Raw genomic sequence first — 55,941 nt, 5'->3', positions numbered from 1 at the left:
TGCGCCCGATCCTCTGGTAGCGCGGGATTTAATTAAAAAATATAACCCCGACGTGCTAACGCTGGATGTCGAGATGCCGCGCATGGATGGCATAGATTTCCTCGAAAAATTAATGCGCCTTCGGCCCATGCCGGTGGTGATGGTCTCTTCCCTGACCGGAAAAGGATCGGAAATCACCCTGCGCGCGCTGGAGCTGGGGGCGGTGGATTTTGTCACCAAACCGCAGCTCGGCATTCGCGAAGGGATGCTGGCCTACAGCGAAATGATTGCGGAGAAGATCCGCACCGCGTCGCGGGCGAAGCTTGCTGCCCATACGCCATTGGCCGCGCCTGCGACCCTGAAGGCCGGTCCCTTACTCAGCTCGGAAAAACTGCTGGTTATTGGGGCGTCAACCGGAGGAACAGAGGCAATTCGTCATGTACTCCAGCCATTGCCGCTTTCAAGTCCGGGTATTCTGATCACTCAGCATATGCCGCCAGGCTTTACCCGTTCGTTCGCCGAACGCCTGAACAAGCTGTGCCAGATCAGCGTGAAGGAGGCGGAAGACGGCGAGCGCGTGCTCCCGGGACATGCCTATATCGCCCCGGGCGACAAGCATATGGAGCTGTCGCGCAGCGGCGCTAACTATCAAATCAAAATTCATGACGGACCGCCGGTCAACCGGCACCGTCCGTCGGTGGATGTGCTGTTTCATTCGGTGGCGAAACATGCGGGGCGCAACGCCGTTGGGGTGATCCTGACGGGGATGGGCAACGATGGTGCCGCCGGAATGCTTGCAATGCACCAGGCTGGCGCCTGGACGATTGCGCAGAATGAAGCAAGTTGTGTGGTGTTCGGCATGCCGCGCGAGGCCATCAATATGGGTGGCGTGAGCGAAGTGGTCGATCTTAGCCAGGTAAGCCAGCAGATGCTGGCGAAAATCAGTGCCGGACAGGCAATACGTATTTGACTCAGGAGTATTATTTTATGGCGGATAAAGAGCTTAAGTTTTTGGTTGTGGACGACTTTTCCACCATGCGTCGTATCGTGCGCAACCTGCTGAAAGAGCTGGGCTTCAACAACGTTGAAGAAGCAGAAGACGGCGTTGATGCGCTGAACAAACTGCAGGCTGGCGGGTTTGGTTTTGTTATCTCCGACTGGAACATGCCAAACATGGACGGTCTGGAACTGCTGAAAACCATTCGTGCCGATGCCGGAATGGCGTCTATGCCGGTTCTGATGGTTACTGCAGAAGCGAAAAAAGAGAACATCATTGCCGCTGCACAGGCGGGCGCAAGCGGCTATGTGGTGAAGCCATTCACCGCGGCAACCCTGGAAGAGAAGCTCGGTAAGATCTTCGAGAAACTCGGCATGTGAGGTGATGGAAATGTTGCAACCTGCTATGAAACCCGTTGAAGAACACTCGCCGAGCGATATTATCGTTCGCATCGGCAGCCTGACGCGCATGCTGCGTGACAGCCTGCGTGAGCTGGGTCTGGATCAGGCGATTGCCGAAGCGGCGGAAGCCATTCCTGATGCCCGCGATCGTCTGGACTATGTTGTGCAGATGACCGCTCAGGCCGCGGAACGTGCGCTGAACAGCGTTGAAGCGTCACAGCCGCACCAGGATGCGATGGAAAAGGGGGCGAAAGCGCTGAGCAAACGCTGGGACGAGTGGTTTGAGAACCCTATCGAGCTGGCGGATGCCCGCGAGCTGGTGACGGATACCCGTCAGTACCTGGGTGATGTGCCGGGGCACACCAGCTTCACCAACGCCCAGCTGCTGGACATCATGATGGCGCAGGATTTCCAGGACCTGACCGGTCAGGTGATCAAGCGCATGATGGATGTTATTCAGGAGATTGAGCGTCAGCTGCTGATGGTTCTGCTGGAGAACATCCCTGAACCGGCAGCCCGTCCAAAACGCGAGAACGAAAGCCTGCTCAACGGTCCACAGCTCGACGCCAGCAAGGCGGGCGTTGTGGCAAGCCAGGATCAGGTCGACGATCTGCTGGACAGCCTCGGCTTCTGATTGTTCTGATTACCCTCAGGCTGCGGCGTCAACCTGAGGGTAGTTCGGTTAGCGAAGATCCATCTTCACCGTCACGTTACCTTCAAAGCGGCCCGGGGCCGGAGAGGCATTGGTCGTGCTGACCGGTACAGCCTGAATTTTGACCACACCGTTTCCCTGCGCGTCCATCGTCACCGGAAACTCATAGGTCCCGTCCAGCGCGACGTTCTGACTGTGTTCATCATATACACGCACCCCGAGGTCGTCCCTGTCCAGAAGTTTTGCAATGTACGGCGTACTGCTGTCCGCGACCCCCTGATCTGCGGTCAGCGTGAGCTTTATCCGGTCCGTGTTTCCCACTGCGTTATCATCACAGTGATAGGCAATATCAACGTTTTTGATGGCATAACGTTTTGGCGGTTGCCCCTTGATGACGAATTGCTTGCTGACAATGCTGCCGAACTCAACCTCAATAGTGCTGCCTTCGTTGATAACGCAGCTTAGCGGCGCAGAAAGCGTGCCGCTAAACCAGATATCAGAGACCTGATCTGCCTGCCCGGGATCGCAGCTTCCCCCCGAGCCGAAATAAAGACAGGCATAGTTTTGCGCGACGATCGTCGAAGGGATCACCTCTTGACCCAGGATGGGTTTTTTAATGTGAAGCAGGATCGCAACGACGTTCCAGCGGAAATTACGCTTTACTGTAGCGGCGTTGCTCGGCTGGGTGCCACTACTGCAAACGTTGGCATCTCCCTCCGTTTTGGCGAGTGCATTCTCGCTAGTGTTACGCATATTAGCTCTGGACGTCGGGTATTCATTGACAGCTATCGGGGTCAAAGAAGTGCCGTCCGGAGAGTTGATTGCATCCGCATAGGCGGTGATATCGGCATCGATCTTTTCTGTCAAATAGCCGTATCCGCTTGTTCCCGGTTTCAACGGGCTTCCGGCGAAGGTTTTTTCATAAACCATGCTCGAAGAAAATATATTCCCGGGACAGCTGCAGTTGGCCACTATCACCGGGCCATTGCCGACCAGATGATTTGGCACATCATAGTCATGATTGGCGATATTTTCGCTGGACGAAAACTCATGATCGAACGTCGTGGTGTAGGCTTGCGGCGCACCGAAGCAGTCATGAAGTAAAGTCGCGGCCATGCTCGGGCTGGTTGCGGTCAGGCTCAGTGCCGTGGCCAATGAAGCCCAGACGGCCCGTTTCGTGAGTATAGTTGTCATGTGCTTATTCCTGCTGACAAAGCTCGCTAACCGAGCGAATACCGTTAGGGCTTTCGGTTTGGTTAGCTGACTGTTGCGTAATGCTGGCGCGGCACTGTTGGCCCATGCCGTTGCCCCATTTCACGGTGAGCTGCGCGGTCTCTCCAATGCCTGCCAGATAGACGGTGCTGGTTTCATCGACAATGCCGCTCATCACCGGGTCGCTACTGGTCGCGATGGCGCCGAACGGAACGGGGAGACCGTTTGGACGCTTCAGGGTGACCAGCATCCGGTAGCCTGTGTGGGCGTCAAATCTGGCCAGAACTGCCGCGTTGCGCGAGGGAATGACGGTGATGGCGGTATCGCTGCTGTCCACATTTTCCGGCAGGCTCGAGGTATCAATACGAATATTGTTCTCCTGGTACGGAGTGAGCGATGGAATGACTGCGTTACCCTGCCAGTCGGTCTGAATACCCCGCTGGTTCAGGAAACGGACGCCGGAAGCATCGTTGGCGTTGACGATAGCAAACTGGCTTCCTAAAGGTTGAGCCAGCGTGATGCCCTGAGGATGGGCAACAATACCGCCGCTAATGCCGTAGTTAAGCTGCTGAGAGTGATCGGTGGAAGCGTAATATCCGGCGGTCAGATTGGCGTACTGCGAGCGGTAGCTGCCATAGACGCTGCTGATATCTTCCCCGTCGTGGTTGGAGTGGCTCTGCTGCAACGAGTAGCTCAGACGCTCATCCTCCAGAAGCGTGCCGCTGAGGCCCACGTTTTGCCGCGTATAGCCATTTTTAGTGTTGCTGATGTTATAGCTACTCCAGGCGCGTGGCAGCCATCTGGCGAGAGGAATGCTAAATCCCAAAGAGACCATCCTGTCAGACTCGTCGCCGTTGGTTTTGCTGTACGTATAGGCAATGTGATAGCTCGTGCCGGCAACAACGGTATTGAATCCCAGAGACAGGTTGCGCTCTTTTTTAGAGGTGCCCCAGTAATCCTGCTGATAACCGTTAAGATACAGACTTACCCCAGCAACGGTTTGGCTAACGCTGGCCTGAATGCGGTTGCGTTTATTGTAACGAAACAGCAGATCGTCATCGTGGCCGTCATGCTTCTGGTTGGCGTCGGCAAAGCTGTAATACCCGCGGCTGGAGTATCGGTAGCTGCCGAGGCTGAAGTTGGTATCGGTCGAATCCAGCTTACCGGTATAAAGCAAACGCCATGACTGGCCGGTATGCTGGCTGTTATCGTCTAGCCGGGTATCGGCCATGGTAACGTCAGCGGACAGCGAGCCCAGCGGCCCGAGCGCCAGACCGGCACCGGTATTGGCTGCGTTATAGTCTTTCGAGAGCGTCAGCCCTCCAAACCAGGTGAGAAGGTTATTTAAACCGTAAATCATGCTTCCCTGGAAAAAGTCGGGTTCCTTTTGGTCGCTCCCGCTTTCAGCACGATAACGGCCTGCTGTCATTTCGTACTTCATATGCCCAGGCCGCAGCATAACCGCGATACTGGAGTAGGGCTGCGTAAAGCGATGCTCGGTGCCGTCAGCTTCTTTCACCGTAACGTCCAGATCGCCGCTGTTGGTCGTGGAGTAGAGATCGTCGATTTCGAACGCGCCCGGCGCGACATTTTGCTGATAGATGAGGTAGCCATTCTGGCGCACCGAGACTTCCGCATTTGAACTGGCGATGCCGCGTATGACAGGGGCATAGCCGCGTTGGCTGTAGGGAAGCATCTCTTCATCCGACGCAAGGTTAACGCCCCGGTACTGTAAGCTATCAAATACCTCGCCCCGCGTGTTGCTTTCTCCGGCCGTGAACTGTGCCTTGAGGGCGTCAACGTCATGCTGGAGGAAGGTATTGATGTTTTCCCACAGGTTTTCATTCTCTGAATTGCTCCACGTTGAATAGTTGCGCACTCGCCAGCCACCCATGTTGGCGCCGGTGCGCAAATTCAGATACTGACTGGTGGCGCTGTTGTCGCCGCTCTCCTTATTTTTTGATCCTGAGAAAGCGTAGTCACTGAACAACACGGGAACACCGTCGTCCCAGCGCGAAGGATCGATGTAATCGCGACCGGTACTTCTTAACGAGGCCTGAGGAATACTCAACGCTAATGTCATGTTTGAAAAATCAAGCCGCGCGGAGGCCTGGGGGATATAGTTGCTGATATCTTTAGGCAAAGCCTTATTGGCGGGTAACGCAAGCAAGGCGGGATACTGGTCGATAGCAACCCCCCATGCCCGCAGCATATCCGGTGTGAGCTGCGGTATCAGTGACCCTTCCGGGGAGCTGACGTAAGCGATACTGGTGGTGCTCAGGCGGTGTTCGTTCACCTGCACTCGTGAAGAATAGGTGCCGGGTAGCTGAGCATTCGACTTTGAAAAGAGTGAAAGGTCGATATCCTGCTGGGCCAGCATGTCTCCTTCAAGCGATGAGGGTGAGAAACGATACTCACGGGCCAGCGTCGAGAAGCTCGCGATGAGCAAGACACCGCCAAGGCAGCGAAGTAGCGGATTCGGTCTAAAGAGCCGCTCGTATGACATATCATTACGTCCTGTCATCATCGCGGTTTTTTAATCCTGCGCCAGGGTGGCGGTGTATTTTTCGGAAGCATTGCCATAATCGGTTATGCAGCGCCAGGTGACGCTCGTCCCCTGAGCATTGTCAGGGAGAGGAATGTCAGCGTGGAATTTAGGGGCAACCATGTCGGCTTTCTCCACTTTGTGCACTCCCAGCGCAAGTGAATCAAAGACGCTGTAGAACGCCCCCTCGTTGATGACAGTGAGCTGTTGACCATGACGCGCGAAGCGCAGGTTTTTGCAGGATTCAGAGGGCGTACCGCTCAGTCCGACAGGGCGCCAGAACAGTTTCAGACGCGTTTTATAGATTAACCGCAGGACGTTTTTGTCTCCCTCATCCGTAGCCGTGGCAGGAACGGTTCGTACGTTCATATAGAACAGAGACTCTTTATCGCCTGCTAAGGTTGTCCCGTTCCAGGTAATACGCAGGCTTTGCTCTTTTTGCGGATCGAGCCGAAAGAGAGGCGGTGTCACGATAAACGGTCCGTGCGTTTTACCATCACCTGTATCCGTCCATGACTGTATTAACCATGGAAGCTCTTTATCATTATTTTGTAAGGGCAGGGCAACTTCCTTTTTCGCGGCATCGTAGATTATGCGTGTGCGACCGATCTGAATACCTGCTGCGTGACAAAAGGTGCTCGCAATAACAGGAATGCATAATAAGACCTGGAGTAAAATGCGCATGGTGAAACCTTTAATAAAGGAGGTTAAGGGGAAATGATAATAGTCCGAGTCCGGACTATTATCAGATCATGACTCCTTAAACGTCATGACGCCTAAATATATATATTATGAATATCAGTAATACGATTATTAACGGTAAAGAATATTTACCGTCATATCAGCATCTGCTGGACCGGCGGTAACCGCATCTGCAAATGATTTATAGCGGGCATTAAAATCAGCTTTAATCGTATCTTCGGATTTTGTCGCCAGTTCGATATAGATTTGCCCTTCAGCGCCATCCATCGTGATGAGCTTATCATCTTTACCCGCCGGGCTGACGGCAATGCCGATACCGGTGGCCGCGGTTTCGCCCGTGGTGGTAATTTTACTGACGTCCAGCAGCGTTTTGGTCTTGGTCAGGGTCGTTGGGCCGTTAAAGGTCAGCTGAACAGCCGGAAGCCCAGCGCTTGTTAACGGGCAGTTCGCCAGCGTAATGGAGAACTCCGTAAGTGCGGTCTCCTTCCCAACGGTATTAAACAATGATGTAGGATAGGTACCCAGTGGTATAGTACTGTCCGTGCCGTCGTCACCCTGAATGGTGCAGCTTGATTCGATAATTTCACCCGTGAAATGAATTGTGCCAGCATTCATTTCTGCGGCGAAACCATTCATCGACAGTGTTGCAAGGGCTAAGCCCGCAATAATATTCTTTTTGAAATCCATATTAAATGTCCCTTTAAGTAAAAAGAAATATCTGGCATACATTTTGCTTTCTGGTGAAAAGTAAATTATGTCGTATGAAATTATAACATTTAATTTTCTGCTGGTAAGGTAGTCTCAGGATTAATGTTATATAGATTTATCCATTTTTGGATTATGTGGGGGAATGATTTATATGGTTTCGATTGCTGTGAATTATTGAATTTACATAGTTATATCATTCCTGCAATACCAGGTAGTTAAAATCGACGGTTATGTTAATTTTTTTTCGGGATGTTTTAGAGCAAATGTTCTTTAAAACTGCGCTTAATTCATTTTGTAATATGAAACACATCACAAAAGCTGGAGAATGTTCGTTCGAACATTCCTTACCCTTTTTTCCCTAGCCCGAATTGCAGAGTGGGGGCTTAAACAGGATAAAAAGACCCGGTTATAGGGGTTTTTCAGCCCATTGATGAAAGGCGGTGCTGGCATGATACCCGTGACGTAATGGGCTGAGCATGCACTGTGGCAGAAGAGAACGACGACAAAACGGAAGCCCCCACACCCCACCGACTAGAAAAAGCGCGTGAGGAAGGGCAGATCCCCCGATCCCGAGAATTGACCTCCCTGCTGATCCTTATCGTAGGGGTGTGCATTATCTGGTGGGGCGGGGAGTCGCTCGCCCGCAAGCTGGCGGGAATGTTGTCCACCGGCTTACGTTTTGACCACAGCATGGTCAACGATCCGAATCTGATCCTCAGCCAGATTATTCAGCTTATTAAAGGGGCCATGGTCGCGCTGCTGCCCCTGATAACCGGGGTCGTGCTGGTCGCGCTGGTCTCTCCGGTGATGCTCGGCGGCCTGGTTTTTAGTGCCAAATCGCTGCAACCGAAATTTTCCAAACTGAACCCGCTGCCGGGTATCGCGAAAATGTTCTCTGCGCAGACCGGGGCTGAGCTGCTCAAAGCCGTTCTCAAATCGGTGCTGATGGGCAGTTCCGCAGGCTTTTACCTCTGGTACCACTGGCCGGAAATGATGCGTCTTATCAGCGAATCGCCGCTCACCGCGATGAGCAACGCGCTGAATCTGGTCGGGCTCTGCGCGCTGCTGGTGGTGCTCAGCATTATCCCGATGGTGGGTTTTGACGTGATCTTCCAGCTTTATACCCACTTCAAAAAGCTGCGCATGTCGCGTCAGGATATCCGTGACGAATATAAGCAGATGGAAGGTGACCCGCACGTAAAAGGGCGTATCCGCCAGATGCAGCGTGCCGCCGCCCGTCGTCGGATGATGGACGATGTGCCGAAGGCCGACGTCATCGTCACCAACCCGACACACTATTCCGTTGCGCTGCGCTATGACGAAAACAAAATGAGCGCGCCGAAAGTCGTTGCGAAAGGGGCGGGGCTGATCGCACTGCGTATCCGGGAAATTGGCACTGAAAACCGCGTGCCGATTCTGGAAGCCCCTCCGCTGGCGCGTGCCCTGTACCGCCATGCGGATATCGGACAACAGATCCCGGGACAACTTTACGCCGCCGTGGCGGAAGTGCTGGCCTGGGTGTGGCAGTTGAAGCGCTGGCGTCTGGCTGGCGGTCAGCGGCCTGTGAAACCTGAAAACCTTCCGGTGCCTGCCGCGCTGGATTTTATGAACGAGAAGGACACTGATGGCTAATCTGGTGGCAATGTTGCGCCTGCCCGGCAACCTGAAATCGACCCAATGGCAAATCCTTGCCGGGCCGATTCTGATCCTGCTAATTCTGTCGATGATGGTACTGCCGCTCCCGGCATTCATCCTCGATCTGCTTTTCACTTTCAATATTGCGCTGTCCATTATGGTGCTGCTGGTGGCGATGTTCACCCAGCGTACCCTGGAGTTTGCCGCGTTCCCGACCATTCTGCTGTTTACCACCTTGCTCCGACTGGCGCTGAACGTGGCGTCCACGCGTATCATCCTGATGGAAGGTCACACCGGTGCGGCAGCGGCAGGTAAAGTGGTGGAGGCGTTCGGCCACTTCCTGGTAGGCGGCAATTTCGCTATCGGTATCGTGGTGTTCGTTATCCTCGTTATCATCAACTTTATGGTTATCACCAAAGGTGCAGGGCGTATCGCGGAAGTGGGCGCGCGTTTTGTGCTGGACGGGATGCCGGGCAAGCAGATGGCGATCGACGCCGATCTGAACGCCGGCCTTATCGCCGAAGATGAAGCCAAAAAACGCCGTTCGGAAGTGACGCAGGAGGCGGACTTCTACGGCTCCATGGACGGTGCGAGCAAGTTTGTGCGCGGTGACGCCATCGCGGGCATTCTGATCATGGTGATTAACGTGGTCGGCGGCCTGCTGGTGGGGGTATTGCAGCACGGGATGGACATGGGCCACGCGGCGGAAAGCTATACGCTGCTGACCATTGGTGACGGTCTGGTTGCGCAGATCCCGGCGCTGGTTATCTCTACTGCGGCGGGTGTGATTGTGACCCGCGTGAGTACCGATCAGGACGTTGGCGAGCAGATGGTGGGCCAGCTCTTCAGCAACCCGCGCGTTATGCTGCTGGCCGCTGCCGTTCTGGGTTTGCTCGGCCTGGTGCCGGGGATGCCAAACCTGGTATTCCTGCTGTTTACGGCGGGTCTGCTGGGGCTTGCCTGGTGGATGCGTGGCCGTGAAATCAAACCGGCAGCGGAACCTGTTCAGGTAAAAATGCCGGAGAACACCCAAGCCGTCGAAGCGACCTGGAACGACGTTCAGCTGGAAGATTCTCTGGGAATGGAAGTAGGCTATCGCCTGATTCCGATGGTCGATTTCCAGCAGGACGGCGAGCTGCTTGGCCGTATCCGCAGTATCCGTAAAAAATTCGCCCAGGATATGGGCTTCCTGCCGCCGGTTGTACACATCCGCGACAATATGGACCTGCCGCCCGCGCGCTATCGCATTCTGATGAAAGGGGTCGAAATTGGCAGCGGTGATGCCTATCCGGGCCGCTGGCTGGCGATTAACCCCGGTACCGCCGCGGGCACGCTGCCGGGCGAGCAAACCATCGATCCAGCCTTTGGCCTGGCCGCTATCTGGATTGAAAGTGCCCTGAAAGAGCAGGCGCAAATCCAGGGATATACGGTTGTTGAAGCCAGTACCGTGGTGGCGACCCATCTTAATCACCTGATCGGGCAATTCTCGGCAGAGCTGTTTGGCCGTCAGGAAGCGCAGCAGCTGCTTGACCGCGTCACGCAGGAGATGCCGAAGCTGACGGAAGATCTGGTCCCGGGCGTGGTGACTTTAACCACGCTGCACAAGGTGCTGCAAAACCTGCTCGAAGAGAAAGTGCCGATCCGCGATATGCGCACCATTCTCGAAACCCTTGCCGAGCATGCGCCGATACAAAGCGATCCGCACGAGCTGACGGCGGTGGTACGTGTGGCGCTGGGTCGTGCGATCACCCAGCAGTGGTTCCCGGGAACCGGAGAAGTGCAGGTCATTGGCCTCGATACGCCGCTTGAACGCCTGCTACTGCAGGCCCTGCAGGGCGGGGGCGGCCTGGAGCCGGGCCTGGCGGACCGTCTGCTGGCGCAAACGCAGGAGGCGCTGGCGCGCCAGGAGATGCTGGGCGCGCCGCCGGTGCTGCTGGTGAACCATGCGCTGCGTCCGCTGCTGTCGCGCTTCCTGCGTCGTAGCCTGAACCAGCTGGTCGTGCTGTCGAATATGGAGCTGTCGGATAACCGTCACATCCGCATGACTGCGACGATTGGAGGAAAATAATGCGTAAATGGCTCTGGATTTTGTTCTTCCCGCTGGCGGCGCACGCTGCCGGGGAAGGCACCTGGCAGGCAAGCAGCATGGGAGTGACCCTCAGCAACCGGGGCGTTGCTATGTCATCTAACCCGCTGTCGCCTTCTGAAGGCGTGTCCGGTCAGATGGGCCTTGTGGTCTGGAATTACCGGCTGATTGGCCCAACGCCCGCAGGGCTGCGGGTGCGCCTCTGTTCTCAGACGCGCTGCACGGAAATCGATGGCGAAAATGGCACGACGCAGGCGTTCAACGGCGTACCGGCCATTGAACCTTTGCGTTTCATCTGGGAAGTGCCGGGCGGGGGACGTTTAATCCCGGCGCTGAAAGTACAGAGTAATTCTGTCATCGTGAACTACCGCTAACACCCTGCCTTTTCACCAGCCATCAGCAATTTTGATGGCTGGCTCTCAAAACTGACCTCACCTTTTGATCAAATAGAAACGCTGTTTTATAAATCAGTGACGCGCGTGACGGTACTCTTTGCATTATTGCCATTGACCCTCTTAGCGATGGCAGAAACAGAAAGGTATCAACCGGTCGATGCATTTACTGTAGCCGTATAAAAGCTCCCGGAAGACGCTTGCTTGCAGGGAGTCTCCCAAAACTGATTAGGGGTGACGGCAATGAGAACACGTAAAATTGGGCTCGCAAATTATCTCGCTTACGGGTCAGGCGATTTCCTCGGGGCGGGTACCACCGCCCTGACGGCGGCCTGGCTTTTATATTTTTATACCACCTTCTGCGGGCTCTCACCGATCGAAGCAACGTTTATCTTTGCCGCTGCAAGGGTGCTGGATGCCGTCGTTAGCCCGTTAATGGGCTTTTTAACCGATAACTTTGGGACGACCTGGCTCGGTAAGCGCTTCGGCCGTCGTAAGTTTTTTATCCTGCTGGGAATTCCGTGCGTGTTCAGCTACTCGCTGATGTGGGTTGGGGACATGAGCTTCTGGTACTACCTGCTGACCTATCTGGTGTTTGATATTGTCTACACCATGATTCTGGTGCCGTACGAAACGCTGGTACCGGAAATGACCGATGACTTTAAACAGAAAACCAAGTTCTCCGGGGCGCGTATCTCAATGGCGCAGATGTCCGCCATTCTGGCCTCCTTCCTGCCGGGGATCCTGTTAACCCACTTCGGGAAAGAAAACGCCATCTCCTTCTTCTACGCAAGCCTGGTCTTCTCCTTGCTCTGCGCCCTGATGCTAACCTTCGTCTGGTTCTTTACCTGGGAACGCCCGCGCGAAGAGTGGTCAGAAGCGGCGCTGCGTGCTGAAGAAGAGAAGAAGAAGCTGACGCTGGGGCAGAGCCTCAATCGCCTGATCGTTGAGTTAAGCTCCACGCTGCGCATCAAGATTTTCCGTCAGCATCTGGGCATGTACCTTGGCGGCTATATCGCGCAGGACGTGTTTAATGCGGTATTCACCTACTACGTGGTGTTCGTGTTGATGCAGGAAGCGTCAATGGCGTCCAATCTGCTGGGCACGATGGCTATTTTCCAGTTCTTTGCGGTTATCGCCATGATCCCGCTGTGCATCCGTTTCGGGCCTGCACCGTCCTACCGCATGGTCGTGGTGCTGTTTGGTCTGGCCTCTCTCTCTTACGCCATGCTCTATTACGCGGGCCTGAGCGACGTCTACGCTCTGCTGTTGCTGATCTCAGCGGTTGCCGGTCTCGGTCGCGGCGGTATCAACTACGTGCCGTGGAACACCTATACCTACATTGCTGACGTGGATGAAGCGATCACCGGCCAGCGCCGCGAAGGGATCTTCGCGGGCATCATGACCCTGACCCGTAAGGCGTCACAGGCCGGTGCGGTGATGCTGGTGGGCATCGTGATGCAGATGTCCGGCTTTGTCAGCGGCCAGAAAGTGCAGCCTGCGGAAGTGAGCCACACCATTTTGACTATCCTGAGCGTGGGCACGATCCTGGTGCTGTTCTGCGGCTTCCTCGTTTCCCTGCGCTTCAGGCTCAATTTGCAGACCCACAGCACGCTGCGCGAGGAGACCGCGAAAATGCGTGAGTGTGGTCATGCGATGCCTGAGTCAGCGACGCCACACGCCCGCGCCACCGTCGAGATGCTGGCCGGTATGCCTTATGAGTCACTGTGGGGCAATAACAACATCGGTTATCTGAATCGCAATAAGCCAGCGGCACCCTCGCTGAAGGATCGCGCGGTACTGAATTCGACATACAACAGAGGTTAAGATGATGAAAGTTTGGCCTGTCAAACATAGCCCGTTATTACGTCAGCCAGAGCGCTTTATCGCCCGGGACGAACTGAAATCGCTGATTCAAAAGGTGACGCATAGCCTGGTCAATATCCACGACAAAACGGGTGAATTTTTGCTGCGGCTGGACGACGGGCGCGTGATCGACACTAAAGGCTGGGCCGGATGGGAGTGGACGCACGGCGTTGGCCTGTACGGTATCTGGCAATATTACTGCCAGACCGGCGACGAAGGTATGCGAGACATCATCGACAGCTGGTTTGCCGACCGCTTTGCGGAAGGCGCGACCACCAAAAACGTGAATACCATGTCGCCGTTCCTGACGCTGGCTTATCGCTACGAAGAGACCAAAAATCAGGCCTGGCGGCCGTGGCTGGAAAGCTGGGCGGAATGGGCGATGGCCGAGATGCCGCGTACGGAACACGGCGGGATGCAGCACATCACCCTGGCGGAAGAAAACCATCAACAGATGTGGGATGACACGCTGATGATGACGGTGCTGCCGCTGGCGAAAATCGGCAAGCTGCTCAACAAACCGGAATACGTTGAAGAGGCGGTGTATCAGTTCCTGCTGCACGTGCAGAACCTGATGGACCGGGAGACCGGGCTGTGGTTCCACGGCTGGAGCTACGACGGCAACCATAACTTTGCCCGTGCCCGCTGGGCGCGCGGCAACAGCTGGCTCACCATCGCGATCCCGGACTTCCTTGAGCTTGTGGATCTGCCGGAAAACAGCGCCGTGCGCCGCTACCTGGTGCAGGTATTGAATGCGCAGATTGCCGCGCTGGCGAAATATCAGGACGACAGCGGGCTCTGGCATACGCTGCTCGACGATCCACATTCTTATCTTGAGGCGTCCGCCACGGCAGGGTTTGCCTACGGTATTCTGAAAGCCGTGCGCAAGCGCTACGTTGGCGCGGAGTATGCCGAAGTGGCAGAAAAAGCGATTCGCGGTATCGTCAAAAATATTTCGCCGGAAGGCGAGCTGTTGCAAACGTCGTTCGGCACGGGCATGGGCAGCGATCTTGAGTTTTATCGCCAGATCCCGCTGACGTCGATGCCGTACGGGCAGGCGATGGCGATACTGTGTCTGACGGAGTATTTGCGGAAATACTTTTGAACCTGCGGATATCCCCGGTGGCGCTGCGCTTACCGGGGCTACAAAACAAAACCCGGCTTGCGCCGGGTTTTTTGTATTACATGCGTTCTACGGTTTCGATACCCAGGGTATCCAGACCCAGCTTCAGGGTCTTCGCCGTGAGCTGCGCCAGCTTCAGGCGGCTGTTGCGGACCGATTCGTTTTCCGCAGACAGAATAGGGCAGTGCTCGTAGAAGCCGGAGAACAGACCCGCCAGATCGTACAGGTAAGCACACATCACGTGCGGCGTGCCGTCACGCGCGACAACCGTCAGCGTCTCTTCAAACTGCAGCAGGCGCGCCGCCAGCTGTGCTTCACGATCTTCCGTGATGGTCACTGTCGCATTCGCCAGTACGTTTTCATCAATGTTCGCCTTACGGAACACCGAGAGCACGCGGGTGTAGGCATACTGCATGTAAGGCGCCGTGTTGCCCTCAAACGCCAGCATGTTATCCCAGTCGAAGATATAGTCGGTGGTACGGTTCTTGGAGAGATCCGCGTATTTCACCGCACCGATACCCACGGCGTTGGCCAGTTTTTCCAGCTCATCGGCAGACATGTCCGGGTTCTTTTCAGCCACCAGACGGCGGGCGCGTTCCAGCGCTTCGTCCAGCAGGTCGGACAGCTTCACGGTACCGCCCGCACGGGTTTTGAACGGCTTGCCGTCTTTACCCAGCATCATGCCGAACATGTGGTGTTCCAGCGGCACGCAATCCGGCACGTAACCGGCTTTACGCACGATGGTCCACGCCTGCATCAGGTGCTGGTGCTGACGGGAGTCGATGTAGTACAGCACGCGGTCAGCATGCAGCGTCTCGTAACGGTATTTCGCACAGGCGATGTCAGTGGTGGTGTAGAGGTAGCCGCCATCCTTTTTCTGGATGATCACGCCCATCGGTTCACCTTCCTTGTTTTTATACTCATCAAGGAACACCACCGTTGCGCCTTCGCTCTCTACCGCCAGGTTTTTCGCTTTCAGGTCAGCCACAATGCCGGGCAGCATTGGGTTATAGAGGCTTTCACCCATCACGTCGTCACGGGTCAGGGTGACGTTCAGACGGTTATAGGTCAGCTGGTTCTGCGACATGGTTATGTCGACAAGCTTGCGCCACATCTCGAGGAAGTATTGGTCGCCACCCTGCAGTTTAACCACGTAGCTGCGCGCGCGCTCGGCAAAGGCTTCGTCTTCGTCGTAGTGTTTTTTGGCTTCGCGGTAGAACCCTTCCAGGTCCGCCAGCGCCATTTCACCCGCGTTTTCCTGCTGCTGTTTTTCCAGGTAAGCAATCAGCATGCCGAACTGGGTACCCCAGTCGCCCACGTGGTTCGCGCGGATCACCTTGTGACCGAGGAACTCGAGCGTGCGCACCGCGGCATCACCGATGATGGTGGAGCGCAGGTGGCCAACGTGCATCTCTTTCGCCACGTTCGGCGCAGAGTAGTCGATCACGACGGTCTGCGCCTCCGGCTGGGAAACGCCCAGACGGTCAGATTTCAGGGCCGCGTCAACGTGGCTTGCCAGGAATGCAGGCTCAAGGAAGATGTTGATAAAGCCCGGACCGGCGATTTCGGTTTTGCTGGCAATGCCGGAAAGATCCAGATGCGTCAGTACCTGCTCAGCGAGCTGTCGCGGCGGCATGCCCAGTTTTTTAGCCACTGCCATCACGCCATTAGCCTGATAGTCGCCAAACTGTACTTTTGCTGACTGACGAACCTGCGGTTCGCAATCCGCAGGTGCGCCTGCGGCAATCAGTGCCTGACTGACTTTTTCGGAGAGAAGAGCCTGAATATTCACCTGGATACCTTACGTTTTTGATGCGGGCTTACAGCCGCCCGCGCCAGTTAAAGAATTTAGGGCGGGAGTATACTGCAAATGCCCTCTGGCGTCAGCATTGCGGGGCCTGAAGATTGCTCAGAATCCAGGCGGTGAAGGTGTGCATAATCATGCAGTCGCAAAAAGCCGGATTCTGCGGTTGGTCAAAACAGGGCAACAGAGTAAATTAGCGGCTTTGCGACATGAAAAGAGAGTGACTTATGGCGAACTGGCAATCCATTGACGAACTGCATGATATTTCCGCAGATTTACCGCGCTTCACCCAGGCGTTCACAGAACTTGCCACCCGTCTTGGTCTGGATATCGCGCCGCTTGAGGCCGATCACATCTCTTTGCGCTGTCATCAGAATGCCACGGCCGAGCGCTGGCGTCGCGGGTTCGAACGGTGCGGCGAGTTGCTCTCCGAGAACATCATCAATGGTCGCCCCATTTGCCTGTTCAAACTGCATGAACCGGTGAACGTGGCGCACTGGCAATTCAGCGTGGTTGAGCTGCCGTGGCCGGCCGAGAAACGCTATCCGCACGAAGGCTGGGAGCATATCGAAATAGTCCTGCCGGGTGAGCCGGAAACGTTGAACGCGCGCGCGCTGGCCCTCCTTTCCGACGAAGGCTTAAGCAAGCCGGGGATTTTTGTGAAGACGAGTTCACCCAAAGGCGAGCGCGAGCGGTTACCTAACCCGACGCTGGCCGTCACTGACGGACAGGTCACGGTGAAGTTTCATCCGTGGACCATTGAGCAGATCGTTGCCAGCGAAGCGTAAGAGATGTGAGTTCACGCCGGGACTGAAAACGGACGGCGTGGCATGATGTTTCGTTTAGTGGAATTTCAGGAGGATTAAATGGCGCTGCTGGAGATTTGTTGTTACAGCGTGGAGTGTGCCGTGACCGCGCAAAAGCACGGGGCTGACCGCATTGAACTGTGTGCGGCACCCAAAGAGGGCGGGCTGACGCCGTCTTATGGCGTGTTGAGGTCTGCCCGTCAGGCCGTCACCATTCCCGTTCACCCGATTATTCGTCCGCGCGGCGGTGATTTTTGTTACACGGCGGGCGAGTTCAGTGCCATGCTTGATGATATCGCACTCGTTCGGGACCTGGGGTTTCCAGGGCTGGTGACCGGCCTGCTGGATGAAGACGGCAACATCGATATACCGCGCATGCGTCAGATTATGAGCGCCGCGCAGGGGCTGGCCGTCACTTTTCATCGCGCATTTGATATGTGCAAAGATCCGCTTCAGACCTTTGAAACGCTTGGAGAACTTGGCGTGGCGCGCATCCTGACATCGGGTCAGCAGGCATCAGCTGAAAAAGGACTGCAATTAATTACGGAACTAAAAGCACATTCCGGTGTTCCAATAATAATGGCGGGTGCGGGAGTCCGCGCCAGCAATCTGGAACGGTTTTTAAACGCAGGGGTAGAAGAGCTGCACAGCTCCGCGGGTAAATGGATACCTTCGCCCATGCGTTATCGCAATACAGGATTGTCAATGTCGACGGATGCTGAAGCGGATGAGTATTCACGCTATGGCGTAGAGGGAGAGTCGGTTGCGGAAATGAAGTCGCTGATTGAGCGCCATCACGTGTAGCAACGTACCGATTTTTACCGCGCATCATGTCGCCCAATATGATGCTTGCTTGTACCAGGCCCCTGCAATTTCAACAGGGGCCTTTTTTTATCCCCTCACCCTAACCCTCTCCCCATAGGGGAGAGGGGACGGCTCGGTGCGGTTTTTCTCCCTCGCCCCTATGGGGAGAGGGCCGGGGTGAGGGGAAAACTACGGCTTCGTCGCAATCAACACCGCACGCATCGGGGCCGGATAGCCTTCGATGGTTTTGCTGTGGTCGGCAGGGTCGAGGAACTGCTCCAGCGATTCGGTGATCATCCAGTCGGTGCGGCGCTGTTCCTCAATTGAGGTCACGCTGACGTCGGCAATCCGCACATCCACAAACCCGCACTTCTCCAGCCAGTTCTTCAGCGCCAGCGCGGAAGGGATGAAGTAAACGTTGCGCATCTGCGCGTAGCGATCGCCCGGGACCAGAACGGCATGTTCATCGCCTTCAATCACCAGCGTTTCCAGCACCAGCTCGCCGCCGCTGACCAGCTGATCCTTCAGTTGCCACAGGTGTTCAAGCGGGGAACGACGGTGGTACAGCACGCCCATGGAGAAGACGGTATCAAAGGCTTTCAGGGCAGGAAGTTGTTCAATGCCCAGCGGCAGCAGGTGCGCGCGCTGGTCGTTACCCAGCAGCTTACGCACCGCTTCAAACTGGCACAGGAACAGCTGCATCGGGTCAATACCTACCGCCAGATGCGCCCCCGCACCAATCATGCGCCACATGTGGTAACCGCTGCCGCAGCCTACGTCCAGAATGGTACGTCCGGTCAGGTCGGAAAGGTGGGGCAGCACGCGATCCCATTTCCAGTCCGAGCGCCATTCGGTATTGATGTTCACGCCGTAAAGTGAAAACGGCCCTTTGCGCCACGGCATCAGGTTACGCATCAGCGTTTCGATGCGGTTGATCTGCCCGGCCGGGAGCGGCTCTTCGCTCTCGGCGGTTACGCTGTGCAGAAGGTCCAGACGATGCGGGGTCAGTTCGGGCAGATACTCCACCGCATTTGACCACTGCTTTAACAGGCCGTGCTGCTGATCGCGCTGCCAGGCGGCAATCTGCGCGGGCAAGGTTTCCAGCCAGTGGGAAAGCTGGTTTTTGGCAATCAGCTGATAGAAGTTGCTGAATTCGATCATGCGGATTCTCCCGCTTTCAGCGCCACCAGAGAGCCAAAGTTAAAGCACTGGAACCACAGTTCGCTGTGCTCAAAACCGGCTTTGCTCAGACGCGCTTTGTGGGTTTCTACGGAATCCGTCAGCATCACGTTTTCGAGCATGCTGCGCTTCTGGCTGATCTCCAGCTCGCTGTAGCCGTTCGCCCGTTTGAAATCGTGGTGCATATTGAACAGCAGTTCGCCAACCTCGGCATCTTCGAAGCTGAATTTCTCCGAGAGCACCAGCGCGCCGCCGGGATTCAGCCCCTGATAAATTTTGTCCAGCAGCAGCTGGCGGTCTTCAGGCACCAGGAACTGCAGGGTGAAATTCAGCACCACCATCGAGGCGTTATTGATCTCAATCTCGCGGATATCGCCTTCCACCACGTCGACCGGAACAGGGGCTTTATACGCGTCAATGTGGCGACGGCAGCGCTCAACCATCGCCGGGGAGTTATCGACGGCAATGATTCGGCAGCCTTCGTGGTGAACGTTACGACGAACCGACAGCGTTGCCGCGCCGAGCGAGCAGCCCAGGTCATAGACCTGCGTGCCGGGTTGAACGAAGCGCTCAGCCAGCATGCCGATCATAGAGATAATATTGGAATAACCGGGAACAGAGCGCTGGATCATATCCGGGAAGACTTCGGCTACCCGTTCATCGAAGGTCCAGTCGCCCAGGCTGGCGATAGGCGCGGAAAAAAGCGTGTCGCGATCTGACATAACGTAAAAATCCGGGAAAAATAAAGTGGCGTATTGTGCGCTAATGGAGGGAGAAAACCAACTCCCACGGCATATACCACAGGTTAGCCAGCACCATCAGCAAAAGCGAACACCAGGTCGCACTCATGCCGGAACGACGCCAGCGGATTAAGCGGTGGTGAAAACCGTAATAGTGCATCAGGCGGCCAGCAATAAGAAGCAGGCCACAGATGTGCACCATCCAGGTTTCTGCGCCATTCATCTCCATAAAAAGCAGCAGGATTAAGGCTGCGGGGATGTATTCGACCGCGTTGCCATGAATGCGGATAGCGCTTTGTAGCTCGGAAAATCCGCCGTCACCGTAAGAGACGCGGTACAGCGTTCTGAGGCGCACAACATCAAATGAAAACTTAATCAGCAGTAATGCACCTAACACCGCATACAGCGCGCTGACCATACAAACTCCCTGTTTTTGGCAGATGGCACTTCACTATGATAGGGGGTGATATCAGAAAAGAGAAGATTGTTGTGGGATGGAAGGGGCGCTGCCCACGGACGGCACCGCAGCCTGCAAGGCCTGCCACAGAGCATCGACCAGTTCGGGCGCCTGGGCGATATCCGGCGTGTGCAAAAAGAGATACGGCGTGGTGGTGTGTTCCCACTTCGCTAACGTTTGCAGCCAGACGGCGAACATCGCCTGATTTTGCTGCATGTTATCGCTGCCGATATACCTGACCATTGGGTTATGCGCGGTCACGATGGCATGGACCGGCACTTTCGGTTTTTTACGCTGAGCTTCAACGATGGCTTCGCTATGGGGGACAGCGCTGTGCACCGGCCGGCTATCGAGGATCACCCGGTTAACGGAACGCTCAAGCAGGCCGCGATTGAGCGCTTTTTCTGCTTCGCCCTTCGCAAAAAATTCAGGATGCCTGACTTCAACGCCGTAGGCGAATTCACGGGGCAGGGCATCCAGGAACTGCCAGAGCGCAGGTAAATCGCGCGGGCCAAACGTGGCGGGCAGCTGGATCCAGTACTGACCGATGCGGTTCGCCAGCGGCGACATGCGCGTAAAAAACTCTTCGGTCAAATCCCCGCAGTTGCGCAGCGCGGCCTGGTGGGAAATGGTGGCCGGAAACTTAAAGCAGAAGCGGAAGTCGTCGGTCGTTTGTTCCCGCCAGCGCGTAACAATCTCGGCTTTAGGGAGCGCATAGAGGGTGGTGTTACCCTCGACACAGTTGAAGTGCCGGGCATACTCCTCAAGGCTGGTGATGCCAAGGCGCACCCATTTCGGGTGCGACCACTGGGGCAGGCCCACGTACATCATAGCGCGCTGACAATCTCATCCGTGCTGCGCACGCGGCCGATGCGCGGGAAAATATGGGTCATGCTGCCCTGGTGCTGTTCAGCGGAGGCCGCGCTGCAGGCATCTTCGGCAATCACCAGGTTAAAGCCCAGCTCCCACGCGTTGCGGGCGGTAGACTCCACGCCGATGTTGGTGGAAATGCCGCACAGGATGATGGTGTCGATGCCGCGACGGCGGAGCTGTAGCTCGAGATCGGTACCGTAAAATGCGCCCCACTGGCGTTTGGTCACTTCGATGTCGCTGTCGCGTTTGCCGAGTGCGGCCGGGTACGTCCACCAGTTTTCAGGCAGGGCGCGTGCGGAAGCCTTTGCATCAACGGGCTGTTTTAACGCTTCAGCGTAATCAGCGGACCAGCCGACGCGCACCATGACAACAGGCGCACCGCTGGCACGACATGTTTCCGCCAGGCGAGCTGCGCGGCTGACCACATCATCCGCGGTATGCGGGCCGCCGGCGAAGGGCAGAATGCCTTCCTGTAAATCAATCACGACAAGTGCGGTTTTACTGGCATCAAGTGTTAACATCGTTACTCCCGTTAAATGAATCACTTCCAGACACCATACGACGTGATGGCCTGTTCCTGGGCGGATAATTTTGTTAATTTTTGTGAGAATGCGCAATAAGAGTGCAGCAAACGACCGCCTGGCCGTGGTTCGCTCTTATCGTCCGGCGGAATTTCCAGTATAATAGCCGCCTTTTTTCATCCAGTTGTGACATACAGAAAGCTGCGACATAGTAGCCTGCATACCAGGCGACATTTAGCCTGCGGCTAATTAAGGGATATCTCATGCGTACAGAATATTGCGGGCAGCTGCGTCAGTCCCACGTCGGACAGCAGGTCACCCTGTGTGGTTGGGTCAATCGTCGTCGTGATCTTGGTAGCCTTATCTTCATCGATATGCGCGACCGCGAAGGTATCGTCCAGGTGTTCTTCGACCCGGATCGCGCAGATGCGTTGAAGCTGGCCTCTGAGCTGCGTAATGAGTTCTGCATTCAGGTTACCGGCACCGTGCGCGCGCGTGACGAGAAAAACGTCAACGCCGACATGGCAACGGGCGCCATCGAAGTGCTGGCGTCCGATCTGGTGATCATCAACCGTGCAGAAGCGCTGCCGCTGGACTCCAACCACGTCAACACTGAAGAAGCGCGTCTGAAATACCGCTACCTGGATCTGCGTCGTCCGGAAATGGCTCAGCGCCTGAAAACCCGTGCGAAAATCACCAGCCTGGTGCGTCGCTTTATGGATGACCACGGTTTCCTCGACATCGAAACCCCAATGCTGACCAAAGCCACGCCGGAAGGCGCGCGCGATTACCTGGTCCCATCCCGCGTTCATAAAGGCAAATTCTACGCGCTGCCGCAGTCTCCACAGCTGTTCAAACAGCTGCTGATGATGTCCGGCTTCGATCGCTACTATCAGATCGTGAAATGCTTCCGCGACGAAGATCTGCGCGCTGACCGCCAGCCAGAATTTACCCAGATCGATGTGGAAACCTCCTTCATGACCGCCGAGCAGGTGCGTGAAGTGATGGAAGCTCTGGTGCGTAGCCTGTGGAACGACGTGAAAGGCGTTGAGCTGGGCGATTTCCCTATCATGACCTTCGCTGAAGCCGAGCGTCGTTACGGCTCTGACAAACCAGACCTGCGTAACCCGATGGAGCTGGTGGACGTAGCAGACCTGGTGAAAGGCGTTGAGTTTGCCGTCTTCGCTGGCCCGGCTAACGATCCTAAAGGCCGTGTGGCCGCCCTGCGTGTACCGGGCGGTGCGGCACTGAGCCGCAAGCAGATCGACGACTACGGCAACTTCATCAAGATCTACGGTGCGAAAGGTCTGGCCTATATTAAAGTGACCGAGCGTGCGAAAGGTCTGGAAGGCATCACCAGCCCGGTAGCGAAATTCCTTAACGCGGACATCGTGGAAGCGATCCTTGAGCGCACCGGCGCGCAGGACGGCGACATGATCTTCTTCGGCGCAGACAACAAGAAAGTCGTGGCGGATGCGATGGGCGCGCTGCGTCTGAAGCTTGGCAAAGACCTGAGCCTGACCGACGAAAACAAATGGGCGCCGCTGTGGGTTATCGACTTCCCAATGTTTGAAGACGACGGTGAAGGCGGCCTGACCGCAATGCACCACCCGTTCACCTCGCCAAAAGACATGACGGCGGCAGAGCTGAAAGCGGCACCGGAAGATGCGGTCGCCAACGCTTATGACATGGTCATCAACGGCTACGAAGTGGGCGGCGGTTCCGTGCGTATTCACAGCGGTGAAATGCAGCAGACCGTGTTCGGCATTCTGGGCATCAACGAGCAGGAGCAGCGCGAGAAGTTTGGCTTCCTGCTGGACGCCCTGAAATACGGTACGCCGCCGCACGCGGGCCTGGCCTTCGGTCTTGACCGACTGACCATGCTGCTGACCGGCACCGATAACATTCGTGATGTTATTGCCTTCCCGAAAACCACTGCCGCAGCGTGTCTGATGACCGAGGCGCCAAGCTTTGCCAACCCGGCCTCTCTGGCCGAGCTGGGCATTGAAGTGGTGAAGAAGGAAGAGAAAAACTGATATGGCATATAAGCTTCCCGTTTCGGTCCTGGTGGTCATTTATGCAGAAGACACGAAGCGGGTGCTGATGTTGCAGCGGCGCGATGACCCTGATTTCTGGCAGTCGGTTACCGGCAGTCTGGAAGAGGGGGAAACCGCGTCGCAGGCCGCCGCGCGCGAAGTAAAGGAAGAGGTCACCATTGACGTTGCCCGCGAGCAACTGACCCTGAAGGACTGCCAGCGCACGGTGGAGTTTGAAATTTTTAGCCATTTACGTCATCGCTACGCGCCGGGTACCGAGCGCAATACGGAGTCGTGGTTCTGTCTCGCGCTCCCCCATGAACGGGAGATCGTGTTTACCGAACACCTGACCTACCGCTGGGTGAATGCGGCGGATGCCGCCGCACTGACCAAGTCGTGGAGCAACCGGCAGGCGATTGAAGAATTTGTAATTAACGCAGCCTGAGAAGGCGCGATTTTTGGAGAACTTTTTATGGCAGGTCATAGTAAGTGGGCCAACACCAAACACCGCAAAGCGGCACAGGATGCCAAGCGCGGTAAGATCTTTACCAAAATCATTCGCGAGCTGGTGACAGCAGCGCGTCTGGGCGGCGGCGACCCGGCATCTAACCCGCGTCTGCGCGCGGCGGTAGATAAAGCGCTGTCAAACAACATGACGCGTGACACCCTGAACCGTGCAATCGCACGTGGCGTGGGCGGTGACGAAGACGCGAACATGGAAACCATCATTTATGAAGGTTACGGCCCTGGCGGTACTGCGGTGATGGTTGAGTGTCTGTCCGACAACCGTAACCGTACCGTTGCGGAAGTGCGCCACGCGTTCACCAAAACCGGTGGCAACCTGGGCACTGACGGTTCCGTTGCTTACCTGTTCAGCAAAAAAGGCGTCATCTCCTTCGAGAAAGGCGACGAAGATGCGATCATGGAAGCGGCGCTGGAAGCCGGTGCGGAAGACGTGGTGACCTTCGATGACGGCGCTATCGACGTTTATACCGCGTGGGAAGAGATGGGTGCCGTGCGCGACGCGCTGGAAGCGGCTGGCCTGAAAGCGGACAACGCTGAAGTCTCCATGATCCCGTCCACCAAAGCGGACATGGATGCGGAAACGGCACCGAAACTGCTGCGTCTGATCGACATGCTCGAAGACTGCGACGACGTGCAGGAAGTGTACCACAACGGTGAAATCTCTGATGAGGTTGCAGCGACTCTCTGATGAGAGCGTTTAAACCCGTTACAGGAGACGCGTGATGTCGATTATTCTCGGGATTGACCCAGGCTCACGCGTCACCGGTTATGGCGTTATCCGTCAGGTGGGACGCCAGTTAACCTACCTGGGCAGCGGCTGTATTCGCACCAAAGTGGACGATCTTCCTTCGCGCCTGAAGCTCATTTATGCGGGCGTGTCGGAGATCATCACCCAGTTTCAGCCGGACTATTTCGCCATCGAGCAGGTCTTTATGGCGAAAAACGCCGATTCAGCGCTAAAGCTCGGTCAGGCGCGCGGTGTCGCCATCGTCGCTGCCGTGAACCAGGATTTGCCGGTATTCGAATACGCGGCACGTCAGGTCAAGCAGACGGTGGTGGGCATTGGGAGCGCGGAGAAAAGCCAGGTGCAGCATATGGTGCGTACCCTGCTGAAGCTTCCCGCGAACCCGCAGGCCGACGCCGCGGATGCGCTGGCGATTGCGATTACCCACTGTCACGTCAGCCAGAACGCGATGCAAATGAGCGAGTCGCGGCTCAATCTGGCGCGAGGCAGGTTACGATAATCAGAAATCAGGCTGGATAAACATCCAGCCTTTTTTTATTATGTCGGCAGTTAATTTCTCCCAGAACGCAGGAGCGTCACGTGATAGGCAGACTCAGAGGCATCATCATTGAAAAACAACCCCCGTTAGTGCTGCTGGAAGTGGGTGGCGTGGGCTATGAAGTCCATATGCCGATGACCTGCTTCTACGAGCTGCCGGACGCGGGCAAAGAGGCGATTGTCTTTACCCAGTTTGTGGTGCGTGAAGATGCCCAGCTGCTGTACGGATTCAATAACAAGCAGGAACGCACCCTGTTCCGCGAGCTGATTAAAACTAACGGCGTCGGTCCGAAGCTGGCGCTGGCGATTTTGTCCGGCATGTCGGCACCACAGTTTGTGAATGCCGTTGAGCGCGAAGATCCTGCGGCGCTGATTAAGCTCCCGGGCATTGGTAAGAAAACCGCCGAGCGCCTGATTGTCGAGATGAAAGACCGCTTTAAAGGTCTGCATGGCGATCTGTTCACTCCGGCTGCCGATTTGGTACTGACCTCTCCTGGCGGCCCTGCAACGGATGATGATGCCGAGCAGGAAGCGGTTGCCGCGCTGGTGGCGCTGGGCTATAAACCTCAGGAGGCCAGCCGAATGGTGAGCAAAATTGCCAAACCGGACGCCAGCAGTGAAACCCTGATTCGTGAAGCGCTGCGCGCTGCATTGTGAGGTAAAGGATGATTGAAGCAGACCGCCTGGTGTCGGCAGGCACTATTCAGGCAGATGACGTGGTGGATCGCGCGATCCGCCCAAAACTGCTTGATGAGTATATCGGCCAGCCGCAGGTTCGTTCCCAGATGGAGATTTTCATCCAGGCGGCAAAGCTGCGCGGCGATGCGCTCGATCACCTGCTCATTTTTGGCCCTCCGGGTTTAGGCAAAACTACGCTGGCGAATATCGTTGCCAATGAAATGGGCGTCAACCTGCGCACCACCTCCGGCCCCGTGTTGGAGAAGGCGGGCGATCTCGCGGCGATGTTGACCAACCTCGAACCGCATGACGTGCTGTTTATCGATGAGATCCACCGCCTGTCGCCGGTGGTCGAGGAAGTGCTCTATCCGGCGATGGAAGATTACCAGCTGGATATCATGATCGGTGAAGGCCCGGCCGCGCGCTCCATCAAAATCGATCTGCCGCCGTTTACCCTGATTGGCGCCACCACCCGCGCCGGGTCGTTGACCTCTCCGCTGCGCGACCGTTTCGGCATAGTGCAGCGTCTCGAGTTTTACCAGGTGGCGGATCTCCAGCACATCGTTGGCCGTAGCGCCCGCTATATGGGGCTCGAAATGAGCGAAGAGGGCGCGTTTGAAGTGGCGAAGCGTTCCCGCGGTACGCCGCGTATCGCCAACCGCCTGCTGCGCCGCGTGCGTGACTTTGCCGAGGTGAAGCACGATGGCTCGATTTCCGCGGAGATCGCCGCTCAGGCGCTGGATATGCTTAACGTCGATGCCGAAGGCTTTGACTATATGGACCGTAAACTGCTGCTGGCGGTGCTGGACAAGTTCTTTGGCGGCCCTGTCGGGCTGGATAACCTGGCTGCGGCTATTGGGGAAGAGCGTGAGACGATTGAAGATGTGCTGGAGCCGTATCTGATCCAGCAGGGCTTCCTGCAACGCACCCCGCGTGGACGTATGGCAACGGTGCGGGCGTGGAATCATTTCGGCATTACGCCCCCGGCAATGCCGTAATGTTGTGTTCCCTCTCCCTGAGGGAGAGGGCCAGGTGAGGACTTCAGCGCCCTCCATGTTAATTCACGGTCTTTTTCATCATACTGAAGATAAACAGCACCGCCGCACTCAGCACCACTGACGGCCCCGCAGGCGTGTCATAGAACGCCGAGAACGTTAACCCACCCGTTACCGCAATCATTCCGATAATCACGGCTACGCCGGCCATCTGCTCCGGCGTACGGGCAAAACGACGCGCCGTGGCGGCTGGGATGATCAGCAGAGACGTAATAATCAGCGCGCCGACAAACTTCATTGCGACACCAATCGTTAACGCCGTCACCAGCATCAGCAGCAGTTTTACGCGCTGCAGCTTCACGCCGTCGACAAATGCCAGATCCGGACTGACGGTCATGGCAAGTAAATTCCGCCACTGCCAGAGCAGAATAGCGAGCACCACCACCACGCCAACGGCGATAGCGATGAGATCTTCCGGCGTCACGGCCAGCAGGTCGCCGAAGAGGTAGGCCATCAGATCCACGCGGATGTTTGACATCAGGCTGACCACCACCAGGCCCAGAGACAGGGCACTGTGCGCCATAATGCCAAGCAGCGTATCAATGGCGAGGTGAGGGCGTTTTTCCAGCCAGACCAGACCGGCGGCCAGCAGCAGCGTGACCACAATCACCGCGTAGAAGGGGTTCACATCCAGCAGCAGACCAAAGGCTACGCCCAGCAGGGACGCATGCGCCAGGGTATCGCCAAAATAGGACATTCTGCGCCAGACAACAAACGAGCCGAGCGGGCCCGCGGCGCAGGCAAGCATAATCCCGGCCAGCCAGCCGGGCAGTAACAGTTCAATCATGAGTGTCCATTTCCCCGACGCAGTACGATTCGTCCCTGTAAATCATGGCGATGATTATGATGATGACGGTAAATACCCAGCTGTTCAGCGCCGCGTGGGCCGAACATGGAGATAAACTCCGGGTGCATTGACACCACTTCAGGCGTACCGGAGCAGCAGATATGGTGGTTGAGGCACAGCACTTCGTCGGTTTTTGCCATCACCAGATGCAGGTCGTGCGACACCATCAGCACGGCGCAATCAAGCTCCCGACGGAGCTGGTCGATCAAATCATAAAGCGCAACCTGACCATTCACATCCACACCCTGAGTTGGTTCATCCAGTACCAGCAGCTGCGGGCTGCTCAGCAGCGCGCGGGCAAGCAAAACACGCTGAGTTTCACCGCCGGACAGTTTTTGCAGCGGCGCATCGACAAGATGGCCCGCCTGCACGCGTTTCAGCGCCGGGAGAATATCGGCTTTACGGGTGCCGGGGCGCAGACGCAGGAAACGGCTGACCGTCAGCGGCAGCGTGGCGTCGAGATGAAGTTTTTGCGGCACATAACCAATACGCAATTTTTCCTCGCGCTTAATCACGCCTTCATCGGGTGCGACCAGACCCAGCACCACGCGCACCAGGGTGGATTTGCCTGCGCCATTGGGGCCGAGCAGCGTCAGAATTTTGCCGGGCTTCAGATCGAGCGACACGTCAGAGAGGACGCGGTGCTGCCCGAATGAGACCGAAATATTTTCAAGAAAAACCAATGTCGTCATGTCATTTTAAGCTTGAAGAAGTCAACGAATGTTATAATATCACATTCCACGCATTCACTACGATGATTAGTCGCATTATGTTACATAAAAATACGCTTCTTTTCGCAGCATTATCCGCTGCCCTTTGGGGTACAACCGCACAAGATGTTAACGCTGCGGTTGTCGCTTCGCTTAAACCACTCGGATTCATCGCGTCGGCCATTGCCGACGGGGTAACGGAAACCCAGGTTCTGCTCCCTGATGGTGCATCTGAGCATGACTATTCCCTGCGCCCGTCAGATGTAAAACGCTTACAAAACGCGGACTTAGTCGTCTGGATTGGTCCTGAAATGGAAGCGTTTATGCAAAAGTCAGCAAAACAGGTTGCTGGCGAAAAACAGGTCGCGATTGCCGAACTCTCCGGCGTGAAACCGTTGCTCATGAAAGGGGCGGATGACGACGGCGACGAACATGACCATCATGCCGCAGACGGCGAAAAAGGTGATGGAGATCACCATCACGGCGAGTACAACATGCATCTTTGGTTATCCCCAGAGATAGCGGGGCTTTCAGCGGTTGCAATCCACGACAAATTAGTGGAACTTATGCCGCAAAGTCGAGCCAAACTAGACGCCAACCTGAAGGATTTTGAGGCACAATTAGCCGCAACCGATAAGCAGGTTGGTAATGAGCTCGCACCGTTGAAAGGTAAAGGGTATTTCGTTTTTCATGACGCCTACGGCTATTACGAAAAACACTACGGTTTGACCCCACTGGGCCACTTCACCGTCAACCCTGAAATTCAGCCTGGTGCGCAGCGTTTACATGAAATCAGAACACAGTTGGTTGAGCAAAAAGCGACATGCGTTTTTGCTGAGCCACAGTTCAGGCCAGCGGTCGTAGAAGCCGTGGCCAGGGGAACATCCGTGCGCATGGGAACCCTTGACCCGCTAGGTACGAATATCCAGTTGAGCAAAGCGAGCTATTCGCAGTTCCTCAGCCAACTGGCGAACCAGTATGCGAGCTGCCTGAAAGGAGATTAACGAGGAAGTGAATACGTGCAACAGATAGCCCGCTCTGTCGCCCTGGCATTTAACAATCTGCCACGACCCCACCGCGTTATGCTGGGGTCGCTTACAGTTCTCACCTTAGCGGTCGCCGTCTGGCGGCCCTATGTTTACCACCCGAGTTCTGCCCCTATCATTAAAACCATTGAGCTTGAAAAGAGCGAAATCCGTTCTTTGCTGCCTGAAGCCAGTGAGCCTATCGACCAGGCGGCTCAGGAAGATGAAGCTATCCCGCAGGATGAGCTGGACGATAAAACCGAGAACGAGGCGGGTATCCACGAATATGTTGTCTCTACCGGGGATACGCTGAGTAGCGTGCTGAACCAGTACGGCATAGACATGGGCAATATCAGCCAGCTGGCGGCTGCGGATAAAGATCTTCGTAACCTGAAAATCGGACAGCAGCTCTCCTGGACATTAACGGCGGATGGCGATCTCCAGCGTCTGACCTGGGAAATGTCCCGCCGCGAAACCCGCACCTACGATCGCACTGCAAACGGTTTCAAAATGACCAGCGAAATGCAGAAGGGCGACTGGGTTAACAGCGTTCTGAAAGGTACCGTGGGCGCGAGCTTTGTCTCCAGCGCGCGAGATGCAGGCCTGACCAGCGCTGAAATCAGCTCGGTGATCAAAGCCATGCAGTGGCAGATGGATTTTCGCAAGCTGAAGAAGGGCGATGAGTTCTCCGTCCTGATGTCCCGCGAAATGCTGGACGGCAAGCGCGAGCAAAGCCAGCTGTTGGGCGTACGTCTGCGCTCCGAAGGCAAAGATTACTACGCGATTCGTGCCGAAGACGGTAAGTTCTATGACCGCAGCGGTACGGGCCTTGCAAAAGGTTTCCTGCGCTTCCCGACGGCAAAACAGTTCCGCGTCTCCTCTAACTTTAACCCGCGTCGTCTGAACCCGGTAACCGGGCGCGTCGCGCCGCACCGTGGCGTTGACTTTGCCATGCCGCAGGGCACGCCGGTACTGGCGGTTGGAGATGGCGAAGTGGTGGTGGCCAAGCGTAGCGGTGCCGCCGGATATTATGTCGCGGTACGTCATGGTCGTACTTATACGACCCGCTATATGCACCTGCGTAAGCTGCTGGTGAAGCCGGGCCAGAAGGTGAAGCGTGGTGACCGTATCGCGATCTCCGGCAATACCGGACGCTCTACCGGCCCGCACCTGCACTATGAAGTGTGGATCAACCAGCAGGCCGTGAACCCGCTGACGGCGAAACTGCCGCGCACCGAAGGCCTGACAGGTAAAGATCGTACTGATTATCTGGCGCAGGTGAAAGAGGTGATGCCGCAGCTGAGCTTAAACTAAGCCCTCTGTTTTTGTTAAAAAAGCCGGCGCACACTGACGCCGGCTTTTTCTTTTGTGCGTGGACGACTGCCTCGCTACACTATCTGAATAAAATTTTGCGTCATCAGACCCTGGATCCAGCATGGAAACCAAAAAAAACAATATTGAATACATTCCTGAGTTTGAAAAATCCTTCCGCCATCCGCGCAACTGGGGCGCCTGGCTTGGTGTCTACGCCTTTGCGGGGATGGCGATGCTGCCTGCCTCTGTTCGCGATCCCGTTCTGGGGAAAATTGGCCGTCTGGCCGGGCGTTTAGGCAAGAGCGCCCGCCGCCGCGCGCAGATCAACCTCTATTACTGTTTTCCTGAGAAAAGCGACGCCGAGCGCGAGGCAATCATTGATGAGATGTATACCACCGCGCCGCAGGCAATGGCGATGATGGCGGAACTGGCGCTGAAAGGGCCGGATAAAATCGTCGATCGCGTTGACTGGAAAGGGCTGGACATCATCGAGGAGATGCGCCGCAATGACGAGAAAGTCATTTTCCTCGTCCCCCACGGCTGGGGCGTTGATATTCCGGCGATGCTGATGGCGTCTCAGGGCCAGAAAATGGCGGCGATGTTCCATAACCAGGGAAATAAAATCTACGATTTTGTCTGGAATACGGTGCGTCGTCGTTTTGGCGGACGTTTGCATGCGCGTAACGATGGCATTAAGCCCTTCATTCAGTCGGTACGTCAGGGGTACTGGGGATACTATCTGCCGGATCAGGACCACGGCCCCGAGCACAGCGAGTTTGTCGATTTCTTTGCGACCTATAAAGCGACGCTCCCCGCGATTGGTCGCCTGATGAAGGTCTGTCGTGCCCGCGTAATCCCGCTATTCCCGGTCTATGACGGCAAAACGCATCGCCTGAGTATTGAGGTTCGTCCGCCGATGGATGATCTGCTGACCGCTGACGACCACACGATCGCGCGTCGAATGAACGAAGAGGTGGAAATTCTGGTGGGGCCGCATGCCGAACAGTACACGTGGATCCTGAAGCTGCTTAAAACGCGTAAGCCGGGTGAAACTGAGCCCTATAAACGCAAAGAGCTTTATCCGCGGAAATAAAAAAAGCCCTCTCCATCTGGAGAGGGCTTTTTAACACAGACATTATTACTCGACGGTCATAACGCGCGTGGTGTTGGTTGAGCCGATGGTGCTCATCACGTCGCCCTGGGTCACAATGACGATATCACCGGACACCAGATAGCCTTTGTCGCGCAGCAGGTTTACGGCATCGTGCGCCGCAGCTACGCCGTCACTGGTGCTGTCGAAGTGAACCGGCGTCACGCCGCGGTACAGCGCCGTCAGGTTCAGGGTACGTTCGTGACGGGACATGGCGAAGATCGGCAGACCAGAGCTGATACGAGAGGTCATCAGCGCGGTGCGGCCAGATTCGGTCATGGTGATGATCGCGGTAACGCCCTTCAGATGGTTTGCCGCGTACATCGCAGACATCGCTATCGCTTCTTCCACGTTGTCGAACTGCACGTCCAGACGGTGTTTAGAGACGTTGATGCTTGGGATCTTTTCAGCGCCCAGGCAGACGCGCGCCATAGCGGCCACGGTTTCTGCCGGATACTGGCCCGCAGCGGTTTCCGCAGAGAGCATCACCGCATCGGTACCGTCCAGCACGGCGTTAGCCACATCCATGACTTCTGCACGGGTTGGCATTGGGTTGGTGATCATCGATTCCATCATCTGAGTGGCGGTGATCACCGCGCGGTTCAGCTGACGTGCGCGACGAATCAGCGCTTTCTGGATCCCTACCAGCTCAGGGTCGCCAATTTCCACGCCCAGGTCACCGCGCGCAACCATCACCACGTCAGACGCGAGGATCACATCGTCCATGGCATCCTGATCGCAAACGGCTTCCGCGCGTTCAACTTTCGCGACGATTTTAGCATCGCAGCCTGCATCACGTGCCAGACGACGCGCATAGTTCAGATCTTCACCGCAGCGCGGGAAGGAGACCGCCAGGTAGTCAACGCCGATCAGCGCAGCCGTCACGATGTCCGCTTTGTCTTTATCGGTAAGCGCTTCTGCAGAGAGGCCGCCGCCCAGTTTGTTGATGCCTTTATTGTTGGAGAGCGGGCCGCCGACGGTGACTTCGGTGAACACTTTCATGCCCTGAACTTCCAGCACCTTCAGCTGTACGCGACCGTCGTCGAGCAGCAGGATATCGCCCGGCACCACGTCAGCCGGCAGGCCTTTATAGTCGATACCGACTTTCTCTTTATCGCCTTCGCCTTTGCCCAGGTTGGCATCAAGCAGGAATTTGTCGCCGATATTGAGGAAAACCTTACCCTCTTTAAAGGTCGATACACGAATTTTTGGACCCTGCAAATCGCCGAGGATAGCAACGTGGCGGCCCAGTTTGGCTGCGATTTCACGCACTTTATCGGCACGTAATTTATGGTCTTCTGGCGTACCGTGAGAGAAGTTCATACGCACCACGTTGGCGCCGGCGGCGATAATTTTCTCAAGATTATTATCGCGGTCGGTGGCCGGGCCTAAGGTGGTTACGATCTTGGTTCTGCGAAGCCTTCTGGACATGTAATACTCCGTTGACTGAAACAACTTTGGTGTTGCGTGAACATTGAATCGGCCTTCATCTGATGCAAGGCAGCGGAGAGTGGACCGAATGCCGTAAATCGTTACATCGTAATTATTGGTTACGTCTTCGTTATCAACTATCAGGGAACATCGCTCTTTATAAGCAATTCTTTATCAAAACGCGATTCCTTCAGCGCTTCCTTGACCCGCTTCAAGTTATCCCGGAATTTTGCGCCCCGACGCAAGGTAAAACCGGTTGCCAGCACGTCAATCACGGTGAGCTGCGCCAGTCGGGAAACCATCGGCATATAAATGTCGGTGTCTTCCGGCACGTCGAGGGTGATCGCCAGCGTCGCCTCACGGGCCAGCGGCGTGCCTGCCGTGGTGAGGGCAATCACCATGGCATCGTTTTCACGGGCCAGCTGCGCCAGCTCTACCTGACTCTTGGTGCGCCCGGTGTGCGAAATCAGTACCACGACGTCATCTTCACTGCAATTCATACAGCTCATGCGTTGCAGCACAATGTCATCGGAATAAATAACTGGGACGTTAAAGCGGAAAAATTTATTCATGGCGTCATGCGCCACGGCCGCCGACGACCCGAGACCAAAGAACGCAATCCGCTTGGCCTGGGTGAGCAAATCCACCGCGCGATTCACGGAACTCATGTCCAGAGACTGGCGGACGTGGTCAAGCGAAGCCATAGCCGATTCAAAAATTTTCGCGGTATAGGCATCAACGCTGTCGTCTTCATCCACATTACGATTAACATATGGGGTGCCGTTAGCCAGACTTTGTGCCAGATGCAGTTTAAAATCAGGAAAGCCGCGCGTTTCGAGGCTGCGGCAAAAGCGATTGACCGTCGGTTCGCTAACACCCGCTTCCTGTGCCAGAGCGGCGATGCTTGAATGAATCGCCTGAGCGGGGGAGGCGAGAATGACCTCGGCCACTTTTCGCTCGGATTTGCTAAGGTGTTCCAGTTGAAACTGGATTTTTTCCAGCATGTTCATGTTAACAGGACGCTCATGGGTGTAAACGATTTCATAAATTGATGAAATCGTGATTCGATTTAGCCGATATTACCCTTGTGGCTTCCATTAAGGGTAACAATCGACAAGATAATGTTGTTGTTTTTTTTCATTACTTGATCGGTGTCGGGTTTTGCTGTGACCCCGTTGCGCAAAGAAACGACGGTTGTTGCGTCATTGCGCCGTCGTAATCCTCCAAAGGGGGAAAAATCGCGTTATCGCACGCGACGATAAGCGCTAATGGTTTCGGGAATGACGTAAAAGCAGTACAGTGCATTGTAATAAAATTACAACGATACCTGGCAGAAGTACCAGGTGATCCAACTGAGGAGAATGACATGGCGGTAACGCAAACAGCCCAGGCATGTGACCTGGTCATTTTCGGCGCGAAAGGCGACCTTGCACGCCGAAAATTGCTGCCTTCCCTGTATCAACTGGAGAAAGCGGGCCAAATTCATCCGGATACCCGTATCCTGGGTGTTGGGCGCGCAGACTGGGATAAGGACGCTTATACCAAAGTCGTCCGCGAGGCGCTCGAAACTTTCATGAAGGAAAAAATTGATGAAAGTTTGTGGGATACCCTGAGTGGACGCCTCGATTTCTGCAACCTGGACGTCAACGACGTCAGCGCGTTTACCCGCTTAGGCGCGATGCTGGATCAGAAAAACCGTGTCACCATTAACTATTTCGCCATGCCGCCAAGCACCTTCGGCGCCATCTGCAAAGGTCTGGGTGAAGCCAAACTGAACGCCAAACCGGCGCGCGTCGTGATGGAGAAGCCGCTGGGTACGTCGCTGGCAACCTCGCGTGAAATCAACGACCAGGTGGGCGAGTTCTTTGAAGAGTGCCAGGTCTACCGTATCGACCACTATCTCGGTAAAGAGACGGTACTGAACCTGCTGGCGCTGCGTTTCGCTAACTCCCTGTTTGTGAATAACTGGGACAACCGCACTATCGACCACGTGGAAATCACCGTGGCGGAAGAGGTGGGGATTGAAGGTCGCTGGGGTTACTTTGACCAGGCCGGTCAGATGCGCGACATGATCCAGAACCACCTGCTGCAAATTCTGTGCATGATTGCCATGTCTCCACCGTCTGACCTGACGGCTGACAGCATCCGTGATGCAAAAGTGAAAGTGCTGAAGTCACTGCGCCGCATCGATCGCTCCAACGTGCGTGAGAAGACCGTCCGCGGCCAGTACACCGCCGGGTTTGCGCAAGGCAAAAAAGTGCCGGGCTACCTGGAAGAAGAGGGCGCTAACAAGTCCAGCAACACCGAGACGTTCGTGGCGATCCGCGTGGATATCGACGATTGGCGCTGGGCGGGCGTTCCGTTCTACCTGCGCACCGGTAAACGTCTGCCGGCCAAATGTTCCGAAGTGGTGGTTTACTTCAAAAACCCGGAACTGAACCTGTTCAAAGAGTCCTGGCAGGAACTGCCGCAGAACAAACTGACTATTCGTCTGCAGCCGGACGAAGGGGTGGATATCCAGATCCTGAACAAAGTGCCGGGGCTGGATCATAAACACAACCTGCAGACCACCAAGCTGGATCTGAGCTACTCCGAGACCTTTAACCAGACGCACCTGGCTGATGCTTACGAGCGTCTGCTGCTGGAAACCATGCGCGGTATCCAGGCGCTGTTCGTGCGCCGCGATGAAGTGGAAGAGGCGTGGAAATGGGTCGACTCCATCACCGAAGCCTGGGCGGCCGATCAGGATGCGCCAAAACCGTATCAGGCGGGTACATGGGGACCTGTCGCGTCGGTGGCGATGATCACCCGCGATGGCCGCTCCTGGAACGAGTTTGAGTAAGATAATCCTCTAGCTCGAAAGTGTTATTTTACCGGTAACATGATCTAACACAGCTAGTGGCACAATTTTCAACTTTTAAGCTCCGCGTGGATTCACCCGCGGAGCTTTTTTTATTACACTGCCGGAAGTGATTTTGCCCCTGAGCTCCGGACAGCAAGCGTTTCAGCGTTGTTAACAACTGCCAGCGACTTTGTAAACTCCCGAGCCGGACAGATAATTTAGAGGAGCTTTTATGAATCCGACATTGTTACGCGTAACACAGCGCATTATCGAGCGCTCGAAAGAGACCCGTTCGGCCTACCTCGCCCGGATTGAACAGGCAAAGAGCAGCACCGTCCACCGATCTCAGCTGGCCTGCGGGAACCTGGCGCACGGCTTCGCCGCCTGCCAGCCTGATGATAAAGCGTCGCTGAAAAGCATGTTGCGTAACAATATCGCCATCATTACCTCCTATAACGATATGCTTTCCGCACACCAGCCGTATGAGGTCTATCCCGCTATCATCCGCAACGCGCTGCACAGCGTAAATGCGGTGGGCCAGGTGGCGGGCGGCGTACCTGCCATGTGCGACGGCGTGACGCAGGGGCAGGACGGCATGGAGCTGTCCCTGCTGAGCCGCGAAGTGATTGCCATGTCTGCCGCGGTGGGGCTGTCACACAATATGTTCGATGGCGCGCTGTACCTCGGCGTATGCGACAAGATTGTCCCGGGCCTGGTGATGGCGGCGCTGTCGTTTGGGCATCTGCCTGCGATCTTCGTCCCGTCCGGCCCAATGGCGAGCGGTCTGCCGAACAAAGAAAAAGTGCGTATCCGCCAGCTGTACGCGGAAGGGAAAGCAGACCGTCAGGCGCTGCTGGAGGCGGAAGCCGCGTCCTATCATGCGCCGGGGACCTGTACGTTCTACGGTACGGCTAACACTAACCAGATGGTCGTGGAATTTATGGGAATGCAGCTTCCGGGCTCGTCCTTCATCCAGCCGGATGCGCCGCTGCGCAAGGCGCTGACAGAGGCCGCGGCCCGTCAGGTCACGCGTCTGACCGGCAACGGCAACGAATGGATGCCGATGGGCAAAATGGTCGACGAAAAGGTCATCGTCAACGGGATTGTCGCGCTGCTGGCAACCGGGGGGTCAACCAACCACACCATGCACCTGGTGGCCATGGCGCGTGCGGCGGGCATTCTGATTAACTGGGATGACTTCTCCGAGATCTCTTCCGTGGTGCCGCTGATGGCGCGCCTGTACCCGAACGGTCCGGCGGATATTAACCACTTCCAGGCCGCAGGCGGTGTACCGCTGCTGATGCGCGAGCTGCTGAAAGGCGGGCTGCTGCATGAAGACGTGAATACCGTGGCGGGCTTTGGCCTTCAGCGCTACACCCAGGAGCCGTGGCTGAACAACGGCGAGCTGGACTGGCGTGAAGGGGCGAGCGCGTCTCTTGATGCGCAGGTGATTGCCACTATCGACAAACCGTTCTCTCCTCACGGCGGCACCAAAGTGCTGAGCGGCAACCTCGGTCGTGCGGTAATGAAGACCTCTGCCGTACCGGAAGAGAACCAGGTTATCGAAGCGCCGGCGGTGGTATTTGAAAGCCAGCATGACGTGTTACCCGCCTTTGACGCCGGTCTGCTCGATAAAGACTGCGTGGTGGTGGTGCGTCACCAGGGGCCTAAAGCCAACGGGATGCCAGAATTACATAAACTTATGCCACCACTTGGTGTATTATTGGACCGCCGTTTCAAAATTGCGCTAGTCACCGATGGACGCCTCTCCGGGGCATCCGGTAAAGTGCCTTCAGCCATCCACGTGACGCCGGAAGCCTACGATGGTGGTCTGCTGGCGAAAGTACGCGACGGTGACATGATCCGCGTGAACGGCCAGACGGGCGAGTTAACCCTGCTGGTGGATGACGCCGAGCTGGCGGCACGTCAGCCCCATATTCCTGACCTGAGCGCATCGCGCGTGGGGACCGGACGCGAACTGTTCAGCGCGCTGCGTGAGAAACTCTCCGGTGCGGAGCAGGGCGCAACCTGTATTACGTTTTAAGACGACTTGATTTTAACGATCTGGCGAGAGAAAACTCTGATGAAAAACTGGAAAACAAGTGCAGAAGCAATCCTGACCACTGGCCCTGTCGTGCCGGTTATCGTGGTAAACAAGCTGGAGCACGCTGTACCGATGGCGAAAGCGCTGGTTGCGGGTGGCGTTCGCGTTCTGGAAGTGACCCTGCGCACCGCCTGCGCGATGGATGCTATCCGCGCTATCGCGAAAGAAGTACCGGACGCCATCATCGGTGCGGGCACCGTTCTCAACGCGCAGCAGCTGGCGGAAGTGACCGAAGCGGGCGCGCAGTTCGCCATCAGCCCTGGCCTGACCGAGCCGCTGCTGAAAGCCGCCACGGAAGGTACTATTCCGCTGATCCCTGGCATCAGCACCGTCTCTGAACTGATGCTGGGCATGGACTACGGTCTGAAAGAGTTCAAATTCTTCCCGGCTGAAGCGAACGGCGGCACCAAAGCGCTGCAGGCGATTGCGGGTCCCTTCTCTCAGGTACGCTTCTGTCCGACGGGCGGTATCTCTCCTGCCAACTACCGTGACTACCTGGCGCTGAAAAGCGTGCTGTGCATCGGCGGTTCATGGCTGGTTCCGGCGGATGCGCTGGAAGCGGGCGACTGGGATCGCATCACCAAACTGGCTCGTGAAGCGGTTGAAGGCGCGAAGCAGTAAGCCACTCGCCGCATGAAAAACGGGCCTTACGGCCCGTTTTTTTATCCTGCAACCTTGACGCTCGCAGCAGCCGCTTTCGCTCTTGCCACAGCGTCGTCAACGTTATCTCCGGTGGCTAATGCCACGCCAAGACGGCGAGTTCCGTCGATCTCCGGCTTGCCGAACAGACGTACCTGCAATCCTGCGCCCACTGCCCCGTCGACGTTATCAAACGTGACGTTCTGGCTGGTTAACTGCGGCAGGATCACCGCCGAGGCGGCAGGGCCATACTGACGTACACCGCCGACGGGCAGGCCGAGGAACGCGCGCACGTGCAGGGCGAACTCGGAGAGATCCTGCGAAATCAGCGTGACCATGCCGGTGTCATGCGGGCGAGGGGAGACTTCGCTGAAAATCACCTCATCACCGCACACAAACAGCTCCACGCCGAACAGGCCATAGCCGCCCAGCGCCAGGACGGTTTTACGGGCGATCTCCTGAGCACGCTCCAGCGCCAGGGTGCTCATCTGCTGCGGCTGCCAGGATTCGCGGTAATCGCCATCCTCCTGACGGTGACCAATCGGGTCGCAGAAATGGACGCCGTCAACGGCGCTGACGGTCAGCAGGGTGATTTCGAAATCAAACTTCACGACGCCTTCGACGATTACGCGACCGGCTCCGGCACGGCCACCCTGCTGGGCATAATCCCACGCGTTATCCAGGGTACCGCTGTCGCGAATAAAGCTCTGTCCTTTTCCGGAGGAGCTCATCACCGGCTTAACGATGCACGGGTAACCAATTTCCTCGACGGCCTGCAGGAACGCGGCCTTATCGCCAGCAAAACGGTAGCTCGAGGTGGGCAATCCCAGCTCTTCCGCCGCCAGGCGACGAATGCCTTCGCGGTTCATGGTCAGCTTTGCGGCTTTCGCACAGGGCACCACGCGCTGGCCTTCCTGCTCCAGGGCGATCAGCGTATCGGTGGCGATGGCCTCAATTTCCGGCACGACAAAATCGGGTTTTTCGCGCGTAATCAGTTCGCGAAGGGCATCGCCATCCAGCATGTTAATCACATAAGAACGATGGGCGACGTGCATGGCGGGTGCGTCGGCGTAACGGTCTACGGCAATGACTTCCACACCTAAACGCTGGCACTCAATGGCGACCTCTTTCCCCAGCTCGCCCGATCCCAACAGCATCACTCGTGTCGCCGCAGGCCGCAGCGCAGTTCCTAAACGAATCATAACAATCCCCCTGAAAAAGTTGCGCGCAGTATAAACGAAAACGTTTGCGTCTGTCTCGTGCACGACTAAGCGAGGGGACAGAAATTTGCGCTTCTTTAGCCCGACCAGACATTTCCTGACGCCTGCTCGCTTACGCTGTGAAACATGTTCACCGTTAAGTGAGGGAAACCATGTCTGGCTGGTTAAATCAATTGCAATCCCTGTTAGGGCAGAAAACATCGTCTGGCGAGCGGGACCTCAGCAAACTGCTGGTACCCGGCGCGCTCGGCGGGCTGGCAGGCCTGCTGGTCGCGAATAAATCCTCACGCAAGCTGCTGGCAAAGTATGGTACAGGCGCGCTGCTGGCTGGCGGCGGCGCCATCGCGGGCACCGTGCTGTGGAATAAATACAAGGACAGAATACGGACCGCGCACAGCGATGAACCACATTACGGCGAGCACACCTCGCCGCTGGATCTGCGTACCGAACGGCTCATTCTTGCGCTGGTTTTTGCCGCGAAAAGCGACGGGCATATTGACGATAAGGAACGAGCGGCGATCGAGCAGCAGCTGCGCGAAGCCGGTGTCGAAGAGAAGGGAAGAGTGCTGGTGGCGCAGGCGATAGAACAGCCGCTCGAGCCGCAGCGTCTTGCGCAAAGTGTGAAAAATGAGGAAGAGGCGCTGGAGCTCTATTTCCTCAGCTGCGCAGCCATCGATATCGATCATTTTATGGAGCGGAGCTACCTTAACGCCCTGGGCGATGCGTTAAAGATCCCTCAGGACGTGCGCGAGGGCATTGAGCGGGATATCCGGGAGCAAAAACAGGCGTTACAGGGTTAACCGTCGCCGTCGCGACGCTGTTTCGCTTGCATCATGCGTGGGTTTTGCCAACCTTATAGGGTGTAAAACTTAAAAGAATGATGACATGCCACCTAAAGCCCGACGTACTCCTTATGCGATCACCACGCATGGCGATACGCGTATAGACAACTATTACTGGCTGCGGGACGATTCGCGCTCCCGGCCAGAGGTACTCGACTACCTGCACGAGGAAAACGACTATGGCCGCAAGGTCATGTCCAGCCAGCAGACGCTTCAGGACCAGCTCCTGAATGAAATGGTGCAGCGTATTCCCCAGCGCGATATCTCCGCGCCCTGGACCAAAAACGGCTATCGCTATCGCCATATTTACGAGCCCGGCAATGAGTATCCCATCTACCAGCGTCAGTCGGTGTTAAGCGCCGAATGGGATGAGTGGGATATTCTGCTGGATGCCAACCAGCGCGCCGCCCACAGCGAGTTTTATACCCTGGGCGGCATGTCCATTTCGCCTGACAACGCGGTGATGGCCCTGGCGGAGGATTATCTCTCGCGCCGCCAGTACGGCCTGCGGTTTCGCAATCTGGACACCGGCAACTGGTATCCGGAAATGCTGGAAAACGTCTCCCCGGATTTTGTCTGGGCGAACGATTCCGAGACGGTTTACTACGTCAAAAAGCACGCGTCGACGCTGCTGCCTTACCAGGTGTGGCGACATGCCGTGGGAACAGACTCCGCTGACGACGAGCTGGTTTATGAAGAGAAAGACGAAACGTTTTATGTCAGCCTGCATAAAACCTCCTCACGCCACTATGTGATTATCTTCCTTGCCAGCGCGACGACGTCGGAAGTCCTGCTGCTGGATGCCGAACTGCCGGACGCCCAGCCGCTCTGTTTCCTGCCGCGCCGCAAGGATCACGAGTACAGCCTGGATCACTTCCAGCACAGCTTTTATTTGCGCTCCAATCGCGAGGGCAAAAACTTTGGTCTCTATAAAACCAAAGTGCGCGATGAGCGCAAGTGGGAGGTGCTTATCCCCGCGCGGGATCAGGTGATGCTGGAAGGGTTCACCCTCTTTACCGACTGGCTGGTGGTGGAAGAGCGTCAGCGCGGGCTGACCAGTATCCGACAAATCAACCGAAAAACCCGGGAAGTGGTGGGGATTGCGTTCGATGACCCGGCCTACGTGACGTGGATTGGGTTCAACCCTGAACCCGAATCGTCGCGGTTGCGCTACGGCTACTCCTCCATGACCACGCCGGACACCCTGTTTGAGCTGGATATGGATACCGGGCAGCGCCAGGTGATTAAACAGACCGAGGTAAAAGGGTTTGAGTCCGACAACTACCGCAGCGAGCACCTGTGGGTCACCGCTCGTGATGGCGTGGAGGTACCGGTCTCTCTCGTTTACCATCGGTCCCATTTCCAGAAAGGCAAAAACCCGATCCTGGTGTACGGCTACGGCTCGTATGGCTCAAGCATGGACGCTGATTTCAGCAGCAGCCGGTTAAGCCTGCTCGATCGCGGTTTTGTTTTCACCATCGCCCATATTCGCGGCGGCGGTGAGCTGGGCCAGCACTGGTATGAAGACGGGAAATTCCTGAAGAAGAAAAACACCTTCAATGACTACCTCGACGTCTGCGATGCGCTGATTGAGCAGGGCTACGGCGATCCGCAGCTCTGCTTTGGGATGGGGGGCAGCGCGGGCGGCATGCTGATGGGGGCGGCAATCAACCAGCGTCCCGATCGCTTTAAGGGGATTGTCGCGCAGGTTCCGTTTGTCGATGTGGTCACGACCATGCTCGATGAATCCATTCCTCTTACCACCGGGGAGTTTGAGGAGTGGGGGAATCCGCAGGATGAGATGTACTACCGCTATATGAAAGAGTACAGCCCGTACGATAACGTTGAGGCGAAAGCCTACCCGCATATGCTGGTCACCACCGGTTTGCATGATTCTCAGGTGCAATACTGGGAGCCGGCAAAATGGGTGGCAAAGCTGCGGGAGCTGAAAACCGATGACAATCTGCTGCTGCTGTGTACCGATATGGATTCCGGACACGGGGGGAAATCGGGGCGATTTAAATCGTACGAAGGGGTTGCGCTGGAATATGCCTTTTTAATAGGCCTGGCGCAGGACACGCTGCCAGGCCGTGCGGAGCGTTAAGCATCGCCCAGATAATGTTTCAGCGTTAAGCGCAGTTCCGGGCTCATTCTGTCGAGGTTGTTATACAGCCAGCGCAAATAGCCCGGGTCTTTATTCGCCACCTCGGACACCGGCTTCCCGCGATATTTACCAAAGGTAAACGTGGTCAGCAGCGCGGGACGTCCTGTGATCGTCGCCATGTCATCCGGCGTCCAGCCAGAGATATTCATAATATCAATCAGCAGCGCGGCGGTGATATAGCAGTCATACAGGGCGCGGTGATGGTGAAGCCCCTCAGGGGTACGAACGCTCAGCTTGCGGGACTTGTACAGCGCCATGTTGCTGTATTTAATCCCAGGCCACAGACGACGCGCCAGCTTCATGGTGCAAATCCATTCCCCCGGCATTTCAGGCAACACCCGGCGGTCAAAGCTGGCGTTATGCGCGACGTACCACGGGCTACCGTAGTAGTGCGGAATAATCTCTTCGATCCACGGCTTATCCGCCACCATCGATTCGGTAATGCGATGGATAGCCATCGCCTGAGGGCTGATGGGGCGATCGGGACGCACCAGATGGCTCATGGGGTTGACGATTTTACCATCAACCACGTCGACAGAGGCCACTTCCACTATTCCGCCCTGAAGATCGCAAGTTTCGGTATCGATGACGCGCAGCATTGAAAACTCCTGAGCTTAAAACGCCTAGCCTAAAGGAATGATATCGCCTTGCCAACCCTCTCCGCCGAGCGTGCCGGTCACCAGAAGCTCGCCCTTATCCGCGCGCACGATCAGCTGGCCTTTTTCATCCCACAGCGCGCTGCCGCCGCAGGCGTTCGCCATCAGCACCGCAATGGCATATTTATGCGCGAAGCGCTGCAGGTTACTGATGGACTGCCGCCAGCGATGATCCCCCACCGACTGGCAGCTGGTAACAAGCGTTGCCCGGGGATCGAGATTGGGCGAATCTGGATATGCATCAAGGATGGTAAGGTGTTTATCCCCCGGCACGAGGCTGGCACCGCGCCCTTGCGGATAGCGCAAAATGCAATGGCGAGCGGGCGATAACAGCACAAGGCCTTTCTGGCGCTGGCCATTCTGCTCCAGGGGGAGCCCGGCAATAACGGTAATCTGGTGTAGATGTGCCGCGTTGAGCAGCGGCTCCAGCTGCGCGTCATCGGGCGGGGGAGGTAACGTCGACGAGCCTGAGCCCGTTAATGAGAGTTCAGGGAAAACCAGCAGATCGCACCGCTGCCGTGCTGCTTCGGCGATGAAGCGCAGGTGGTGCGTAACATGGTCATCTACAGTCTTATGCAGCCCGCCATACTGGGCTGCCGCTATATTCCAATGTGACATCGTGACTTCCTTATACACTGAGTCGCAGAGATTTAAGAATACACCTAAAACAATCAGGGTTTTCTTATCCTGCCAGATTCCGCGTAAGGAAATGTAACGACTCGTTAAGCTTATTTAACTTTAGGCTCGTACGGTAAACGGGAGAGGTTGACCGAGGCGAGGCGGTGGGCGATGAGTCTTTCGCGAAACCAGTCGCGCAGATGGGCGGGCTGTTCCCGTTCCACGACTTCAGCCACGACGGGCATGTTATAACGCTCTTTGAACGCGACGCCAGCGGCAGCGAGATCGACATTCACTTTATCCATCTCGTCCTGCGGAAGGGCGGCCAGATTGATCTTCATTACCTTCTCCTTTTTATGCGGCGGCAACGTTACCGCGATTGCACGACGATGACAAGCGGAGGCAGGATGATCCTCGACTCGTTTATTATACAGCGTTATTCTTTAGCATACAGACATAACAAAAAGGAATGATAGGATGGGTTTCTCCGCTTCCCGCGCGGTCTGCGCACTGGTTTTTGTGGCCTCGACAATGATGACGCCTTCCGTGCTGGCACATGCACATCTTAAACAGCAGATCCCGGCAGCAGACAGCGTCGTGACCGCGCCGCAGGCACTTACGCTGAATTTTTCAGAAGGTATCGAACCTGGATTTAGCGGTGTAGTGGTAACGGATGCGCAAAAGCAGATCATCAAAACGGGAACCGCTTCGCGCGACGAACAGAATAAGGCTCAGCTCACCGTGCCGCTGGAACAAACGCTGGCGTCAGGGACTTACCAGGTGGACTGGCATGTGGTCTCCGTGGATGGTCATAAAACCAAAGGCAGCTATCACTTTAGCGTGAAATAGCATGCTGGCGCTGTGTTATATCGGGCTACGCTTTATCCATTTCGGGGCGCTGATGCTGGTGTTTGGCAATGCGCTTTACAGCGTCTGGTTTGCGCCTTCGTCTCTCCACCGTCTGCTGACCCGGCGATTCCAGTCGCAGCAGAAAGTGGCGGCCTTAGTGAGCCTGGCGGCAGCGGTCCTGATGTTTGTGCTGCAGGGCGGATTGATGGGCAACGGCTGGGGAGATGTGTTTGCGCCACAGATCTGGTTCAGCGTGATGGGAACCCGGTTTGGCGGTGTCTGGCTGTGGCAAATAATCCTCGCTGCGCTGACGGTCGGTGCGGCATGGCTTGCGCCGCTGAAAGGTTCGCGGCTGCTGCTGCTCGCAATGGGCCAGCTTATCCTGCTGGCTGGGGTAGGGCATGCGGCGATGAACGACGGTCCGACGGGGGCGCTGCAGCGTCTTAATTATGCTTTTCACCTGATATGTGCCGCCACCTGGCTTGGCGGATTAATGCCCCTGCTGTTCTGCATGCGTCTGGCGAAAGGGCGCTGGCAGAATGCCGCCATCTTTACCATGATGCGCTTCTCGCGCGTGGGGCATTACGCCGTTGCGGGCGTGCTGCTCTCCGGGGTGATAAATGCGCTCATGATACTGGGCCTCGATATTCCCTGGCAGGCTGGCTACGTGCGGTTTTTGTTGTTCAAATGTGCGCTGGTGGCGTTGATGGTGGTAATTGCGCTGGCAAATCGGTATTTTCTGGTGCCACGGTTTCGTCCGGAGAGCGGGCGAGCACAACAGATTTTTATCAGGATGACACAGGCAGAAGTGGTGCTGGGAGCGCTGGTGCTGGCAACGGTCAGTCTGTTCGCCACCTGGGAACCCTTCTGACAAGGTTAAATATCATATGAAAAAGACAGTACTTTCTCTCTTATTGCTGGCCTGTACGGGGAGCGCGCTTGCCGCACCGCAGGTCATCACCGTGAGTCGTTTTGAAGTGGGTAAGGACAAATGGGCGTTCAATCGCGAAGAGGTGATGCTGACCTGCCGTCCGGGCCATGCGCTGTATGCCATCAACCCGAGCACGCTGGTGCAATACCCGCTGAATGATACCGCAGAGCAGCAGGTAGCCAGCGGCAAGAGCAGCGGCCAGCCGATTAGCATTATTCAGATCGATGACCCGGCGCATCCGGGACAAAAAATGAGTCTGGCACCGTTTATCGAGCGCGCCGACAAGCTCTGCTAACGTTCGGGTTTCCAATAAAAAACCGCAGATGCTTGCGAAAGCACTGCGGTTTTTCACTTTTAATGATGCTCTGGCGCTTTTTTTCCGACCGCTTTTGCTGTGGACTGGAAAACCTGGCGTCGTCATCTATTCTTAAAAGGCAAGGCGACTTAGCCTGCATTAATGCCAACTTTTAGCGCACGGCTCTCTCCCAAGAGCCATTTCCCTGGACCGAATACAGGAATCGTATTCGGTCTCTTTTTATCTGTATGTTTTTCAAAGTGTTGTTCGGTGTTGATTCTAAATCACCCGAAACTTTCTCGTGTGGGGAGGTGATCGTTTCTGCATGGTAGTTATGTGGGGAAAGAAAGTCGATGGGGTCAGGAATGACGGGGGTTGCGAGGCGCGGTGAGGATTCCGCACAGCTCGACAGAAAATGATAGATTATGAGAAATAATGCGCTAAATTTTGCACTAGTTTGAGAGCAATGAAATCGATATTAAACGTTTTTTAATACTATTAAATAACCCGCCCATACCAAACCACTTTACCCACAATACAGAAATCCGATGGGACATTGTTAAGGTCAATGTTGAACGGCTTGTAAACCGGATTTGTGCTCGTAACAATGAGCTGCGCTCCTGGTAAGCGCTGCACTCGTTTTACGATTAATTGTCCATCGAGTCGCAATACATAGATTCCCTCCCTTGGTTCCCGATCACCATGATTTACAAGGATGATATCTTTGTCGTTCAGGACGCCTTCCATTGAGTCACCTTGCACGCTGATAACAGACAGCTGTTTGGGATCTGCCTTCAAATGATTAACCACCCAATACCGTCTAAACGATACCGTGAACATAGGCGTTTCATCATCATTCCAAGCACCATAGCCCGCAGACGCAGCCACATTATAGCGCGGCACAAAAATGAACTCTTCTAAATCAACTTCATTTCCATGCACATCATTTATGGCTGTAGTTGGTGGAGTTGCAGGCCTTGAAATTACATTGGTACCAGTACTGCTCTGCTCACCCGTCGCAAGCCATTCGATGCTCACTCCAGCTGTACGAGCCAGCACTACTAAGTTGTCCAGTGTTGGTTGTGTGTGGCCAGCAAAGTACTTATGCATCGCCCCATAACTAATCCCGCAATCAGCCGCAAATTGACGAATGCTCTTGCCGTCTATCGCTTTCCGCAACCTGTCGCTAAAAGTGGTTCCTTTTTGATTATCACTTAAAGGAACTTTTGGGCCGTTTTCGTTCTGCGGATCCTTTTCTGTATAACTCATTGATTCCTCCAGTATTAGATGTGTACTCACGATAGTTGTCATTTAAGTCACAAAAGGAACCAGCAAAGGCTTGTAATTTCCCTTTAGTGATCAATACTGCTATTACAGTGTGTAAGACAGATGAGTTATTACTATGTATAAACGAGTAGAATCTCAGAAAACATCAACAAATGGAATCACTTCTTGTGATTGGCATCGTGCTGACATCATTGCAGAGTTACGCAAGAAAGGGACCACCCTGGCTGGTTTATCCCGTAACGCTGGTTTAAATGCCCGCACTCTCAATAACGCTTTAGACCGAAAATACCCTAAGGGTGAGCGCATTATCGCTTCTGCAATAGGCGTTGAACCGTCTGTTATCTGGCCTTCAAGATATTGTGAGGTGCTGTGATGTGGTCGACGGTATCTGAGTTAGCCGGATGTGCTGGCGTACCAGCAACTGAGAGAGGTTGTCGGAAATTTTTGGACAATCTTGCATCCAAGAATCCATCAATGAGAAGAAAACGCACCGGTACAAAAGCGTTTGAATACCACATTGATTCGTTACCGATTGTGACTCAGGAAGAATTAAAGAACCGTTATTACAAAGAAATATTATCAACTCAACAGGTAAGTACAAAAGAAACCAAAATCAGTTCGAATAGAGGTTCATCTGATAACGGTAAACTTTCTCTGATTCGCCAGTGCCCGGCTCTTCTTGAACGTGAGGTGGGCTCTCTGACTGATAAGCAGAAAGAGATCGCCGATGCCCGTGCCACATTGGCGATGTATGTTGAAAAACTGCGCGATGCCGGGATGTCCCGTACCGCAGCGGTTAACTACATCTCTATCGAGTCCCGTAAAGGTACACTGCCTGCACATCTGCTTAAGGCTGCTGGGATGGCCAATGCCCGCAAAGGCTCCAGCCGTGCCGGTGTTGGTACCCGTAGCCTCCAGGAATGGCTGACCATTTTTGAATCCACAAAGCCTGGCGTTGAGCGCATGGCCATGCTGGCCCCCGGTCATCTTAAAGCGAAGAAGCCTGAGCAGATTACCTGGCTTCCGGCGTTCCTTGCTCACTGGCGTAACCGTAAAGGCCCAAGTCTGCGCGAGGCATACGGGGATTTCCAGGACGAGTGGTCTGTTATCTATGCTGACCAGCCTGCAATGGCTGCTGCATGCCCCTCTTATGATGCCGTTCGTCGTGCCATGGAGAAGCTGCCGCGCCGTGAGAAAGCCCGTGGCCGTGTAAGTGGTTCTGCTGCGCTGGCTTATGAATGCTTCCAGAAGCGTGACTGGTCCCTTATGCCGGTTAATGGCTGCTGGATTGCGGATGGTAAATCCCTTGAGATGAAAGTGGCACACCCTGACCATGGCCGCCCGTTCACTCCAGAGCTGACGTTAATTATTGATGGCCGGACACGCTTTATTACGGGCTGGAGCCTGGCACTTTCAGAAAGCGTTATTGCTGTTGCTGATGCCTACCGTTACGCCATGCGTCATTTCGGCAAACCGTTATTTGTGTATTCCGATAACGGCGGCGGTGAAACAAACAAAACGCTTGATGCCGATGTGACGGGTATTTTCAGCCGCCTTGGCATTGAGCACCCGACCAGCATACCGGGGCGTCCTCAGTCTCGCGGCATCATCGAACGGCTTAACAAAGGGGTTCCCCGCCGTGTGGCCATGCAGTTCGATACGTTCAGCGGCGACAGTGCTGACCGGGAGCATGCCCGCATCACATCGCGTGCTATCCAGTCAGCCATCAAGGTGCAGGAGAACGGGCGAGAGCTGACGCCTGTACAGCGTAATGCCCTGGGTAAATTGCCCTCCTGGCAGCAGCTGCTTGACGCAATCGCCAGCGAAGTTGACGCATACAACAACACGCATGAACACCGCGAGCTTCCAAAACGTAACGGGCGACACATGACTCCGGCTGCCTATCGTCGGGCCGTTCTCGAAGCTGAAGGTGACGATATTGAATATCTGACTGATGTTGAGCTGCGTGAAGCCTTTATGCCGGAGATGGTGCGTACCGCTCAGCGTGGCTGGTTGCGTCTGTTTAACAACGACTACTTCTCTGAAGAATTGATCCAGGTGGATAGCGAAGAGGTTCGCGTGGCTTTCGATATTCACGATCCCTCTTCCGTTATCGTTCGCCGGATGGATGGTACCTACGTCTGTACTGCGATCTGGAACGGTAATAAACGTGCCGCAATTCCAGTGAGTGCAATGGATGTGGCTGTTGAGAAACGTCGTCAGCGCCGCCTCAACCGTATTGAAGACAAACGCCAGGAAATTGAGGCAGAGGGCCGCTCTGTATTACCGGGCCAGCGCTTCGACGATCTGGGGAGCTTTATCCCGGCTGAATTCAGCCGGATTACGGAAGAAGAACATTATTTCTTCCTCGAAACCGACCGTGATGAATATCTGAAAAAAACCGGTAATACCCGGTAAGTGAGAGACATATGAGCCTACAAACAGAACTGAATGAACTTATGTCCCGCAAGGGTTACAGCCAGACACAGGTAGCCCGCGCTTTTGGTAAAAGCCCGGCAGTGGTTAATCAGTACCTGCAGGGAAAATATCAGGGTGATGTGGACAGCATCGACGAGCTGGCCCGCAGCTTCATTGCCCGCGAAGCCGACAAGGAAAAATCGCGTCGAATCACGCCGCGCTATATCCCAACCGTGACCTCCCGTAAGGGGATTGAGGTCATTCGCCTGGCACACCTGGATGGTGAGATCAACGTTCTCTATGGTGCTGCTGGCCTGGGTAAAACCATGATTTTGCGCGAATACGCGTCCAGACATCGTGATGCGCTGCTGATAGAGGCCGACCCCGGTTATACCGCCCGTGTTGTGCTCGAAGAGCTTTGTGGACTGCTTGGCCTCAGCAAACGCGGCAATATGCATGAACTCAGCGAAGCCTGCATTGCTGCCCTGCGTGATTCAGGTCGCCTCCTGATGGTCGATGAGGCGGAGAATCTTCCATACCGTGCGCTGGAAACACTGCGCCGCATCCATGACAAAGCCGGTATCGGTGTCGTTCTGGCCGGGATGCCCCGCCTCATTATCAACCTTAAAGGCAAGCGCGGTGAATATCAGCAGCTTTTCAGCCGCGTGGGTCTGGCGCTCAACATCGGCGAATCCCTGCCGCAGGCCGATATCAGCGATATCGCGATCAGTATGCTGCCGGATGCTGAGAACCCTGATGTATCTGAGGCGCTATTCCGGGCGAGCAACGGCAACGCCAGACGTCTTTTCAAACTGGTGCGCGGTGTCAGCCGCCACAGCGATATCAGTGGTAATGCAGTCAGCGCAGGCGCTGTCCGCAAGTTCGCAGAAATGCTCATTAACTGAGGATTTAACTATGGCCAGAACGTCAGGAAATACCGACAACGCAGGCGTTATCTCTGCGTTGATCCGGGCAGAAACGCTGATTTTATTTCTGTCAGCACAGGGAGTTCAGGTGAAAAGCGTATCCCTGCGCAACACACAGCCGGTCATTCGTATCGTGCGCCATGCATGGTGCGAGCGGATGAAAAAAGAAGGTCTGGCGCGATTTGATATTACCGGCAATGACCGCCACGGGCGCTTTCGCCAGGGTGTATATCAGGATGAAAGCGGGTGTCGGGTGGTCTGGTCTGAATCACTTCATTAAGCAGAGGGATATATGGCAAAGATTGTTATTGAAATAAAAGACAAATCTCGCGGTTTTGAAGTCGGTTGCAGGGTTATCCCTGATGACGGCGACAGCGATATCGTCAGCAAAGTGGCTGACAAAGTGGGTAAAGGTCTGGCTGGTCATGTGCTGGCAAAGGTTAACGAAGCAGTTAAGAAAGTAGCGCGTCAATTTAAGGAGAGTAAAAATGTCCACTGAAAACAAGCAATTCACTGAAAAAACAGCGCCAGAGGGTTACTGGATTGACGCCAAGGGCGTACTGACCCCTGTCAGTCTGATTAAAGATACCGACCAGATGCGTGACGATCTGGTGCGTAGCATCGTCGAAAAAGCGACAGCCCTGAGTGCTGCACTGGCAGAGTTCAAGCTTAGCGGCTTTTCCGATATCGGAGCCTTCGTTGATATCTCCGCCAGTCAGTACGGCGTCAGCCTGGGCGGCAAAAAAGGTAACGTCACGCTCTACAGCTATGATGGCCGCTATAAGGTTCAGCGTGCCATGCAGGACCGTATCGCATTTGACGAGCGCCTGCAGGCTGCTAAATCGCTGATTGATGAATGTCTGGCAGACTGGACCGAGAATGCCCGCCCGGAAATTCGCGCCATCATCACCCGTGCATTCCAGGCGGAAAAAGAAGGTGAAGTTAACACCGGCGCGGTTCTGGCATTGCGCCGCCTCGATATTACAGACGTTCGCTGGGTCAAGGCGATGGAGGCTATCGGCGAGGCCGTTCAGGTTGTCGGAAGCCGCTCTTATATCCGTGTTTATGAGCGCGTTGGTGAAAGCGATCAGTATCGCGCAATTCCTCTCGATATCGCTGGCGTGGGGGTGTGAGATGGCCATTCTGTTTGATCGTGCTAAATCGGGCAAACCATGCAGCCCCTTCATGTCGTACGCAACCAGCGCTGTCATTGCCGAACAGAACGGCGAGTTTCAGCGAGCGGCGGAATCATGGAAACAGGCATTCAGTCTGGCAAAAATGGAGGTGAACTCCATTTATGCGGCTTCGCGTATGGAGTTCTGCCGCCACGCTGCGCATCGCGGCTGGGGAGTACCGTATGAAAGCTAAAGATTTCAATGCCCTTTACCCTACAGGCAGCACCTTCATTTACCAGCCGAGCCAGTTTTTACGTGGCGGCAGAGTTGTAAGAACGGTAGATGCAGCACGCGACCTTAAGGATATAACCGTAGTTGAAATTAATCAGGAGCCTTATTTCGCGAATATTAAATCGCTGAAACCCGTGAACTGATTTTAACCGTAATTTAAATCACTTTTAAAAATGGCGTAAACCCGCAGGGGCTGGCTTACGCCAAATTCAGGAGTCGAACAATGGAAAATAAAGAGAAATATATCCAGAGAATTAAAAAGCTGCTCGCGATGGCGCGTAATAACTCCAGCGCCGAAGAAGCCGCACTTGCCCTCCGCCGTGCTCAGCGTCTGATGGAAACCCACAAGCTGACTGAAGCTGATGCTGATTTGATGGATATCAATGAAGCATCGACCCAGAAAGCGCCATCTCATGCTGAGAAGATGCCGGAATATATGGCAATACTGGCAGAGATGGTCGCCCGCGTTTTTGGCGGGAAGTTTTACACCAGCCATGGTACTGAGCAGTGGGGCAAGCCAGCAAAACGCACCATACACTATTACGGCCCCGACGAACGCCCTCAGATAGCGGCATATTCATTCGAAGTTCTGGGTAAGCAACTGGCGAAAGCCCGCCGTGATTACCTCTCCACATTACGCAAGAGCATCAAACAGGCCACAAAAGTTGCCCGCGCCGATACCTTCTGCTCCGCCTGGGTCAACGGTGCTTATGCCGTTGTCAGTGATTTCGCCGTTACGGAGGCGGAGACAACGCTGATGGAGTGTTACCGCAGCAGGAAATTAAGCGAAGGCATGAAAAAGCTGGAACCGCGCAAACCCGGCAAAGCCAGGGGAACGGATAAGGCGGAAAACGAAGGATACCTGGCTGGCCGCAATGCGCAGCTGCATCACGCGGTAAGCAGTTCAGCTAATAATTGTGAACAGATCGGAGTGACAAAATGAAAACCTCACCTCAACTGGAAACATCACCAGTCAAAGAACTCGTGCGGGCTGGCCACGAATTAGCAGCGGCAATGGGTGCTGATACCCCGATTATTGAGATAGCAAAACTGGTAAGTCGTCTGGCCACTGAGCTGGATGTGCAGTCAGCGATGGTACGGCAATTAACTGCATCGTCGGCCATTACCGACATCATCGTTGAACGTTTGCGGCAGCAGAGCGATGAAGGCTGGACGCCGAAAAACGACGATATATACAAGCCAGGAACCTTATCAACGGCAGCAGCCTGCTATGCAGCCAGGGCATTCAGCACACCAGCATACAAGGCGACAATCCCCCAGGCCTGGCCATGGTCACCTGACTGGTGGAAACCAACGAACCCACGCCGCGATCTGGTGAAAGCTGGCGCACTCATCGCAGCAGAGATTGAGCGCATCGATCGCCCATCCGTGCAGATGAAGGAAGTGCAGCATGAAGACTGAACAGCATGTATTAACTGGCTTTATCCGTAATGTGTCCCGTCATCACATGAGCATTGAGCGTGATGATGGCCTGTACTGGCACCTGCGCTTTAAGAGTTCTGGAACAAATACATATTACTTCGATCTTGTGACTTGGCCAGGGTATCTGACCGTCACTGGTGACATGGGAACCTGGACGTTCAGCCGCATCACGGACATGTTTGAATTCTTTTCTTCCGAACATTTTGGGCGGCGCGAGAGCTTTCTTATCAACCCCGGATACTGGGCCGAGAAGTTCGAAGCTGGAGCCGGTGGCGGGAGATTCGATTCGCCCTGCTATGAGTTTGATGATGAAGGCTTCGACGAAGGGTTGCAGCAGTGGCTCGCGGTATATCTTGAAGACTGTGACGATGAGGACGACCGCGAACTGGCGATCGAGACCGTTCGTGAACTGAAAGGCAATGGGTTCCGGGAGAAGAACGACGCGTACTATGCGGTCGAATCCGCAACCTGGCCCGATAACGTAAGCGCCTGGGATTTGATGGATGGGATGTCTCTCCAGCGTTACAGCCATCATTATCTGTGGATCTGCCTTGCTATCGTCTGGGGTATTGAGCGATATCGCACATCAAAGCTGGTCGACAAAGCGATGGTGACTTTTCTGGCATTCAAACGTGTTGAAGGCGGTGCAGCATGAGCGAACAGCAGCGTAAACCTGTCGTTTTCATTGCGGGGCCGATGACCGGTTATCACAACTTTAACCGTGATGAATTCAACGCTGAGGCTCGCATCCTGGAAGAACGCGGCTTCACCGTTCTCAATCCGGCCATTCTTCCTGACGGCCTGCAGCATGAGCAGTACCTGCAAATTACATTGTCCATGCTTGAGCAGGCTGATGCTGTTTTCCTCCTGAACGGCTGGGAAAAGAGCACAGGCGCAACCAGGGAGTTTGATCGCGCCTGTGAGCTAGGCCTGCTGTTCCTTTACCAGGACTGGGAAAGCGTGTCGATTGCGGCCTATCGTAAACGCGGCCCGTCAATGGAGGTGGGTCATGCATAGCGTATCCGGTTGTAAGTTCCTGGATAACGGAAACCGCCGAGTCTGGTACTTCCGCGATAACAGCCAGGTTGTCGAGTTGTTGGCGGTGCCACTTAAGCTGCGGTTCAACTATTACGACGCCAGTAACCGTGCAGTACGCAATAAGGTTACTCAGGCTGATATGAAAAAGGCGATTGAATCTTTCAAGAAACTTCGGGGGATAAAGTGATGGATATAGCTTTAGTTCTCATATTTCTGGCGATGTATTTAACACTTGGCTGGTGTTGGGCATGCATCCTTGTCCGATTAGTGGGATTAGCTAATTTATCCCGCCAGAATTGCTGGTTTGCCTTTCTCTTATGGCCTTTGAGCATTATCGCGACCGATGCGAATCTGGAGGAAAACGATGAGACATCTCCTGAGAAATCTGACAGCAAAGACGTTTAACCAGCGCTTCCCCGTTGGCTCACAGTTCCATTATTACCAGACGCCCGGTGTATCGGAGCGGGAAATTGTAATAACCCGCTCAGCAGCCTGGCATATGCGCAATGGTCGTCTGGTAGTCAGGGTTGAAGGGAAAATCGGTGGTATATCCGTCAGCAAAATGGAACCTTTAAAGTAAGTCATTACAGCAGGCACTTCACTAAGTGCCTGCGATAATGGCAACCAACAGGAGAAATATTATGTCCACGCGGCTTTGTTGAATAAATCGAACTTTTGCTGAGTTGAAGGATCAGATCACGCATCTTCCCGACAACGCAGACCGTTCC

At 55.4% G+C, this 55,941-nt stretch carries 58 protein-coding genes (1 of these 58 only partly in view); 39 read left to right on the top strand and 19 right to left on the bottom strand.

Going from position 1 to position 55,941, the window contains the following annotated elements; translation table 11 throughout:
• The 3 genes in view from QMN93_RS21080 to cheZ are tightly spaced (at most 17 nt apart) and all read left to right on the top strand, a layout consistent with a single transcriptional unit that may run on beyond the window.
• Positions 1-949, top strand: the 3' portion of a protein-coding gene (locus QMN93_RS21080) for a chemotaxis response regulator protein-glutamate methylesterase (protein WP_029741783.1). Its footprint begins 101 nt before the window's first position; the window shows 949 of its 1,050 coding nt (coding positions 102-1,050); its start codon lies beyond the left edge, outside the window; it ends in the stop codon at positions 947-949.
• A gap of 17 nt (positions 950-966) precedes the next feature.
• Positions 967-1,356, top strand: coding sequence for a chemotaxis response regulator CheY (cheY, locus tag QMN93_RS21075; protein WP_008500431.1), 390 nt, complete (start codon positions 967-969; stop codon positions 1,354-1,356).
• 10 nt (positions 1,357-1,366) lie between these two features.
• Entirely contained in the window at positions 1,367-2,011 is a 645-nt protein-coding gene (gene cheZ / locus QMN93_RS21070; RefSeq protein ID WP_023312251.1) for a protein phosphatase CheZ, read from the top strand.
• A gap of 48 nt (positions 2,012-2,059) precedes the next feature.
• Here the strand turns inward: cheZ and QMN93_RS21065 are convergent, their stop codons facing one another.
• The 4 genes from QMN93_RS21065 to QMN93_RS21050 form a co-directional block, all read right to left on the bottom strand.
• The gene (locus tag QMN93_RS21065) at positions 2,060-3,223 is read right to left on the bottom strand and encodes a fimbrial protein (RefSeq protein WP_069303011.1); all 1,164 of its coding nucleotides are present in this window, start codon (positions 3,221-3,223) and stop codon (positions 2,060-2,062) included.
• Between the two features lie 4 nt (positions 3,224-3,227).
• Positions 3,228-5,747, bottom strand: a complete 2,520-nt coding sequence (locus QMN93_RS21060) for a fimbria/pilus outer membrane usher protein (RefSeq protein WP_193139491.1) — start codon at positions 5,745-5,747, stop codon at positions 3,228-3,230.
• A gap of 30 nt (positions 5,748-5,777) precedes the next feature.
• Positions 5,778-6,470: a molecular chaperone gene (locus tag QMN93_RS21055; protein WP_182383748.1), complete on the bottom strand. Its 693-nt coding sequence runs from the start codon at positions 6,468-6,470 to the stop codon at positions 5,778-5,780.
• A 129-nt stretch (positions 6,471-6,599) separates the two neighbouring features.
• Positions 6,600-7,217, bottom strand: a complete 618-nt coding sequence (locus tag QMN93_RS21050) for a fimbrial protein (RefSeq protein WP_310590834.1) — start codon at positions 7,215-7,217, stop codon at positions 6,600-6,602.
• Positions 7,218-7,679: 462 nt separating this feature from the next.
• Here QMN93_RS21050 and flhB point away from each other — a divergent pair, with 462 nt between their 5' ends.
• From flhB to QMN93_RS21025, 5 genes are all read left to right on the top strand, one after another.
• Positions 7,680-8,828: a flagellar biosynthesis protein FlhB gene (flhB, locus tag QMN93_RS21045; RefSeq protein WP_033145863.1), complete on the top strand. Its 1,149-nt coding sequence runs from the start codon at positions 7,680-7,682 to the stop codon at positions 8,826-8,828.
• Positions 8,821-10,899, top strand: a complete 2,079-nt coding sequence (gene flhA, locus QMN93_RS21040; RefSeq protein WP_033145862.1) for a flagellar biosynthesis protein FlhA — start codon at positions 8,821-8,823, stop codon at positions 10,897-10,899. The genes flhB and flhA overlap by 8 nt, the downstream gene beginning before the upstream one ends.
• Positions 10,899-11,291 (top strand): flagellar protein FlhE, encoded by a 393-nt coding sequence (locus tag QMN93_RS21035; RefSeq protein WP_033145861.1) that lies wholly within the window; start codon positions 10,899-10,901, stop codon positions 11,289-11,291. Before flhA ends, QMN93_RS21035 begins: the two co-directional genes overlap by 1 nt.
• Before the next feature lie 261 nt (positions 11,292-11,552).
• Positions 11,553-13,136 (top strand): MFS transporter, encoded by a 1,584-nt coding sequence (locus QMN93_RS21030; RefSeq protein ID WP_039263661.1) that lies wholly within the window; start codon positions 11,553-11,555, stop codon positions 13,134-13,136.
• A gap of 4 nt (positions 13,137-13,140) precedes the next feature.
• Positions 13,141-14,280 carry a glycoside hydrolase family 105 protein gene (locus QMN93_RS21025; RefSeq protein ID WP_193139990.1) on the top strand — a complete coding sequence of 380 codons (1,140 nt, stop codon included), beginning with the start codon at positions 13,141-13,143 and terminating at the stop codon, positions 14,278-14,280.
• A 76-nt stretch (positions 14,281-14,356) separates the two neighbouring features.
• Here QMN93_RS21025 and argS read toward each other — a convergent pair whose 3' ends face one another.
• Positions 14,357-16,090 carry an arginine--tRNA ligase gene (argS, locus tag QMN93_RS21020; protein WP_033145858.1) on the bottom strand — a complete coding sequence of 578 codons (1,734 nt, stop codon included), beginning with the start codon at positions 16,088-16,090 and terminating at the stop codon, positions 14,357-14,359.
• 239 nt (positions 16,091-16,329) lie between these two features.
• On the opposite strand from argS, the gene QMN93_RS21015 reads away from it, so the two are divergent.
• Together QMN93_RS21015 and cutC are read left to right on the top strand one after the other, a co-directional pair.
• Entirely contained in the window at positions 16,330-16,890 is a 561-nt protein-coding gene (locus tag QMN93_RS21015; protein ID WP_193139490.1) for a VOC family protein, read from the top strand.
• 78 nt (positions 16,891-16,968) lie between these two features.
• Positions 16,969-17,712, top strand: a complete 744-nt coding sequence (gene cutC, locus QMN93_RS21010; protein ID WP_193139488.1) for a copper homeostasis protein CutC — start codon at positions 16,969-16,971, stop codon at positions 17,710-17,712.
• A gap of 189 nt (positions 17,713-17,901) precedes the next feature.
• Here cutC and cmoB read toward each other — a convergent pair whose 3' ends face one another.
• The 5 genes from cmoB to QMN93_RS20985 are packed head-to-tail and all read right to left on the bottom strand — an operon-like array spanning position 17,902 to position 21,482.
• Entirely contained in the window at positions 17,902-18,873 is a 972-nt protein-coding gene (gene cmoB / locus QMN93_RS21005) for a tRNA 5-methoxyuridine(34)/uridine 5-oxyacetic acid(34) synthase CmoB (protein ID WP_039263658.1), read from the bottom strand.
• On the bottom strand, positions 18,870-19,613 hold the full coding sequence (gene cmoA / locus QMN93_RS21000) for a carboxy-S-adenosyl-L-methionine synthase CmoA (protein ID WP_029741772.1): 744 nt from the start codon (positions 19,611-19,613) through the stop codon (positions 18,870-18,872). The genes cmoB and cmoA overlap by 4 nt, the downstream gene beginning before the upstream one ends.
• Before the next feature lie 40 nt (positions 19,614-19,653).
• Positions 19,654-20,049 (bottom strand): MAPEG family protein, encoded by a 396-nt coding sequence (locus tag QMN93_RS20995; protein ID WP_021240443.1) that lies wholly within the window; start codon positions 20,047-20,049, stop codon positions 19,654-19,656.
• A gap of 51 nt (positions 20,050-20,100) precedes the next feature.
• A complete protein-coding gene (locus QMN93_RS20990; protein WP_045887970.1) occupies positions 20,101-20,919 on the bottom strand; it encodes a DUF72 domain-containing protein in 819 nt (272 codons plus the stop codon).
• Positions 20,916-21,482: a hydrolase gene (locus QMN93_RS20985; RefSeq protein WP_048979930.1), complete on the bottom strand. Its 567-nt coding sequence runs from the start codon at positions 21,480-21,482 to the stop codon at positions 20,916-20,918. Before QMN93_RS20985 ends, QMN93_RS20990 begins: the two co-directional genes overlap by 4 nt.
• 263 nt (positions 21,483-21,745) lie before the next feature.
• Between QMN93_RS20985 and aspS the strand changes: the two genes are divergently transcribed.
• From aspS to ruvB, 6 genes are all read left to right on the top strand, one after another.
• Positions 21,746-23,518, top strand: coding sequence for an aspartate--tRNA ligase (gene aspS / locus QMN93_RS20980; protein WP_023312238.1), 1,773 nt, complete (start codon positions 21,746-21,748; stop codon positions 23,516-23,518).
• A gap of 1 nt (position 23,519) precedes the next feature.
• Positions 23,520-23,963 carry a dihydroneopterin triphosphate diphosphatase gene (gene nudB, locus QMN93_RS20975; RefSeq protein WP_033145850.1) on the top strand — a complete coding sequence of 148 codons (444 nt, stop codon included), beginning with the start codon at positions 23,520-23,522 and terminating at the stop codon, positions 23,961-23,963.
• A gap of 27 nt (positions 23,964-23,990) precedes the next feature.
• Positions 23,991-24,731, top strand: a complete 741-nt coding sequence (locus tag QMN93_RS20970) for a YebC/PmpR family DNA-binding transcriptional regulator (protein ID WP_008500447.1) — start codon at positions 23,991-23,993, stop codon at positions 24,729-24,731.
• A gap of 34 nt (positions 24,732-24,765) precedes the next feature.
• On the top strand, positions 24,766-25,287 hold the full coding sequence (gene ruvC, locus QMN93_RS20965) for a crossover junction endodeoxyribonuclease RuvC (protein WP_003859749.1): 522 nt from the start codon (positions 24,766-24,768) through the stop codon (positions 25,285-25,287).
• 80 nt (positions 25,288-25,367) lie between these two features.
• Positions 25,368-25,982 carry a Holliday junction branch migration protein RuvA gene (ruvA, locus tag QMN93_RS20960; RefSeq protein WP_023312236.1) on the top strand — a complete coding sequence of 205 codons (615 nt, stop codon included), beginning with the start codon at positions 25,368-25,370 and terminating at the stop codon, positions 25,980-25,982.
• Positions 25,983-25,990: 8 nt separating this feature from the next.
• On the top strand, positions 25,991-27,001 hold the full coding sequence (gene ruvB, locus QMN93_RS20955) for a Holliday junction branch migration DNA helicase RuvB (protein WP_023312235.1): 1,011 nt from the start codon (positions 25,991-25,993) through the stop codon (positions 26,999-27,001).
• A gap of 58 nt (positions 27,002-27,059) precedes the next feature.
• On the opposite strand, the gene znuB is transcribed toward ruvB, so the two are convergent.
• On the bottom strand, positions 27,060-27,845 hold the full coding sequence (znuB, locus tag QMN93_RS20950; protein WP_193139486.1) for a zinc ABC transporter permease subunit ZnuB: 786 nt from the start codon (positions 27,843-27,845) through the stop codon (positions 27,060-27,062).
• Positions 27,842-28,597, bottom strand: a complete 756-nt coding sequence (gene znuC, locus QMN93_RS20945; protein WP_193139484.1) for a zinc ABC transporter ATP-binding protein ZnuC — start codon at positions 28,595-28,597, stop codon at positions 27,842-27,844. The genes znuB and znuC overlap by 4 nt, the downstream gene beginning before the upstream one ends.
• Positions 28,598-28,674: 77 nt before the next feature.
• Here znuC and znuA point away from each other — a divergent pair, with 77 nt between their 5' ends.
• From znuA to lpxM, 3 genes are all read left to right on the top strand, one after another.
• On the top strand, positions 28,675-29,619 hold the full coding sequence (gene znuA / locus QMN93_RS20940; protein WP_033146550.1) for a zinc ABC transporter substrate-binding protein ZnuA: 945 nt from the start codon (positions 28,675-28,677) through the stop codon (positions 29,617-29,619).
• Between the two features lie 15 nt (positions 29,620-29,634).
• Positions 29,635-30,954, top strand: a complete 1,320-nt coding sequence (mepM, locus tag QMN93_RS20935) for a murein DD-endopeptidase MepM (RefSeq protein WP_024909694.1) — start codon at positions 29,635-29,637, stop codon at positions 30,952-30,954.
• Between the two features lie 121 nt (positions 30,955-31,075).
• Positions 31,076-32,047, top strand: coding sequence for a lauroyl-Kdo(2)-lipid IV(A) myristoyltransferase (lpxM, locus tag QMN93_RS20930; RefSeq protein WP_023312230.1), 972 nt, complete (start codon positions 31,076-31,078; stop codon positions 32,045-32,047).
• Positions 32,048-32,092: 45 nt separating this feature from the next.
• Here lpxM and pyk read toward each other — a convergent pair whose 3' ends face one another.
• Both pyk and QMN93_RS20920 read right to left on the bottom strand, forming a co-directional pair.
• The gene (pyk, locus tag QMN93_RS20925; protein WP_039263653.1) at positions 32,093-33,535 is read right to left on the bottom strand and encodes a pyruvate kinase; all 1,443 of its coding nucleotides are present in this window, start codon (positions 33,533-33,535) and stop codon (positions 32,093-32,095) included.
• Positions 33,536-33,675: 140 nt separating this feature from the next.
• A complete protein-coding gene (locus QMN93_RS20920) occupies positions 33,676-34,545 on the bottom strand; it encodes a MurR/RpiR family transcriptional regulator (RefSeq protein ID WP_023312229.1) in 870 nt (289 codons plus the stop codon).
• Between the two features lie 356 nt (positions 34,546-34,901).
• Here QMN93_RS20920 and zwf point away from each other — a divergent pair, with 356 nt between their 5' ends.
• From zwf to kdgA, 3 genes are all read left to right on the top strand, one after another.
• Positions 34,902-36,377: a glucose-6-phosphate dehydrogenase gene (gene zwf / locus QMN93_RS20915; protein WP_023312228.1), complete on the top strand. Its 1,476-nt coding sequence runs from the start codon at positions 34,902-34,904 to the stop codon at positions 36,375-36,377.
• A 232-nt stretch (positions 36,378-36,609) separates the two neighbouring features.
• Positions 36,610-38,421, top strand: coding sequence for a phosphogluconate dehydratase (edd, locus tag QMN93_RS20910; RefSeq protein WP_193139482.1), 1,812 nt, complete (start codon positions 36,610-36,612; stop codon positions 38,419-38,421).
• A 39-nt stretch (positions 38,422-38,460) separates the two neighbouring features.
• Positions 38,461-39,102 (top strand): bifunctional 4-hydroxy-2-oxoglutarate aldolase/2-dehydro-3-deoxy-phosphogluconate aldolase, encoded by a 642-nt coding sequence (gene kdgA / locus QMN93_RS20905; RefSeq protein WP_014884307.1) that lies wholly within the window; start codon positions 38,461-38,463, stop codon positions 39,100-39,102.
• A 41-nt stretch (positions 39,103-39,143) separates the two neighbouring features.
• Here the strand turns inward: kdgA and purT are convergent, their stop codons facing one another.
• Positions 39,144-40,322 carry a formate-dependent phosphoribosylglycinamide formyltransferase gene (gene purT / locus QMN93_RS20900; RefSeq protein ID WP_033145846.1) on the bottom strand — a complete coding sequence of 393 codons (1,179 nt, stop codon included), beginning with the start codon at positions 40,320-40,322 and terminating at the stop codon, positions 39,144-39,146.
• Positions 40,323-40,492: 170 nt separating this feature from the next.
• On the opposite strand from purT, the gene QMN93_RS20895 reads away from it, so the two are divergent.
• Together QMN93_RS20895 and ptrB are read left to right on the top strand one after the other, a co-directional pair.
• Positions 40,493-41,140, top strand: coding sequence for a tellurite resistance TerB family protein (locus QMN93_RS20895; RefSeq protein WP_039263650.1), 648 nt, complete (start codon positions 40,493-40,495; stop codon positions 41,138-41,140).
• An 85-nt stretch (positions 41,141-41,225) separates the two neighbouring features.
• Entirely contained in the window at positions 41,226-43,286 is a 2,061-nt protein-coding gene (gene ptrB / locus QMN93_RS20890) for an oligopeptidase B (RefSeq protein ID WP_193139480.1), read from the top strand.
• On the opposite strand, the gene exoX is transcribed toward ptrB, so the two are convergent.
• The 3 genes from exoX to QMN93_RS20875 all read right to left on the bottom strand — a co-directional run bounded on the left by exoX (position 43,283) and on the right by QMN93_RS20875 (position 44,961).
• Positions 43,283-43,945, bottom strand: a complete 663-nt coding sequence (gene exoX / locus QMN93_RS20885; protein ID WP_193139478.1) for an exodeoxyribonuclease X — start codon at positions 43,943-43,945, stop codon at positions 43,283-43,285. The genes ptrB and exoX overlap by 4 nt on opposite strands.
• Positions 43,946-43,969: 24 nt before the next feature.
• Positions 43,970-44,620 (bottom strand): carbon-nitrogen hydrolase family protein, encoded by a 651-nt coding sequence (locus QMN93_RS20880; protein ID WP_193139475.1) that lies wholly within the window; start codon positions 44,618-44,620, stop codon positions 43,970-43,972.
• A gap of 110 nt (positions 44,621-44,730) precedes the next feature.
• The gene (locus QMN93_RS20875; protein ID WP_008500465.1) at positions 44,731-44,961 is read right to left on the bottom strand and encodes a DNA polymerase III subunit theta; all 231 of its coding nucleotides are present in this window, start codon (positions 44,959-44,961) and stop codon (positions 44,731-44,733) included.
• A 136-nt stretch (positions 44,962-45,097) separates the two neighbouring features.
• On the opposite strand from QMN93_RS20875, the gene yobA reads away from it, so the two are divergent.
• Genes yobA through QMN93_RS20860 form a run of 3 tightly spaced genes read left to right on the top strand, consistent with a single transcriptional unit; the run spans position 45,098 to position 46,695 of the window.
• Positions 45,098-45,469, top strand: coding sequence for a CopC domain-containing protein YobA (gene yobA / locus QMN93_RS20870; protein ID WP_193139473.1), 372 nt, complete (start codon positions 45,098-45,100; stop codon positions 45,467-45,469).
• Between the two features lies 1 nt (position 45,470).
• Positions 45,471-46,340: a copper homeostasis membrane protein CopD gene (copD, locus tag QMN93_RS20865; RefSeq protein ID WP_193139471.1), complete on the top strand. Its 870-nt coding sequence runs from the start codon at positions 45,471-45,473 to the stop codon at positions 46,338-46,340.
• Between the two features lie 16 nt (positions 46,341-46,356).
• Positions 46,357-46,695: a YebY family protein gene (locus QMN93_RS20860; RefSeq protein WP_033145840.1), complete on the top strand. Its 339-nt coding sequence runs from the start codon at positions 46,357-46,359 to the stop codon at positions 46,693-46,695.
• Between the two features lie 498 nt (positions 46,696-47,193).
• Here QMN93_RS20860 and QMN93_RS20855 read toward each other — a convergent pair whose 3' ends face one another.
• Positions 47,194-47,964, bottom strand: coding sequence for a helix-turn-helix transcriptional regulator (locus tag QMN93_RS20855; protein ID WP_060570710.1), 771 nt, complete (start codon positions 47,962-47,964; stop codon positions 47,194-47,196).
• A 133-nt stretch (positions 47,965-48,097) separates the two neighbouring features.
• On the opposite strand from QMN93_RS20855, the gene QMN93_RS20850 reads away from it, so the two are divergent.
• From QMN93_RS20850 to QMN93_RS20795, 12 genes are all read left to right on the top strand, one after another.
• Positions 48,098-48,355: a helix-turn-helix transcriptional regulator gene (locus tag QMN93_RS20850; protein ID WP_023311692.1), complete on the top strand. Its 258-nt coding sequence runs from the start codon at positions 48,098-48,100 to the stop codon at positions 48,353-48,355.
• Complete coding sequence (locus tag QMN93_RS20845) at positions 48,355-50,400, top strand: Mu transposase C-terminal domain-containing protein (protein WP_323619967.1); 2,046 nt, start codon at positions 48,355-48,357, stop codon at positions 50,398-50,400. Before QMN93_RS20850 ends, QMN93_RS20845 begins: the two co-directional genes overlap by 1 nt.
• Before the next feature lie 11 nt (positions 50,401-50,411).
• Positions 50,412-51,305 (top strand): AAA family ATPase, encoded by an 894-nt coding sequence (locus tag QMN93_RS20840; RefSeq protein ID WP_045261533.1) that lies wholly within the window; start codon positions 50,412-50,414, stop codon positions 51,303-51,305.
• A gap of 10 nt (positions 51,306-51,315) precedes the next feature.
• Entirely contained in the window at positions 51,316-51,606 is a 291-nt protein-coding gene (locus QMN93_RS20835) for a hypothetical protein (RefSeq protein ID WP_048977957.1), read from the top strand.
• 12 nt (positions 51,607-51,618) lie between these two features.
• On the top strand, positions 51,619-51,825 hold the full coding sequence (locus QMN93_RS20830; protein WP_048703759.1) for a hypothetical protein: 207 nt from the start codon (positions 51,619-51,621) through the stop codon (positions 51,823-51,825).
• Positions 51,815-52,459, top strand: coding sequence for a DUF3164 family protein (locus tag QMN93_RS20825; RefSeq protein ID WP_060570708.1), 645 nt, complete (start codon positions 51,815-51,817; stop codon positions 52,457-52,459). Before QMN93_RS20830 ends, QMN93_RS20825 begins: the two co-directional genes overlap by 11 nt.
• Positions 52,460-52,511: 52 nt before the next feature.
• Positions 52,512-52,694, top strand: a complete 183-nt coding sequence (locus QMN93_RS20820) for an ANR family transcriptional regulator (RefSeq protein WP_226852615.1) — start codon at positions 52,512-52,514, stop codon at positions 52,692-52,694.
• The gene (locus QMN93_RS20815; RefSeq protein WP_060570706.1) at positions 52,684-52,875 is read left to right on the top strand and encodes a hypothetical protein; all 192 of its coding nucleotides are present in this window, start codon (positions 52,684-52,686) and stop codon (positions 52,873-52,875) included. The genes QMN93_RS20820 and QMN93_RS20815 overlap by 11 nt, the downstream gene beginning before the upstream one ends.
• A gap of 80 nt (positions 52,876-52,955) precedes the next feature.
• Complete coding sequence (locus QMN93_RS20810) at positions 52,956-53,675, top strand: DUF2786 domain-containing protein (protein WP_323619963.1); 720 nt, start codon at positions 52,956-52,958, stop codon at positions 53,673-53,675.
• A complete protein-coding gene (locus QMN93_RS20805; protein WP_060570704.1) occupies positions 53,672-54,154 on the top strand; it encodes a hypothetical protein in 483 nt (160 codons plus the stop codon). Before QMN93_RS20810 ends, QMN93_RS20805 begins: the two co-directional genes overlap by 4 nt.
• Positions 54,144-54,830 carry a hypothetical protein gene (locus tag QMN93_RS20800; protein ID WP_323619959.1) on the top strand — a complete coding sequence of 229 codons (687 nt, stop codon included), beginning with the start codon at positions 54,144-54,146 and terminating at the stop codon, positions 54,828-54,830. The genes QMN93_RS20805 and QMN93_RS20800 overlap by 11 nt, the downstream gene beginning before the upstream one ends.
• Positions 54,827-55,192 carry a DUF4406 domain-containing protein gene (locus QMN93_RS20795; RefSeq protein WP_060570702.1) on the top strand — a complete coding sequence of 122 codons (366 nt, stop codon included), beginning with the start codon at positions 54,827-54,829 and terminating at the stop codon, positions 55,190-55,192. The genes QMN93_RS20800 and QMN93_RS20795 overlap by 4 nt, the downstream gene beginning before the upstream one ends.
• The last annotated feature ends 749 nt before the right edge of the window (positions 55,193-55,941 follow it).

The sequence above is a fragment of the Enterobacter sp. R-1.6.2 genome, assembly GCF_035064085.1.
GTDB classification, from domain to species: Bacteria; Pseudomonadota; Gammaproteobacteria; order Enterobacterales; family Enterobacteriaceae; genus Enterobacter; species Enterobacter asburiae_B.
The sequence above is the reverse complement of the archived record's forward strand: the minus strand, read 5'-3'. Positions and strand labels throughout refer to the sequence as shown.

What these genes read in the sequence shown, in the direction of transcription:
- QMN93_RS20860 (WP_033145840.1), top strand. Translation starts at nt 46,357, where the DNA reads ATGAAAAAGACAGTACTTTCTCTCTTATTGCTGGCCTGTACGGGGAGC.
- QMN93_RS20995 (WP_021240443.1), bottom strand. Translation starts at nt 20,049, where the DNA reads ATGGTCAGCGCGCTGTATGCGGTGTTAGGTGCATTACTGCTGATTAAG.
- QMN93_RS20815 (WP_060570706.1), top strand. Translation starts at nt 52,684, where the DNA reads ATGAAAGCTAAAGATTTCAATGCCCTTTACCCTACAGGCAGCACCTTC.
- QMN93_RS20810 (WP_323619963.1), top strand. Translation starts at nt 52,956, where the DNA reads ATGGAAAATAAAGAGAAATATATCCAGAGAATTAAAAAGCTGCTCGCG.
- zwf (WP_023312228.1), top strand. Translation starts at nt 34,902, where the DNA reads ATGGCGGTAACGCAAACAGCCCAGGCATGTGACCTGGTCATTTTCGGC.
- QMN93_RS21015 (WP_193139490.1), top strand. Translation starts at nt 16,330, where the DNA reads ATGGCGAACTGGCAATCCATTGACGAACTGCATGATATTTCCGCAGAT.
- QMN93_RS21060 (WP_193139491.1), bottom strand. Translation starts at nt 5,747, where the DNA reads ATGTCATACGAGCGGCTCTTTAGACCGAATCCGCTACTTCGCTGCCTT.
- QMN93_RS20800 (WP_323619959.1), top strand. Translation starts at nt 54,144, where the DNA reads ATGAAGACTGAACAGCATGTATTAACTGGCTTTATCCGTAATGTGTCC.
- QMN93_RS20875 (WP_008500465.1), bottom strand. Translation starts at nt 44,961, where the DNA reads ATGAAGATCAATCTGGCCGCCCTTCCGCAGGACGAGATGGATAAAGTG.
- QMN93_RS20830 (WP_048703759.1), top strand. Translation starts at nt 51,619, where the DNA reads ATGGCAAAGATTGTTATTGAAATAAAAGACAAATCTCGCGGTTTTGAA.
- ptrB (WP_193139480.1), top strand. Translation starts at nt 41,226, where the DNA reads ATGCCACCTAAAGCCCGACGTACTCCTTATGCGATCACCACGCATGGC.
- lpxM (WP_023312230.1), top strand. Translation starts at nt 31,076, where the DNA reads ATGGAAACCAAAAAAAACAATATTGAATACATTCCTGAGTTTGAAAAA.
- QMN93_RS20985 (WP_048979930.1), bottom strand. Translation starts at nt 21,482, where the DNA reads ATGTTAACACTTGATGCCAGTAAAACCGCACTTGTCGTGATTGATTTA.
- flhA (WP_033145862.1), top strand. Translation starts at nt 8,821, where the DNA reads ATGGCTAATCTGGTGGCAATGTTGCGCCTGCCCGGCAACCTGAAATCG.
- nudB (WP_033145850.1), top strand. Translation starts at nt 23,520, where the DNA reads ATGGCATATAAGCTTCCCGTTTCGGTCCTGGTGGTCATTTATGCAGAA.
- QMN93_RS20825 (WP_060570708.1), top strand. Translation starts at nt 51,815, where the DNA reads ATGTCCACTGAAAACAAGCAATTCACTGAAAAAACAGCGCCAGAGGGT.
- znuA (WP_033146550.1), top strand. Translation starts at nt 28,675, where the DNA reads ATGTTACATAAAAATACGCTTCTTTTCGCAGCATTATCCGCTGCCCTT.
- QMN93_RS20855 (WP_060570710.1), bottom strand. Translation starts at nt 47,964, where the DNA reads ATGAGTTATACAGAAAAGGATCCGCAGAACGAAAACGGCCCAAAAGTT.
- QMN93_RS21055 (WP_182383748.1), bottom strand. Translation starts at nt 6,470, where the DNA reads ATGCGCATTTTACTCCAGGTCTTATTATGCATTCCTGTTATTGCGAGC.
- ruvC (WP_003859749.1), top strand. Translation starts at nt 24,766, where the DNA reads ATGTCGATTATTCTCGGGATTGACCCAGGCTCACGCGTCACCGGTTAT.
- cmoA (WP_029741772.1), bottom strand. Translation starts at nt 19,613, where the DNA reads ATGTCAGATCGCGACACGCTTTTTTCCGCGCCTATCGCCAGCCTGGGC.
- kdgA (WP_014884307.1), top strand. Translation starts at nt 38,461, where the DNA reads ATGAAAAACTGGAAAACAAGTGCAGAAGCAATCCTGACCACTGGCCCT.
- QMN93_RS20820 (WP_226852615.1), top strand. Translation starts at nt 52,512, where the DNA reads ATGTCGTACGCAACCAGCGCTGTCATTGCCGAACAGAACGGCGAGTTT.
- cmoB (WP_039263658.1), bottom strand. Translation starts at nt 18,873, where the DNA reads ATGATCGAATTCAGCAACTTCTATCAGCTGATTGCCAAAAACCAGCTT.
- purT (WP_033145846.1), bottom strand. Translation starts at nt 40,322, where the DNA reads ATGATTCGTTTAGGAACTGCGCTGCGGCCTGCGGCGACACGAGTGATG.
- QMN93_RS20840 (WP_045261533.1), top strand. Translation starts at nt 50,412, where the DNA reads ATGAGCCTACAAACAGAACTGAATGAACTTATGTCCCGCAAGGGTTAC.
- QMN93_RS21035 (WP_033145861.1), top strand. Translation starts at nt 10,899, where the DNA reads ATGCGTAAATGGCTCTGGATTTTGTTCTTCCCGCTGGCGGCGCACGCT.
- pyk (WP_039263653.1), bottom strand. Translation starts at nt 33,535, where the DNA reads ATGTCCAGAAGGCTTCGCAGAACCAAGATCGTAACCACCTTAGGCCCG.
- QMN93_RS20920 (WP_023312229.1), bottom strand. Translation starts at nt 34,545, where the DNA reads ATGAACATGCTGGAAAAAATCCAGTTTCAACTGGAACACCTTAGCAAA.
- QMN93_RS21050 (WP_310590834.1), bottom strand. Translation starts at nt 7,217, where the DNA reads ATGTATGCCAGATATTTCTTTTTACTTAAAGGGACATTTAATATGGAT.
- cheZ (WP_023312251.1), top strand. Translation starts at nt 1,367, where the DNA reads ATGTTGCAACCTGCTATGAAACCCGTTGAAGAACACTCGCCGAGCGAT.
- znuC (WP_193139484.1), bottom strand. Translation starts at nt 28,597, where the DNA reads ATGACGACATTGGTTTTTCTTGAAAATATTTCGGTCTCATTCGGGCAG.
- cutC (WP_193139488.1), top strand. Translation starts at nt 16,969, where the DNA reads ATGGCGCTGCTGGAGATTTGTTGTTACAGCGTGGAGTGTGCCGTGACC.
- QMN93_RS20850 (WP_023311692.1), top strand. Translation starts at nt 48,098, where the DNA reads ATGTATAAACGAGTAGAATCTCAGAAAACATCAACAAATGGAATCACT.
- QMN93_RS20895 (WP_039263650.1), top strand. Translation starts at nt 40,493, where the DNA reads ATGTCTGGCTGGTTAAATCAATTGCAATCCCTGTTAGGGCAGAAAACA.
- QMN93_RS20835 (WP_048977957.1), top strand. Translation starts at nt 51,316, where the DNA reads ATGGCCAGAACGTCAGGAAATACCGACAACGCAGGCGTTATCTCTGCG.
- QMN93_RS20805 (WP_060570704.1), top strand. Translation starts at nt 53,672, where the DNA reads ATGAAAACCTCACCTCAACTGGAAACATCACCAGTCAAAGAACTCGTG.
- QMN93_RS21030 (WP_039263661.1), top strand. Translation starts at nt 11,553, where the DNA reads ATGAGAACACGTAAAATTGGGCTCGCAAATTATCTCGCTTACGGGTCA.
- yobA (WP_193139473.1), top strand. Translation starts at nt 45,098, where the DNA reads ATGGGTTTCTCCGCTTCCCGCGCGGTCTGCGCACTGGTTTTTGTGGCC.
- znuB (WP_193139486.1), bottom strand. Translation starts at nt 27,845, where the DNA reads ATGATTGAACTGTTACTGCCCGGCTGGCTGGCCGGGATTATGCTTGCC.
- QMN93_RS20845 (WP_323619967.1), top strand. Translation starts at nt 48,355, where the DNA reads ATGTGGTCGACGGTATCTGAGTTAGCCGGATGTGCTGGCGTACCAGCA.
- QMN93_RS20795 (WP_060570702.1), top strand. Translation starts at nt 54,827, where the DNA reads ATGAGCGAACAGCAGCGTAAACCTGTCGTTTTCATTGCGGGGCCGATG.
- copD (WP_193139471.1), top strand. Translation starts at nt 45,471, where the DNA reads ATGCTGGCGCTGTGTTATATCGGGCTACGCTTTATCCATTTCGGGGCG.
- ruvB (WP_023312235.1), top strand. Translation starts at nt 25,991, where the DNA reads ATGATTGAAGCAGACCGCCTGGTGTCGGCAGGCACTATTCAGGCAGAT.
- edd (WP_193139482.1), top strand. Translation starts at nt 36,610, where the DNA reads ATGAATCCGACATTGTTACGCGTAACACAGCGCATTATCGAGCGCTCG.
- QMN93_RS20880 (WP_193139475.1), bottom strand. Translation starts at nt 44,620, where the DNA reads ATGTCACATTGGAATATAGCGGCAGCCCAGTATGGCGGGCTGCATAAG.
- aspS (WP_023312238.1), top strand. Translation starts at nt 21,746, where the DNA reads ATGCGTACAGAATATTGCGGGCAGCTGCGTCAGTCCCACGTCGGACAG.
- QMN93_RS20990 (WP_045887970.1), bottom strand. Translation starts at nt 20,919, where the DNA reads ATGATGTACGTGGGCCTGCCCCAGTGGTCGCACCCGAAATGGGTGCGC.
- exoX (WP_193139478.1), bottom strand. Translation starts at nt 43,945, where the DNA reads ATGCTGCGCGTCATCGATACCGAAACTTGCGATCTTCAGGGCGGAATA.
- QMN93_RS21025 (WP_193139990.1), top strand. Translation starts at nt 13,141, where the DNA reads ATGAAAGTTTGGCCTGTCAAACATAGCCCGTTATTACGTCAGCCAGAG.
- cheY (WP_008500431.1), top strand. Translation starts at nt 967, where the DNA reads ATGGCGGATAAAGAGCTTAAGTTTTTGGTTGTGGACGACTTTTCCACC.
- QMN93_RS20970 (WP_008500447.1), top strand. Translation starts at nt 23,991, where the DNA reads ATGGCAGGTCATAGTAAGTGGGCCAACACCAAACACCGCAAAGCGGCA.
- QMN93_RS21065 (WP_069303011.1), bottom strand. Translation starts at nt 3,223, where the DNA reads ATGACAACTATACTCACGAAACGGGCCGTCTGGGCTTCATTGGCCACG.